We start from the raw sequence: 57671 nt of genomic DNA on the forward strand, positions 1-57671 counted from the left end.
TAGCAACTGAATTTCTCAGTACTTTATTTCCAGCATATACGCAAGACCTGATTAGCTGGGCAGCAATAGGGGCAAGAACAACTGAAAGTCAAGTGCATAGAGAACTTGCCTCTTCTGTAGACTTTACTGTTGGCTTTAAAAATAACACTGATGGTAATGTGCAAGTGGCGATTGATGCTATGGTAAGTGCTAAACATAGCCATGTTTTATTAGTTCCAGATCAAAATGGCCAGCTATCAACGTGTCAAAGTTTAGGAAACCCAAATAGCCATTTAATACTACGTGGCGGAATAGAGCCAAATTACCGGGATAACGATATAAGTCAAAGTGTTAAAAAACTTAACTATGCTAAAGCCCATACAAAATTAATGGTTGATTGTAGCCATAGTAATAGCCAAAAAGATCACCTTAACCAAAGTTTAGTTGCTGATCATATTTCACAACGTATCGCAGATGGCGCAGTTGACGTATTCGGTGTAATGCTAGAAAGTTTTTTAGTCGAAGGGAGACAAAACTTACAAGATGTTGAAAATCTTACTTATGGCCAAAGTATAACGGATGCTTGTATAAATCTTAAACAAAGCCAAGAAATTTTCTCAACTTTGGCAAATGCCGTTATCAAACGCCGATCGAACAATAAAAGTTATCTGGTAAGTTAACCATAAATACTGGGTGAAATTAGTCATAATTATCAATATACTCAACAGATATTCAGCAAATAAAATTGTATATAAGTAGGTGATAAATTAACGTTTGTATCATTCCCGCTCGAGGCGGTAGTAAAAGAATTCCAAGAAAAAATATTAAAGATTTTTGTGGAAAACCAATCATTGCTTATTCGATTGAAGCTGCTTTAACATCACAATGTTTCGACCAAGTAATCGTTTCAACTGATGATGCTGAAATAGCCCAAATCGCTAGAGAATATGGTGCTTTAACTCCATTTATCAGACCTGATGAGCTTTCTGATGACCACTGCGGTACGTTGGAAGTGATCAATCATGCCATTAACTGGTTGAAAACAGCAGGTACACCCGCTAAATATGTTTGTACGCTTTATGGTACATCCCCTTTTGTTAAAGCGTCATCTTTAAAACAAGCTTTTAAGGTATTAACTTCACAAACAGAAAAAATATACTGCTTTGGAGTATGTGAATACCCTGTCCCGATACAGCAAGCATTTAGTATTTCACACTCTCAAACTATCGAAATGTTTGATCCTGACTCCTTTGGCATTCGTACACAAGACTTAACCCCCGCATTCTTTGATGCTGGCCAGTTTTACTGGGGCACAGCGGAAGGTTTTTTATCAGAAAAGTGTATGTTTTCTGAAGCAGCAATCCCGTATGTTCTCCCTAAGTATGAAGTTCATGATATTGATAACAATGACGATTGGGTTCTTGCTGAAGCTATGTTTAATGCGCTAAAAAATTTGGCCGATTAATCATGACTGCAACTTCTTCAACCATATTAATTAGAACCAATGCTGGGAGCTATACCGGAATTGGTCATTTAGTGCGTTGCTTACAACTTGCTGAACAACTATTAGCACGAAATGCAGAGGTTATTTTTGTCCTCGATTTTATTGAACCTAAGATAGAAGCTTTTTTAGCAAACTCAAAGGTTGAATCACTATACAATGAAATTCAATCAGAAATTTCATCAGAACAAGACGCAAGCCTTTTTATTCATTTACTCAATAAGTACCAAGCAACTCATGTCATTGTTGATGATTATCGACTTGCTAAAGACTGGGAGACCCTGGTAAAAGCACAAAGTAAACATGACATAGTGTTGCTTGCCATTGACGACATTTTAAGGGAGCACAAGTGTGATCTCTTAATTGATATGAAATGGCGAGGCAATAATACCGATAATGCTTATGATCAGTTAGTTCCCAAAAAAGCAGTAAAACTGCTAGGTCCAGCCTATGTTCTATTAAATGAACAATATCAAATGAAGTTACCAAACAACACTCGCCCGATTAACAAGCAGGACAAAGCATTTGCTATTAACCAGCATGAAACTTCATGTTTTACCGTGATGTTTGGTTTAGGTGGAGGCGGTGATATATCGCAGTGCCAACAATTAATCGATAATGTTTTAGCTAATTCCAATCTGTTGAATTTCAATATTAAAATTCTTGTAATCCTTGGGCCGTTAGCGATCAATTCTGATTCATTTATTGAAACATATAATGATATCGAAAACGTAAAATTAATTATAGGTGAAACAAATTTATTCCCTTACCTACAACAAACTCACTTATATATAGGTGCTGCTGGTGGCATATTATATCAACTGCTCGCATTAAATATTCCTGCGTTAACATTTGCTATCGCAGAAAATCAAGACTCAGAAAGACAACAACTAGAACAACTAGGTCATTATTTTCATTTAGATAAAATTTCTGACATTTCACCTGATATTTTAATTCAATTTATCAATAGTATTGCAAATTCCTATCCGCGAATTTTGCACTTATTACAAAATGCCGACGTAAAAATAGACGGAATGGGCACGAATAGAGTTGCTCAAGCACTGCTAACTTATGACAAAGCAGCAGCTAACAACCTTGAACTCATGGCGCCAGCCATTAATCATGATTTACTGTCAAAGCAAAATATCGAGATACAACAAGACACTTTTTCACCTGAAATGGTTAGTGATTTCATCAGCTTGCCAGAGAATTATCAACTAAGGCCTGTCAATGATAGTGATATTAATCATTATTTAACCAGTAGAAATCTGCCAAGTAATTGTCAAAACATGATAAAAGCAGAGCCAATTCCTTTACTATCACATTATTCTTGGTGGTTTAATGCTAAACGGGAATCTTATTTACTCTCACATAACGGCAAACCAATATTGTATATTTGGCATGAAATTAAAAATGTCCAAAATAAAAATTACTTAATTGGTGGTTGGTTTGTATGTGAACGAGAATTAGGCTTTCAAGAAGCCCTACTTGCGCTGAATTGGCAATTAGCACTTTGCAATGAATACTATCCTGATACACCATGGCTTGCTGTAATACATAGAGAAAATAAATTTGTACGGCTACTCAATAAATACCTAGGGTTTACTGATGTTGGTACAGAGCATGCATATCATTTAGCAATAAAAACACTTTTTAAAGACGCCGATTCACAAGATTTTTATTATGTGACTTATATCAATGAACAGGATAACAAAAGCAAGTGAACTTGTTATGAATTAAGATGATTAGCATAAGTAGTCACTAAAACAAAAAAGCAAATCCTTTACGTTCAGATAATAAATTGGCCGTTAGATATAAAATAAGAGAACAATATGATCACAGCTTCACAAACTAAAAAACCACTGCGACTTGGTTTTATTGGTGGTTCCACTCAGTCCGCCGTAGGCCACGCTCATTGGGTTGCTAGTCAATTAGATGAAAGGTGGAAAGTCGTATCTGGATGTTTTAGTCGCAACAAAGACATTAGTGTGAAAACCGGTAAAGCTTGGCATTTAAATGATGATAAAGTTTATTCTGACTGGCAACAGTATATTTCTGAAGAAAAAAACAACTTAGACGCTGTTGTCGTATTAACACCAACCCCCCATCATCAAAAGGTCGTTTGTGCGCTATTAGAACAAGATATCGCTGTCATATGCGAAAAAGCAATGGCCGCCAATATCGAGCAATCTAAATTAATAAAACAAGCGCTTGATAAATCAAAAGGATTTCTCGCCGTCACTTTTAATTATAGTGGTTATCCAATGGTTAGAGATTTAAAACGTCATATTGCAGCAGGAAAATTAGGTAAGCTAAAGCAAATACAAATAGAAATGCCTTCAGACGGTTTTATACAAGCAGAAGATAAAATGTCACCTCAGGCATGGCGATTAGAAGATGGGGAAATACCAACTCTATTGTTAGATTTAGCTGTACATGTACATCATTTAACAGGCTTTATTACTGATCTAAAACCAGAAAGCATCAACGCAGACTTCCATCATTTTTCTATTTTTGACGGTATCGTAGATGATGCTTATATGTGGGTAAACTATGAGCAAGACTTTCGGGCTGCTATGTGGGTAAGTAAAACGGCTTTAGGTCATCGTAATGGTTTAAAATTACGTGTATTTGGTGATCAAGGCAGCGCAGAATGGTATCAAGAAGAGCCAGAGCGTTTACATATTTTTAATAAAGACTCAAGCCGTGTTACGTATGACAGAGGCAATTGCCTTCATCAAAACGAAGTCAGAGACAGATTTAAACCGGGTCACCCTTCTGGTTTTATCGAAGCATTTGCCAATTTATACAATGATATTGCCGATGCTTTCGAGCAATACACACAACAGGGTAGTTATGAATCACCATACGTGTATGGTTGGTCACATGCCCATGAGGGCTTAGCCCTTTTCCAAGCAGCGAATGTATCTAATCAAGAAAAGCGATGGATAGAATTAACTCAATTTGAACAGAATAATTAAAAATTAACATTATGAAAAATATAAATATAGGTCCATTATCAATAGGCAAAGATCAACCAACTTATGTCATTGCTGAACTTTCAGGTAACCATGGCGGAGAAATATCAAAAGCCATTGAGATGATACATGCGGCTCACAAAGCTGGAGCTGATGCAATAAAAATACAAGTTTATCGCCCTGATACGATAACGTTAAATAGTGACAAGGCAGATTTTGCCATTGCTAAAGATAATGCTTGGGCTGACTATAAAAACTTATACAACCTTTATGAGTACGCTCATACGCCTTGGCAATGGTTACCCGAATTATTTAAGCACGCTGAAGAATTAGGCATTGAACTATTTGGTTCAGTGTTTGATGAAAGCTCAGTTGATGAACTTGAACTTTATCCAGTGAAAGCCTATAAAATAGCCTCTCCTGAAATTGTCGACCTTGCACTTTTAGAAAAAGTCGCTAAAACAGGCAAGCCCGTTATAGTATCAACAGGTTTAGCAAATATTGGCGATGTTTTTACCGCAGTAAGTCATTTAAAAGCTCACGGCTGTGATGAAGTTATTTTATTAAAATGTACCACCGCTTATCCAACGCCCCCTGAAGAAGTTAACTTAAAAACCATTGCAAATCTTGAAGAAACGTTCAGTTGTCATGCCGGTTTATCTGACCACACTATGGGCATTGGTGTTTCTATTGCGGCTGTTGCCTTAGGTGCAAAAGTGATAGAGAAACATATCAAATTAGCGGATGAAGCCGAAACTGTAGACAGCTTCTTTTCATTAACCATTGAAGAGTTTCAACAAATGATTGTTGAAATACGTCGAGCAGAAAAAGCGATTGGTAAAGTTGATTATGATTTAACGCCTGCTGCAAAATTAAATAAAAATGGCAGACGATCACTTTATGTTAGCGCAACCATTAAGAAAGGCGAAAAATTTACCAATGAAAATATCAAATCTGTTCGCCCTGGTTTTGGTTTATCGACGAAATATAAAGAGATTGTTTTAGGAAGAGAAGCAAGTAAAGATCTTGAGCTTGGTGATCGCCTTTCATGGGAAGTAATAAAGTGACCTCAACATTAACGAATAAAGTTCAGCAATTTATTATTGAATACATTGAAGATAATACCGCACTAGATAATGTAACGGTAAATGAAGCAAGTAATTTCGTGAATGAGCAATTACTGGATTCTTTTGCAACATTAAGCATGATTATGACCTTGGAAAGTGAGTTTTCAATCAAACTGTCTACTGCTGAGTTAACTGATGAGAAAATGAGAGTTGTCGGCTTTTTAGCCGAAAGTGTTGCTCGAAAGATTTCAGCTTAGAGAAACGTTCATTAATAACTCAACGTCTAGTTACAGAGAACTCTCGTAAAATTCTCTGTAACTAAATGAAATCGTATTAGATAAACTTTCACGAGTAACCCAATTCATTATAGGTAATTGACTATGTCCGTGGTCTTTCAAGCATTTAAAGAATCCGCTTTGCGCTTCAGTGATAAAACGGCGATCATCTCAGGCGACAATACAACGAGTTATCAAACATTACTTGAATTGTCTGAATTATGGTCTGATAAATTATCTCACCTCGCAGCCCCCAATTTAGCTAAAGTAGCTTTTTTAGCGGAAGAAGCGTTAAATACAGCTGCGCTTTCACTAGCCGTAGCAAAAATCTCTGCAACTTGTATCCCGACAAACCCGCAGTTAACAGCAACACAACTTATAGACGGTTGGCATGCCACTGACGTTAATATCGTGCTTTTTGAGCCTGAATTTTCAAATAAGATTAAACAGTGTCAAACATTAACGAGTAACCAAAATATTGAATTTATTGGTATTGATGACTTGTCTACACTAGAGATAAAAAATGCTGATAGTAGTAAAAAGCCACTAACACAGTTTTCAAATATCAAAACAGCGAATGATAATTTCATTATTACCTTGTCATCAGGGTCAACAGGTTTGCCAAAACCTATCGCTATTTCTCAGCAATGCAAATTATTACGAGCTCAGCAAAGTTGGCAGCTTTATAACATAACCAGCGAAGACAGTATTTTGTGTGCTTCACCATTTTTTCATTCTTTAGGACAAAGGCTCTTTTTTGTCCCTTTATTATTAGGTGCGACTTTAGTTCAGTTAAAACAATTTACTCCTCAAGCGTGGATAGCAGCAGTCGAACGCTTTAAAGTAAGTAAAGTAATCAGTGTTTCTTCGCATTTATATGCGCTTAAAGATGAGCTGCTTTCAAACGCAACTCAGTTAAGCTCATTAAAAACGATTGTCACGTCTTCCGCCCCCATCGATAATCATTTTAAAGAACAGCTTTTTCAATCGATTGGCTGTGACTTTCATGAAATGTATGGTGCAACGGAAGTGGCAACAGCCACAAATTTGTTTCCTGAATATTCACAGCAAAAACATACAACCGTTGGTTCTCCTTGCCCAAACGTCAGTATAAAAATTCTTTCAGACGATAAAACAGAATTGCCCGCAGATCATATTGGAGAAATAGCAGTAAAATCACCTTTAGTATTTAATGAATATTATCAAAAGGATGAATTAACAAAAGCTGCTTTCTCTCAAGATTACTTCCTTACAGGAGATCTAGGTAAAATTGGATCTGATGGCTTTTTAAGTTATGTCGGGCGGAAAAAAGATATTATTATTTCTGGTGGTATTAATATTTATCCCAAAGATATTGAAACAGCTTTAACTCAACACTCTAGCCTTAAAGAGTTAGCCGTTATAGGTGTTGATGATGAATTTCTAGGCGAAGTTATTCTAGCGATTTGTGTTCTTGAAGATGAAAATAGAAGCCAAAACGAGACAATAGAGGCCAGTGAAAAGTTAAAACAAATTGAACGTGAATTACGTCGCTTAGCCAATAAAAACCTTGCTCCTTTTCAGCGACCCTTAAAATATTATTTCAATAAGTCACTACCATTAACCGCATCAGGCAAAATATCTAAACTTGAATTAAGAGCGCACTATAATAAATTAGGAGAAGACTGGTCCGCTCCATTAAGAGCAATGTTGTATAGGTAATCGAATAAACACTATTAGCTTTTTAAAACCAATAGCAACAATTTAAAATTTATGTGAATCATAAAAGCCAAAAAGCCTTATGATTCACTGTTTCAAAACCTAATTGAATTTTCTAAACACAGGTTTAACAATATCACCTTCAACATATCCGGCTATGTTATTTTCTTTTCGTGCTTTATCGATCACACAAAAAGCTTCAGTAATTCTTTCCATTGATTGATCAATCACTTGGGCATTATGAGCAAAGCTAGGAACGATATAAGGCATTAAAATACCTCTTTTGATCGTTTCTTGTAAAAATAGAGTCCTGGTTACCATGCAAGGTTTTCCAGTCGCATCAACTAGAGCAAATGCTGGCTTGCAATCGTAGCCTCCCACATTAACTAAATCACTGATCCCTGCGTCCTTAGCTGCTTTAGTCAAACCTGCTTTAATTAATCCACCAATGTTCCAAATGTGTTCAATTATATTATGCTCTCTTATGGTATTAATCGTTTTTATTGCAGCAGCAATTGAGTGAGTTTCGCCACCATGCGTCGTTGAAAGTAAAAATACGCGTTCTTGTTCACCTTCAATTCCCCCTAATTGCATAATATCTTTACGACCAGCTAAGGCACTAACTGAAAAACCATTTGCCATAGCTTTACCAAAAGCAGCTAAGTGTGGTGTAACACCGCAATATTCTTGGCCACCACCTAAAGAAAAGCGAAAGCCCGAAACGACTTCGTCAAAAATTAACAAGGCATTATTTTTTTCACATAAATCTTTTACTGCTTGTAAAAATCCTGCTTTAGGTTCAATGAATGAAATAGGCTCAAAAATTACACACGCTATTTCACCTGGATATTGCGAAAACAAAGCTTTTAAGCTGTCGATATTATTATATTCAAATTGCAAAGTCAGATCTTTGACAGCTTTAGGAACACCACGATCTACTACGGTAGAGCCAATAAACCAGTCATGTACCGCATTAAAAGCATCAGCTGAACACCTAACGACTCTTTCTTTGCCCGTATATGCCCGTGCAAGCTTTATTGAAGCTGTCGTCACATCCGAGCCATGTTTTGCCAACTTAACCATTTCTGCACAAGGGATAATATCGCAAAGTAATTCTGCTAACTCCCCTTCAATGACAGAAGGTCTGACAAAGTTAACACCTTTTAATAACTCTGCTCTTACAGAATCAAGCACTGGCTCATAAGCATGACCTAAGACAACCGTGCCCAAAGACAGAGCAAAGTCAGTAAACTTATTATCTTCTGCATCCCATATATAACACCCTTCACCGCGCGTAATAACATCAGGTGCGTTCGATGAAAATTGATCATCACCTTTACTATAGGTGTGCGCTCCACCGGGAATATAGCGTTTAGCGCGTTGACCGTAGTGTTTATTATCATTGACTGTCAAGGGATGCTCCAAATATTTACTGTATAATGAATCACTTACTGAATTTAATCTAGCAAATCCCATACCATTAAAAGACCAATTTTTTCTGGCGCTTCTATTAATATTTTTTCTTTCTCATAAAAGCCTATTTTTTCATATACGTTAACTGCAGCAATATTCGCACTATCTACACCCAACACTACTTGTTTAATATCGAATTTTTCTTTAAAAAATTGCGCGCTTGCTGATATAGCTTCAGCAGCAACCCCTTTTCCTCGCCATTGCTCATCGCCAATTAAAATACCCATATCAACCTTATCTTGCGTATCATAAGCAAACTCATATCGAATATTGCCAATATGCTGATTCGAGTTATGAGGAAAAATACCGAAAAGAAAAGTCTGCTTATTCGCTTGGTTTTCTTCAATATATTGAGTTAATTCAAGAAGGCTATTGGGGACATTCGCAATGTATTTTTTTATCGCTGATTGTTTGAACCAATCTAAATAGCCTTGATTGGCATCTTCGAGCGTTAATTCACGAATATAAAAGCGCTCAGTAGAAATAGATAAAGTCATATAAATACTTTCCCATAGCCATATTAATTAATAATAGATTAACAAATTACAATTGCTGAGTTAAAGTATTTAACTTAAATATTAACATAAACAAATCTTTAGCTATTCAATACAGGTGATTTTTGCAAAACTTTAATCAAATAGGTACAAAAATGTATCAATGGGCAACTGATCTCTTTCCTATTTGTCGAAGTTTAACAGGACAAGGGGTTAGAGATACATTAACTTACCTGCAAAAAGAAATTCCTGAACTAACCATTGAATCAATCAAATCAGGTGAACAAGTATTCGATTGGCAGGTACCACTTGAATGGAATATAAAACAAGCGTTTATAGAAAATGAGTTAGGCGAACGTGTCATTGATTTTGCACATTCAAATCTTCACGTTATGGGTTATTCCGAGCCAATCGATAAAATAATGGACCTCGAAGAGTTAAATTCTCATCTTTATTCTTTGCCTAAACAACCTGATGCTATTCCATATATCACGTCTTATTATCAGCGTCGTTGGGGATTTTGTTTAACTGAAAATCAAAGAAAATCACTTTCACCGGGAAAGTATCGGGTAAAAATAGAGAGTAGTCTTGAGGCTGGAGTATTAAATTACGGGCAGTTACTCATTAAAGGTAAATCTAAAAAAGAAATCCTTTTATCAACTTATATATGCCACCCTTCTCTAGCAAATAATGAACTTTCAGGTCCTGTAGTTACAACTGCGTTAGCGCAATGGTTAGCAAGTTTGGCGGATACTCAATACAGCTATAGAATAATCTTTGTTCCAGAAACAATCGGCGCAATTACCTATTTAAGTCGTCACTTAGAGCATATGAAAACAAATACAATAGCGGGTTTTGTTGTGACTTGTGTTGGTGACAATAATGATTATTCTTTTGTGCCTTCTCGTAGTGAAAACAGTTTGGCGGATAAAGTAGCACTTCATGCTCTAAACAATTCAGTTAAAAGCTTTCAACATTATACCTTTTTACAAAGAGGTAGTGACGAACGACAGTATTGTGCTCCAGGTGTTGATTTGCCGGTATGCTCTGTAATGCGAACTAAATATGGAGAGTACCCTGAGTACCATACGTCTCTTGATAATCTCGATGTTATTTCACCTGAAGGACTTCAAGGTGGCTTTAATATTTTACAGCAATGTTTAATTCTTTTGGAAAATAATCATAGATATCAAGTAACCGTGTTTTGTGAACCTCAATTAGGTAAGCGAGGTCTGTATCCAACATTAAGTAGTATGACTGAAGATTATACCGATGTGATAACCATGATGGATTTTATCGCGTATTGTGATGGCAAGCATGACCTGATTGATATAGCCAATAAAATTAATTGTTATGCGATTAATTTAGTGTCTTTAGCAAAACGATTATCAGATGAAGGTTTACTAAAAAAAATTTGATTAACTAGGAAACCGTGAATATCTATCACAACACAGGTGTAGCAACCTCTTTGCCATTTTCAACATGATAATAGTTTTGAGGTGGATGTTCTAATAAAGCAAATGGATTTGACTCCAATAAGTTTTTAATTTCAATAAATAAATCATTTAACTTAACAGCATAAACATCACCTGAGCCTAATGACTTTTTATTCATTTTATTCGTACTAAGTAAGCGCTTTTCAAGTAATGTATAATTTTCACGATATTCATTATTAAAAGGAAAACAAAAATGATAGTAATCACCCGAAACACATTCTCCGTTTGTTAAAACTAAATCACCATGAAATGATTTTAAGAATCGATATTTAACACCTAACATCGCTTCGCATTGAACCACAATAGTAGCAACCCCAATATGAGTTCCTTGCAACAACAACATAGCATTATTTTCAATAAGTCGAGCCATAGTGCTATTAGAAGAAAAACTATTAAATTCTACAACATCAGGTTGACATATTGCTTTAGCTTTCGGGCCTTTGCCACAATAAGAAAACATAGGATGGGCGGATCTTATCATACCTGCTTGACTTCTAAACCATTCAGGCCAAACACCAATACTTGTTGATTGACTTCGTAAATCAACCTCTCGACAACTAGGGAAGCTATAGTCAAAGGCAGGCATAAATATATTGCCTCGTTCACCCATGACATTTGTAAGTGCTTGATAAAAATTGGCAGGTAAAGCTGAAACAGGTTCATTATTTATAATCCCAGTTTTCAATAATGAAGAATGAACCACAACATATTCTTCATTAGCTAAACCTAGAGATTGGTATAATGCCTCAATATCCTTTTTTTCTATTCGCTTCATAGGAAATCAACATTTCCATTTGCTTGTTTAACTTCTTCATAGATTGCATCAATTCTTTCACTAAATGCTTTATCTGACCAAGGCTTGCCAGATAAAATCATCCATTCATATTTGGCGATGAAACGCTTTTTACCCTCATCATCTAAATCATCAATAAAGTCAGACATTTTATTTTTTAATCGAGATACCAATTCTTTTAGGCACATAAAAATAAAGACCACTTCAGGATCAGATAATAATGATTGTAAGTTAACCGTTAACTCATCCTTTACTTTTTTTGCTTGTTCTCGTACTAATGTGCATTTATGATTATTATCAGGATCCCGATAAAATAAATCCATTAAAGCAGAATACTCAAACCCTTCAATCATGCCATATGCATCAACCAGTGGGAAATAAGGGTAAATACGACAAATAAGTGGTCTTGCGTTGTGTGGGTTACATAACCCGCTACAACTACATGAAAGAATGTAAATTGAAAATGATTTACCATTACTTAAAGTAAATGTTCTTTTTTTAGCGGGTTCGGTAATATTTTCGATACCACCAATTGATTTATAATACTCGTATTCTGTTGCCAATAGGGGAAGCGCTACTCCATTTTTATCGAGAATATTAAAATGTTCTCCGTAAAAATTTTTACAACAATAACCACCACAGGTTTTCCAACATTCGGGAGCATTCACAAATTCAGAATTGTATACTTCTTCCCAATTAACTGGTGGCATTAACTTCTCCTGCAATTAATAAACATAAACCTGATATAGAAGTAAACGTTGTAGGATCAACATCTTCAAAATCCAGATCTAAACCAAACTTTGTTTCTAATTCCATCAGCATAGATATAAAGTCTAGAGAATCTAAAATCCCGTGTTCTATTAAATTAATATTCACATCTAATTCATTGGCTTTTATCTCGCCAATTTTATTGGAGATTTTTTCCAAAATGAATTGATAATAAGCTTCTTCTTTAAAACTCATAACTACTCCAATGTTGCTCTGAGGGCATTGCTATCTATTTTACCATTTAAATTTAATGGCATATTTTCTAGTAAAATTATTTTTCTAGGTTGCATATAATGAGGTAAGCGTTTATTCAAAAACTCGACGAGTTCTTCGCTAAATTTTTCCTTTTTATTAGTTTGAATAAAAAGGTAAATTGCCTTATTAAAACTATTTATATCTCTTGGCCAAACAATTGCTTTGATTAGATTATTTTTAGCATAGTTTTTTGCAAGTATTTCAATTTCTTGAAGTTCAACTCTGTAACCTTGAATTTTAACTTGTTCATCTAACCGGCCTTTATAAATATAATAGCCTCCCTCATGCCAAGCTACTTTATCCCCACTATGATACCAAGTAATGATATTTTCATCTTGACTCGATACTTGTTCAAAATTCTCTTTCATTTCTGGGGTAGACTCTAAATAACCAGCAGTAACTTGAGTACCAGATATTAACAATTCTTCGTTGTCTGAAAGACTAAAAGACATATGAGGAAATGCTTTACCTATTGGGATGATTTCTTCTTCGCTGTAATCATCAGGTATTTTAAAATATGCACAGGCAATGGTTGCTTCTGTAGGCCCATAAAAGTTAACCACCTTACTATTACAGGCAGATTTTTGCCATGCTATGGCCATATTGGTTGGTAACGCTTCACCACAAAATAAACTTAATTTCAAAGAAGGATACATATTTTCTTTAAGCATCCCAAATTTTTGCATAATAGCTCCTGTTGAGGGAACGCTAAACCATGCTGTTAACCGGTGCTTCTTGATAAACGCACCTGGTGAAAATAATGCACTCTCAGGTAAAACAAATAAGCAAGCACCACTTAACCAAGTGACAAATAAATCATGAACACTTAAATCAAACGTTAAATCAAACGTTTGACTAGTTCTATCACCAATAGATAACCCACAAAATGGGATTACAAAATCAAGATATGAGATTAAATTATCTTCAGATATAGGTACGCCTTTAGGTTTACCTGTAGAGCCGGAAGTAAACATAATATAGCAAATACTATTCGTTAAACTTTGCCATTTATTAAAACATTTCAACTCTTCTTGAGATTTTTGATAAAGCGCGGCCTCTGCAATTAAAACAATCTCAATATCAGGTAATAACATTTTGATATCATTAGCAATATTTTGATATTTTTCGCTAACGACTAAGGTATTAATCTTAGCAGTATTTATCATACTCACTAGACGTTCAATAGGCGCTTTAATATTCAAAGGCACATAGGTTTTTGCGGTAAGTATACAAGCAATAATAGTGGTGTATGCTACTAATTCACGGTGCGCTAAAATAGCAACTCGATTAGATTTTACGTCAGAATTATCTAATAATTGAGCGACATAATGACTCATATTGTTCAATTGAGCGTAGCTTAATGTTTGTTTATTAACATACAAAGCATCGCAATTTGCAAATTTACACAAAGCACCATTAAGTTTACTTTTTAATGTTTGCAATCTACCACCTATTAACACAAATTAACTGAAAATTAATAACTACTTAATTTTCTCTACAATGACTCTATATTCTGCATGATGATAATCTGATTCTTGGGCTTTTTCATCATCAGAAATATGTCTTAAAGAATGTATTTTCCAACCTTGCGAAAATAATTCTCTAATTATTTCCTCATTAATAAAAGAAAGCTTTCCTACTTTTTTTAAAGGGCCCTGAGTAATCGTTAAATAAAAGTCTTCATCACATAAATCTTTATCAAAACAACTATGCTCTTGAGAAAAAGGAGTGAACAAAAACTTACCGTTTACATCAAGTAATTTATGAATGTGCTCTATTGCATGCCTTACTTCAGATAATGGAGCACATACTAATGCTCCCCGATCAATGATGAGGTCGAAACATTTTTCTTCTTCTGGGAGTTGATCAAAACTTCCTACGACAAAATTACCTTTAAGGTGTTCTTCATCGAATCTACTTTTTGCATATTCAATTGCAGCAGCACTAAAGTCGATACCAGTAACATTAAACCCTTCTCGAGCAGCAAACCATAAATTATTCCCGGCTCCGCAACCCACTTCTAAAATACGAGTTTCTGCCCTTGGTTTATCTGGTTTGCATGCAAATAAAAACGACACGACACTATCCCAAGGATATCGGTTTAACTGTTGACCTTGAGTATAAATATCTTGCCAAATATCTTGTTGTTTCATTATTTGCTCTCCGTGAAAATGAAATCATGATCACTTAACACATCCCAGCGTTCTCTATATTGTTGAGGAGCTATTTTTAAGAATTCAATCCAATGCGATAAAGCTTCTTCAAAAAATGGCATTATCGTTTTTTCGTCACCAAAATTAAACAACACACTTAAAAGTACCGAGTTTATATACAATGTCTCACCTTCTAAAATTAAATATAGATGAAGGTATTGTTCTTCTTGCTTGAATGAAAACAAATACCGAAGTTGAGTCATAATATTTTTTAGAGCATCTGAGCGATTATTCATTGGAGCTTCTAAAATCTCAATCATAGTGGCACATATTTTATCGAACACATCAAAAGCTAATAATGCTTCTAGTGGTAACGGCTCATCCACCTTTTTAAATGAATTACTTTTGATGTAATTAATAATTTCAGCTTTTGTATAAGATTGTTTTTCTAAAAAAATATCTGTAGATCTTAACGGTATCGCCCCTTCAACTTTAGCGCCATCACTACAGTTATAACACTGTAAGTTTTTACCGGCAAAAGAGCTGATAAGTCTTTCCATTTGCTCTTTTCCTGTGAAAAGAAAAGGCTCTGTTATAACTTTCTTACCAAAATTTCCGTCAACCTCAAATTCAGCCCCCATCTTTATTGAATCTAATTTAGAGTTCCCTTCTTCGTCGTAATAAAAACTTGATTTAGAGTGATGATGTTCCTCATCAACATATCCATTATCAACACCAAACAAGTAGATATCAGAAAACCCTAAATGAGAGAAAAAGCTCAACGCTGTGTTCCCTACTAATGGATTTGAAAAGCCAATTGTTGGCGATAGTTTTTTAGTTTGTAAATAATAACCTAATTGATACAACACAGTACCAGGCTCGCTACCCTTTAATGCAATACCACTCCAGCCAAATAAGTCGAGTACGTCTGGGTACATTACATTTAGTACAAGTAAATTAATATTTTGCCTTTGCTCTTCCGTAATAACTGCCTCAAGTAAATCATAAGTTTCTTTAGTCCGCTCTAAAGCGACATGAAAATCAGGGCAAATACCATGGGATAATAAGGCAGTACTTGCCGAGTTACAGGCAACAATTATCACTTTTTCTTTATATTGTTTTATAAATTCAATGTCATTATCAAGAGATGGTCCATTCGCAACAATGAAAACTGGATATTGCTCAACAAACTTAGGAAGTGTGTCTTCAAAATTTAATAGATTAGGATTTTTCTTCGCGACACCAATCGAGTGAGCGACGCTCATCAATGCGTCGTCAAAAAATCCCCATCCCATGAAGAATTGATGGAAATTATTTTTAATTTTGGTGACAAGATTAAAAATAGATTGAGATTTATAATGCAAATAAAAAAATGAATTACTAATACTAAAAGCGCCGATACTTTTTGCTCGTTGATATAAGGTTTGATACATATCTTCTTCAGAGTCACCTATACCAAGATACAAATAGGATCCATCCTCATCAACTTTTTTTAAATAACCCTTCCAATCAAAGCAAAACAAACTAGCAAAAAAATAATCTTCGTTTGGCTCAAAAATAGTAATATAACTTGCTTTAGTTTCTTCGATAAGTGGCATCAGGTGATACCCCAAACCAATACCAAATATCACTTTACTTGGTATAGCTTTACAGACTAATACATTATCCTCTAACGTATTTTTCGCTTTATTGTATGAAGCACCAACTTGATTCATTAACCTGACATGTAAGAAATCGGCCGTATCTTCAATAAACTCAACGGAAGAAAAATCTACCCGACTAAGTTCTGGCGCGGCAAGTGTTTCTTTAACCTGTTGTTTTACTTGTTCTATAGGGGTATTTGAATACATAGGAACTTTAGTATCATAATCTATGATATTACCCGTACCATCAGGGTTTACTTCAAGCTGAAAATTTTCTTGTGGAGAATAAGAAACAAAACGTTGATAGATATCAGGAAAATATTTTTCAAATGCACGAATATTTTGCTCAAAACGTTTATTTGCTTGCTCACTAAATACTTCTTCTAACGCTAATTTTTCTTGAAGTTGTTCTAGTTTATTTTCTACGTCACGGAAATTTTTTTCTAATGAGTCCACATAGCACCTAATATTTCTATAATGATGATTTACTTATATTAACACCACTTCAGCAGCAATATAATAAAGCATTGAAAGTAATGATTTAAAGCAATAGTCAAGCCAAGCTTATGAACATTCGAATTAAAAATTGAGTAATTAAAATATAAAAAGAGGGAAATTTAACTATAAAGCTAATTTAAGTTTGGGGTTATAATTATGCACCGTATGCTTTTTTCATTTTATTAGCGGCTTTTATCGAAGATAACTCATCCACAACTTTCTTAGAGTTATTTGTAAGGATTTTAATTTCATTTTGAAAAAATTCATCGGCTTCTAATAAAACAGTTCTAAGTGATAAGTTTTCACTACTAGGCAATAAGAACAAGTTTTTATCAAAATTATCATGAGCAAAAATAGCTTTAATCGCTTGTTCTAATCGCTTCACCGTATCTTGTGCTTGTTCATATTCTTCTTGTGCTATTTGAACCTTCGCCTTAGACAATAAATCAGAAATCAACTCAATATTAGCCAACATTAGCAGTTGCAGCTCTTTGTTGTTCAGCCTCTTGGCGAGCTTGCATTGGAATTTCATCCCATGCTGATTTAATTTCACGAAACAAAGACGCTACCTCATCTATCGCTTCAGTATCTTTCGCCAAACTTGCATCCGCTAAACGCTCTGTCATATATTCGTAAAGTGAATTTAAATTATCAGACACTTCACCACCAATATTAAAATCGAGACATGATCTAAGTGCAATAATAATTGAGCTAGCTTTTGAAATAGAACGTCCTTTTTGCTCATAGTCGCCCCGATCTAAGCTTCCTTTAGCAAGTGCTAAACTATCCATGACACCAGCCATCAACATTTGTATAATTTGATAGGGTTCAGCTTCGGTCAATTGAGTCTTAGTTGCTTCTTTTTGATAATGCTTTAGTTTTACATTCATAATTAACCTCTATTTCGTATCTCTTATCAATCTACTTTAACTTTCTCTGGTAAATCCAGGTAAGTTAGCTAACTGGCTAGTCAAAAAGCTTCCGTTACTTTGCATCTGTGCAATAAGGACATCAAGACTTGAATATTTCTTTCTTAGTGTAATTTCAAGTTGTTCCATCCGGTAATCGTGATTACTTCTATCATTTTCTAATTGCTTTAATTCAGCATTAAGTGAGTTTTCACGAAAAATTAACGCACCATCACTTTCAAGATAGTTATCAAGCAAATCAGAAAATACAGTCGCTATTCCGTCAGGTGCCGTAAAAATAGTTCCTACATCATCATAAGATTCAGTAAGGGCATCATTTAAACTTCTCACTAAAGAGTCCTTTTCTAAATCTCCCTTTTTGCTTAACCCTAATCCGATATCATAAAGCGTTTCGAAACCGCCAGCTCCTGTTACCATACTAGATAAAGTATTCACTAATTGAGACTTTAAACTACGCATAGAACTATCACCGCTTAATGCCCCACCAACTTTGGTATGGTATTCAATGGTATCAATCACATTATTAAATTTTTCAATAAACTCATTAATGTTACTCTCAACAGTTTCTTTATCTACATCTATCACTAATCCTGCTTTTTCGTTGTTTTCACTTTCTTTCAAAGCGGTAATAGTTATATCTTGAATAGCATCAGTAAACTTATTGGTAGCACTTGAGATTGAAATTCCATCGACTTCAATGACTGCATCTTGCGCCATGTCATCTAAAGCAATTTTTAAGCCACCTTGTGAAACGCCATCATTAGCTAACGTTGAAACATTATCTAGCTCTGCCGTATCGTTGGTAATAACCAGATCATTACCATTGCCAGTTTCGTCAGAAGTTAATACTAACTTAGATGATGTACCATCGTTAATAATGTTTGCAGTAACCCCAAAGTTGTCATCAGAATCATTTATCGCAACTCTCAACTCTTCTAGAGTCGCACCAGCAGCTAAATTAAGAGAAAAACTTTTAGCTCCTGCTGTAAATGTCAAATTTCCACCAGATGCTGTCACTTCATCTGTTGGAGAAGTAAAAAGATTATCGTCCATTACTGCACGACTGCCTTGGGCTAAATCGATAACTTCAACATTGAATGAAGCTGAAGTTGATTCTGAAGTCGTAGTGACCGAGATTAAATCGCCACTACTCGGTTGAGTTAAAGTAGCCGTACGTTTGTTAAAGTTCTCTATATCAGCTAGTTTTTCCATGATATCATCAAGGCTAGAAAGTGAGGACTTTATTGCACCGACACTAGATAAGTTGACACTTAGCTCTGATTCTTTTTGAGTAAATTTTTGTAATTTAGGTAGGTTTTCAGCGTCAACTGTCGCTGAAATAATTGATTCTAAATCTAACCCAGAGCCTACGCCTGCGGATGTAATTAATGCCATAATTAACCTACCTCAAATACTTACTACACTTTAAGATAATACGCATTATAACTAAAAATTAATTATCGATTATCTTTCTAAACTTCAGACTTAAATAAAGCGCCAGTCTTAGTTATGCTATCGGCCATATCATTCAAAGCTTGAGTTATTTTACGAAGATTCTTAGGGGGAATTTCCCTAATGACCTCTTCCGTATTTCTATCAACTACTTTAACAATTGGAGGATCAGCAATATCATCAAACTCAAAAATTAAATTAGTATTTTTCAATGGAATCAATTGGTTAATCACTTCTAATGATTCTTCAATCTCTTCTTTAGCTTGAACTGACTCCTCTTTCTGAGCCGTTAATTCAGCCTTTTCTTTTAATTGCCTCTCAACTAATTTTTCAGCTTGACTAGCAATAGACTGATCTGGTGTTGTTTCTACATCAATATTTTCTACTGAATTATTTAATGACACCTTCTGATCAGAAACAGCATCAACGCTTTTCATACTTGTAACAGTAATACTAGCATGATCTATAGGTACTTGTTCTACAGACATAATACCACCTACCTTTACATTTTTAACCTAGCAAATTTCAAGCCATTTACTAAATAAACAAAAACTTGGGAAGTTAAAAAACTGTCCCAAGTAATAATTATAGACATTAACTCATGACTAGCCTAATAAAGATAAAGCCATTTGTGGTCTTTGGTTAGCTTGACTTAACACTGAAGTACTTGCTTGCTGTAAAATTTGACTACGTGTTAAAGCAGCTGTTTCAGCAGCAAAATCAGCATCTTTAATACGTGATTTAGCAGCAGATAAATTCTCAGCAATGTTTGATTGGTTTCGAATAGTTGATTGGAACCTGTTTTGAACCGCACCTAATTCTGCACGTTTCTTATCAACAACCGCAATTAATGAATCCATACCAGCCATAACGACTTGAGCATTAGTTTGCGATGAAACCGTAATTGCAGTAGCAATATATGTATTAGCGAAAGTTTCAGTAATAGCCGCATCATCGATGGTAGAAACACCAGCTGCTAAGGTTGATAATTGATCACCAGTTACCATACTTGCAACACTAGCGATACCTGATAAAGTGAAACCATCATTAGTAGACATAGTGCCGTTAACGGTTCCGCCAACATCTTTCATACTGAAACTAATAGTTTGTACTGCATCGGCACCTACTTGGAAGCTAGCATCATAACTACCATCCAATAAGTTTTGACCACCAAACGTAGTATCTGATGCTACACGATTCACTTCTGACATTAACGAGCGTATTTCTTCTTGAAGCGCAAGTCTATCTTCATCCGTATTCGAACCGTTTGATGCTTGTTGCGCCAAAGTTCTGACACGTTGGAACATAGATGTCATTTCATCCATGGCGCCTTCAGCTGTTTGAGCTAAAGAAATACCGTCATTAGCATTTCGGTTACCTTGATTTAAGCCATTTATTTGTGAGCTTAGACGATTTGAAATTTGCATACCCGCAGCATCATCTTTTGCGCTGTTAATGCGCAAACCCGATGATAAACGTTGGAATGATTGATCTAATGCACTGCCAGTATTATTTAGTTGACGTTGTGCATTCATCGAACTGACATTAGTGTTTACATATAAAGCCATAGAGCCTCCGCATATTGTAATTTCTTCTTTTTACTCTGGTACCCCTACCAAAATAGAAAGCTTGGGAACTAATTTTTAAGTTGCCTAGAAACTCTATCGACTCAGCTTTAAAAAGCTTTAATTATATTTTTGTATTTTCTTGCTAAATTATTAGCTCTCAGAAAAATCCCCTTACATTTCAATACCTAAAACGACTAAATATATTTAATAATTATTTGATATATTCGTTAATAGATAGGGATTTATTAACTGGCGTTGTGCATTTAATGAACTAACATTCGTATTCACAAAAAGTCCCATTTAATCCAACCTATTCAACTATTTTATTATTATTTTTTTTGATTCATGTATTATCGGCAGTAACTTCAAAACCTTAATCAAAGTATTTACATTTTTAAATGTTAATTTAACCTAGCAAACTCAATGCAAGCTGTGGTCGTTGATTAGCTTGAGATAAAATTGTACTGCTTGCCTGCTGTAATATTTGAAACTTTGTCAATCTTGCTGTTTCTAAAGCAAAATCTGCATCACTTATTCTAGATTTTGACGCCGATAAGTTTTCACTCATATTTGATTGATTTCTTATCGTTGATTGAAACCTATTTTGTACCGCACCTAATTCTGCTCTTTTTTTGTTTACCACAGCAATAAGTGAGTCAACCCCAGCTAATACAAATTGCGCATTCCCTTGCGTTGAAATACTAATTGTACTTGCTCGAAAAACCGTGGAAAAATCATCATTAGCACCAATTGCAGCCCCGGATATAGTTGAAACTCCAGCCGCTAAACTCGTTAAACCTTGGCTATTAATCTCACTCGCAATACTTGCAATACCTGAAAGGGTAAACCCACCATTTGCCGTAAGGCTATTTACAGCTGCACTCCCCCCTACTGACTTCATGTCAAAAGATATCACTTGTACCGCATCTGCACCTACTTGAATTGAAGTAGAAAAACTACCATCAAGTATTCTATTTTGTGCAAACGTTGAATCGCTAGCAATACGGTTAACCTCTTCCGATAGCGCTCTAACTTCTTCTTGAATGGCTAATCGATCTCCATCGGAATTTGAACCATTGGCTGCTTGTGATGCCAAAGTTCTAACCCGTCGAAGCATGGTTGACACTTCCTCCATAGCTCCTTCAATTGATTGCGCTAAAGAAATACCATCATTGGCATTTCGGTTTCCTTGATTTAAACCAAGGATTTGAGATGACAACCGGTTTACGATCTGCAAACCGGCAGCATCATCAACAGCACTGTTTATCCTAAGCCCCGTTGACAAACGCCTATAACTAACATCCATGTTATTTATAGAGTCTGCCATATTCCTTTGAGAAAATAGGCTACTTACATTTGTGTTTACATAGAGAGCCATAACATCCCCCCATTAACCATCAGTGTTAACCCAATAAACTCAAAGCTGCTTGTGGTCTTTGATTCGCTTGACTTAGAATCGTTTGACTTGCTTGTTGCAATATTTGATTACGAGTCAACGAAGCCGTTTCTGCTGCAAAGTCTGCGTCTTTAATACGTGATTTTGCTGCGGATAGGTTTTCAGCAATATTTGACTGGTTTCGAATGGTTGATTGGAACCTGTTTTGTACCGCACCTAATTCAGCTCGTTTTTTATCAACAACCGCAATTAGCGAGTCCATACCTGCAAGAATAAATTGAGCGTTTCCTTGTGATGACACACTGATCGCTGTTGCAATAAATTTCCCAGCGAAATCATCTGTAGCACCAATAGCAGCGCCAGAAATTACCGACACACCTGCAGCTAAAGTCGTAAGTCCTGTGCCTGTAACAGCACTTGCCACACTTGCAATTCCTGATAATGTGAAACCACCATCTACAGTCATAGTACCGTTAACCGTACCACCAACGTTTTTCATACTAAAACTAATCGTTTGAACAGCATCAGCACCTACCTGGAAACTCGCATCATACGAACCATCAAGTAAATTTTGGCCACCAAATGTCGTGTCTGAGGCAACACGATTTACTTCTGCCATCAATGAACGAATTTCTTCTTGGATGGCTAATCTATCTTCATCAGTATTTGAACCGTTAGACGATTGTTGTGCCAACGTTCTGACACGTTGGAACATGGATGTCATTTCATCCATTGCACCTTCAGCAGTTTGCGCCAATGAAATACCGTCATTTGCATTACGGTTCCCTTGGTTTAAACCATTTATTTGTGATTGCAAACGGTCTGTTATTTGAAGACCTGCTGCATCATCCTTAGCACTATTAATTCTCAAGCCTGAAGACAAGCGTTGAAACGAAGTATCTAATTGACTACCAGTATTTGTTAATTGACGTTGTGCATTCAACGAACTTACATTGGTATTTACATATAAAGCCATGATGGCCTCCTTTTTACTTAAAAAAATGCTTATATAAATAATGTGTCAAAAAAAGTTGGCACGTTATTAGCTTAATTTAAATCAGCTTGCTAAACATTAGCTCGCGATTAATGAGTATTTAATTGTTTTGTAGCCTCCGCGCATACCAGTTAATTTTCATTAATTTGCGCCCTTAAGCATTACCCCATGCCTAAGGGCGCGCCCCCACACAAACAAACACTTAATCAACCACCTAAAAAGATTGTTTTCCCTAAAATTTAAGCAAAACTCTCCTGCTCAACTTATCGTTGATGATGAATATTTTTTAATAAAGTTGGCGGCAAAGCTTTGCCGCCTGTTACGAAATTAGCCCAATAAACTTAATGCCGCTTGTGGTCTTTGGTTAGCTTGACTTAAGATGGTTTGACTCGCTTGTTGTAATATTTGATTACGCGTTAACGCCGCCGTTTCAGCTGCAAAATCTGCATCTTTAATACGGGATTTAGCGGCTGATAAATTTTCAGATATATTAGACTGATTACGAATGGTTGATTGAAAACGGTTTTGCACCGCACCTAATTCGGCGCGTTTCTTATCAACTACAGCAATAAGCGAATCCATACCCGCAAGAATCTCTTGAGCATTCCCTTGAGATGAAACACTAATGGCGGTAGCAATGAAAGCAGCGGCAAAAGTAGCATCATTGGCGGCACCTGAAATAGCAGATACACCATCTGAAAGCGAGGACAAAGTATCACCGGTTACCATACTGGCTATACTAGCCACACCTGACAAAGTGAACCCGCCGTTGACACTTAATGTCCCGTTGGCAGTACCACCAACGTTTTTCATACTAAAACTGATAGTCTGAACCGCATCGGCACCGACCTGGAAACTAGCATCGTATGTACCGTCAAGTAAGTTTTGCCCACCAAAGGTAGTGTCAGTTGCTACTCGGTTAACTTCTGCCATCAATGAACGAATTTCTTCTTGAATTGCTAATCTATCTTCATCGGTGTTTGAACCGTTAGCTGATTGTTGCGCCAATGTTCTGACACGTTGAAACATCGATGTTAATTCATCCATCGCACCTTCGGCAGTTTGTGCTAATGAAATACCATCATTGGCATTACGATTACCTTGATTCAACCCTAAAATTTGAGATTGTAAACGATCGGTGATTTGTAGACCTGCAGCATCATCTTTTGCGCTATTAATACGTAACCCAGATGATAAACGTTGAAATGAAGTGTCGAGCTCAGTTCCAGTATTGGTTAACTGGCGCTGTGCGTTTAAAGAACTGATATTAGTATTAACATATAAAGCCATGATAGTGTCCTCAATAATCTTTGTTGGTTCAACGGCTTCGATGAACCGCTAACTATTTGCTTTTACTGCATTTAATAAATCGCAGTAATTACATTTGCTAAGATTAATGAGTTTTTAACTCGGTAAGTGCTCCGCGCATACCAGTTAACTTTACATGTCAATAATTCCTACCCCTAGAAAGAAGTGACATACCCAAAAAATATAATATTTCTTTGGACAAACACTTTATCGGGTAAAAATAAAAATACTTAAGAAGTTTTTACGATTTTTTTGATTTACGTCAGAAAAAAAAGAGTAAAGCCTTAAAAAACAATAACTTTATTTTTTTATTTAGGTGGTTATTGGAAAGAAGTGAATTAAAACGTGTGCATACAGAACAATAAAAGCTTAGCTAAGTTAAATTAACTCAGCTAAGCTCTTGATGACTAAATTGATATTAAATCAAGTGGGTAATATTACCCTTGTAATAAGCTCAAAGCAGCTTGTGGTCTTTGGTTAGCTTGGCTCAAAATTGTTTGACTTGCCTGTTGCAGTATTTGAGCACGGGTTAATGAAGCAGTCTCAGCGGCAAAGTCGGCATCTTTAATGCGAGATTTCGCAGCCGATAAGTTTTCCGAAATATTTGATTGGTTACGAATCGTTGACTGAAATCTATTTTGTACAGCACCGAGCTCAGCTCGTTTTTTATCAACTACCGCGATTAAAGAATCCATACCCGCAAGAATCTCTTGGGCATTACCTTGGCTTGAAACACTGATTGCTGTTGCGATAAATGCTGCAGCAAAAGTTGCATCGTTAGCAGCACCTGAAATGGCTGAAACACCATCAGATAAGGATGATAATGAATTTCCAGCAACAGCACTAGCGATACTGGCGATACCCGATAATGTAAAACCACCATTAGCACTAAGAGAATTTACTGTTCCACCGACATTTTGCATACTAAAGCCAACAACTTGTACGGCATCAGCACCAATTTGAAAACTAGCATCATATGAACCATCAAGTAAATTTTGACCACCAAATGTTGTATCGGTTGCAACACGGTTAACTTCTGCCATTAATGAACGAATCTCTTCTTGAAGTGCTAATCTATCTTCGTCAGTGTTAGAACCATTGGCAGATTGTTGCGCTAATGTTCTGACACGTTGAAACATTGATGTCATTTCTTCCATCGCACCTTCAGCGGTTTGCGCTAATGAAATGCCATCATTCGCATTTCGGTTACCTTGGTTTAGACCTAAAATTTGTGATTGTAAGCGATCAGAAATTTGTAAACCCGCCGCATCATCTTTTGCACTATTAATGCGTAAGCCTGAAGATAAGCGTTGAAAGGCAGTATCCAAATCACCACCTGATTTACTCAACTGGCGCTGCGCATTTAATGAACTGATATTACTATTTACATATAAAGGCATAATTTACCCCTTGAGTTTTTAATGATTTTTAACAGATACCATCAAGCGATTAACGTCAGTAAATTGCCCGTGCTATCACAACTAAATGAATTACTGCAAAGCTAATGCCAACTTGATGTTTTTTTGAACTTATAAATAATTAAACAGGCTTAAGCCTTGTAAACGAGAGAAGGTTTGCTGAGCTGCCTGTAAAGCAACCTGAGATTGTTCAAATTGGCTTACAGCACTTGCAAAGTCTAAGTCTTCAATAGATGAACGACCCTGTTCTAAAGATAAATTAGTATCTAAATGTCGACTTTCTTGACTTTCAATTAATTGTAGGTTTATTCCAGCAAGACCCTGTTGAGATGATATATAACTGGTAGCACGGTTGATTTGGCTCAAAATATGGCCGTAATCAATTTCATGTTGGCTAGAACTTGCCGCATTGCCGCCTAATTCTAACCAATCTATGGCTGCTTTTAACGTTTCAAAAATACTAACTTCTTCGTCTTCGTTTAACACAAACTGATCACCAACTTCTGGCGTTCCTTCAATTGTGACTTCTAAACCGTTAAAGCTAAAAGCTTGGCCAGGCACAAAAGGATCAATCGTGGTTATCGCGACAGCATTGGAATCAGTTACCACCACTTCCAGTTCGCCATTATTATCAGCATCAGTAAAATCTAATTGGTAACCCGGTGGGTAGGTTGCGGTATCGTAGCTTCCTCTATCATCGACTACAGCACGAGTTACCGTAGCGCCGCCAATATTTGTTGTATAGGAAGGAGAAAAATCACCAATGGCGTTAGGGATTTTTTCAAATGCCCGATCGCCAGTTTGGTTAATATCAACGAAAACATTATTTCCAATAGAGAGTTGATCAACCCCAGTGTCACCTTGATAAATAACACTATTATCTGCTTGTAATGCAAATGGTTGCTTATCAATCTTATGACCTGAGAATATATACCCTCCAGATTCATCTTTACTATTTGCTACATCCAATATTTGCGCTAAAAACTGCTTCATTTGGTCTGCAATGGATAGCCGATCATCGTCGGTAAGCGCACTATTGTTTGCTTGAATAAAGTGCTGTTTAACCTGCAACATTGTTTCTTGCGTTAATGCGAAAGATGTTTCTGTTAAAACATTATGGTTTTTACTTTGAATAATGTTTCTATTAAATTGTTCAATTTGACTTAAGTCATTTTTATAACCAGATAACTTACCAAATGAAACAGCATCATCTTTCGCCGTTAATACTCTCTTACCACTAGACAAATAAGGCGTTTGTTCATTTAAGTCTGAGCTCTTTAATGACATATTTAAACTGTTTTGATAATAAAATTGTGCCGTTGATACTCTCATAAATAACTCCTTATCTTATAGCCGACAAAATAGTGTCAAAAATTGTATTAGCTGTTGAAATTATTTGAGAAGAGGCTTGATAAGCCTGTTGGAACTTCAATAAGTTAGCAGCTTCTTCATCAAGATTTACACCTGATGTAACTTGATTCCGGTTAAATGCTTGCGTAAATAATGCTTGAGCGGTATCTGCAATTAGCTCAGCACTGCTAGCACTAGAACCAACAGTGGAAGTTGATATGGCTAAGCTTTGATTAAAGCTTTCTTTCCCCCCATTTATAACACCTGTTTTTTGCGTTTCTGATAATGCTAACGCATTGCCCCCATTACCTATACCGAAGGCATCATTAATCGTGAACTTTTCTGGCGCTAACACACCTTGACCTGTTGGCTGACCGGATATTTCAATCTGAAAAGCGGGTGTTCCCGTAGGTAACCCTACTAAGGCGCTACTTCCTGAAGCAAAAGTACCCGATGCAATTGCACCTACGACAGAGGGTGGCGTTGGCGGTGGCGTTGAAGGGTCAGCATCATAAACACGATAACTAAAAGTACCAGGGGCACTTTCATAAACATCAACAAGCAATCCAGTATTACTGGGAGGATTAGTAAAAGCCCTAGCAGCAACAGGGTCAATCACATTAACCACTTCAACTTTGCCATCACTAACATTATTCGATGATGGACTAGCACTAACGGAAGTACTTGCTGCAATAGCGCTACCGTCAGATAATGTAGTTCTCATTAACGCGGCACTATTTTTAGTCGGTATCACGGTAAACACATCCCCCGCGACTGGAACACCAGATTCAACAAAGGAGAAGCCATAATCGGGAGATGAAGGAGTATGTGTACCAGCAGGAACCCCAGCACCTGGCGCACCTAAATTTTCACTCGACCCGTTTGTTAAGTTATATAATGTAAAATCAACTCCATCGAAGCGCACTTCAAATTCATCAGTAGGTATTAATGACACATCGTTAATTAAGATTTGTGCTTGAGTAGTCCCGGTATTTGTTAGAGGGGTTAGTACTCGTCCTTGCTGTAATTGAGTGGTATTGATATCAGTAAAAAAGTTAGCACCTTGAATTGCATTTAAATCAAGACCATTTGCTTGATTTTCATTCAACGTTGAAGATATCGCCATTGCTAATCGATCGATTTCAGCTCGTGTTTTAACTAGATGTTCATCTCTAAATTCAAAATTAGCCGCTAATGAGCCGCCAATTTGTGAGCCATTTAGCGCTACAGCGCTAGAACCACTCACAAGGGTTAAGGTAGTTTTTTGTGGATCTGGGCTTCCAGCATTAACAGCTACAGTCATTGGCGTTATGCCAGCAACCAATGTAGTGCCTTGACCTATCATTACCGTCATAACACCATTGGTATCTTCTATGGTAGAAACTCGAGTAAATTCACTTAATTCATTAATTAACTGATCGCGTTTATCAAGTAGATCATTCGGTTGACCATTTTGGGAAAGGTTTTTTGAATATAAAATGGTTTCGTTAATTTTAGCGAGTTCTAGCGATATCTCTGATATTTTACTAGCTACTTGACTGATTTCACCATTCACGGCTGTCGTCATTTTATCAAGATGACTTGTCAGTTCATTAAAGTCATTAGTTAGAATACTTGCTTGATTTAATACGATACTTCTTAACCCTGAATCGCTTGGGTTATCTGCAACCCCATTCAATGCGTGATAAAATTTATCTAATGAACTTGTAACGGCACTTCCTGAGGTGCTCATTATTTGGTCAAGCTCTGATAAACTCGCGTGTAAAGAGTCTGCATTACCTAAGTTACTTTGGCTTAATAATTGTTCTTTATAAGAAAACTGATCATATAATCGAGTAACGTCTTGGATATATGTGCCAGAGCCTACATAATTTCCACCTACATTTATACCAATAGAGGCATTTTGCTCAGCTCTCTGACGGTTATAACCTTCAGTATTTACGTTCGCTATATTATGGCCTGTCGTTGCTAACTGTTGCTGTGCAGCTAATAAAGCACTCACCCCAGTTTGATATAAGCTCACCGACATAATTGATACTCCTAAAGGTATTACATAACTTAGTAAATCAAATATTTCTATTCGTTACTTTTTAATTAAGCTAGTTACCGTTTGTAGAGTTCCCATAATTTTATTGGCATAGTTGGGATCAGTTGCGTAACCAGCACCCTGTAGGTTATGCAGGAATTGTTCCACATTACCAACTTGCTGAAGGGCACCTTGATAACGTTCGTTTTTAGAAAGGAAATTAATATAGTCATTGATGCTTTCACCAATGTTTTGATAAACACGAAACGGTTCACGTTTTTTTACCATCGCGCCTTGTTCGTATTCTAACGTTTCTTTATGAGTTTTTTCACCAGCCCATCTTGAATCAGCTTTGATATTAAACAAGTTATTTGAACTTTCCCCTTGTTCAGTTTTAATCACTTTTTGTCCCCATCCAGTTTCTAGGGCTGCTTGGGCAATAACCACTTCAAAAGGAATATTTAATTTCTTCTCAACTTGTTTAGCGGGTTCAGTAAGGGCAGTAACAAAGTCTCTCGGCTCAGTAAAATTAAAAGGCTCTGTTGATGTTTTTGTGCTTTCACCAACACTTTTTACAGTGACGTAGTCAGGAAATTGACGGCGGTTCGGCAAGTGTAAATCGTTCTTTTTTATTTGCTCTTCATTACCTTGAAACACATTCGCTTTAAAATGACTTTTTGGCGTGAATTTTTCACTGTCGCCGCCTAATTGTCTAACAATTAATTCAGATAAGCCTAACGAACCGTTATTTGAGAGCTCTAATGACATTTGCTGATCGTGCATATCACGATAAAATTTGGTGGATTCTGAATTAAAGGGACTATCGGACTCTAAAACTTCTTCGGCTTTACGCATGCTTTTCAACAACATTTGCATAAAAATCGCTTCAAATTGCTTAGCAGCTGTTTCTAATGCTTGCTCTTTAGAGGCTTTATCATCAGAATTTGATTGTTGTCGAATGCTATTTAAGCCATTAAGGTCTAAATAATTTTGAGCATCAGCAAGTTTCGTTGTCATAGTATTCTCCCAATCATTAAATAATGATCAGTTCTCCACGCAAAGCGCCGGCTTGTTCTAACGCTTCTAAAATGGCCATCACATCACCTGGTCCGGCACCAACATTATTAATGGCTCGAACTAAAGTATCTAAAGTAATGCCAGGATCAAAAACAAACATTCTGTTGTCACTCTGATCAACATCAATGATTGATTGGGTTGTTACCACAGTTTCACCTTCTGCAAACGCGTCAGGTTGGGTAACATCTTGTGATTCATTTATCGTTACCGTAATACCGCCATGAGTTATTGCAGCAGGTAATAACCTCACATCAGAGCCGATAACAATGGTACCGGTTCGAGAATTAACAATCACTTTTGCTGCAGGCGTATCCGGTTCAAATTCTAAATTCTCTAGTACGGCTAAAAAGCTTACCCGTTGACTCGCATCTCTAGGAGCAGAAACTTGCACAGAAGTAGCGTCAATTGCTCTGGCAATAAAAGAAGAAGGATCATTTGGATTAGCAAACTCTCGATTAATCGCTTTTTCTAAATTTTTTGCGGTACTAAAATCAGAATTTCTTAAATTAAAAGTAATATGATCACCCGTTGCAAAAGGAGATAATACCTCACGTTCAACAATAGCCCCGTTCGCAATACGTCCGACAGTGGGTGTATTTACTAGCACTTTTGAGCCATCTAGCCCTTCAGCACCTAAACCACTCACCACTAAACTCCCTTGTGCAACGGCATAAGCATTGCCATCTATGCCCATTAATATGGTTTGTAATAACGTGCCACCACGTAAACTTTGCGCGCTCCCCATAGAAGAGACCGTAATATCAATCGTTTGACCTGGTTTTGTAAAAGCAGGCAATTCAGCATGTACCGCAACTGCCGCAACATTCTTTATTTTTGGTTTTAAATTAGCAGGCATGGTAATGCCGAAATTACTTAGCATAGTTTTAAAACTTTGCTCAGTAAATGGACTTTGCTCCCCTGTACCTGGTAAACCAACCACTAAACCATAGCCAACTAATTGGTTTGCTCTAACACCAGCTACATCAGTTAAGTCTTTCACACGTTGTGCGCTAAGCGAAAAACTAGATAAAGCAACGGCTATGATGACTAACGTTTGAATAACAACTTTCATATTCATATCCACCTATTATGGGCTATTATAAAGGCCACCAAGAACTGCTGAAAAACTTAGATAACCACCCTTGTTCTTGCACCTCAGCAAAGGCACCGGTACCCGCATATTGAATACGTGCATTAGCAACTTTTGAAGACACTATGGTATTGCCAGAACTAATGTCTTGCGCTCTGATAATGCCAGTTAAACGAATATATTCATCGCCATTATTGAGTGACATCCACTTTTCACCCCGGATCATTAAGTTCCCATTCGGCAATACTCGTAAAACATGTACCGAAATATTACCGCTAAGACTATTCCCTTGGTTTGATTTTGAATCACCTTTAAAATCAGAGGTTTGATTCAAACCAAATTGAATTGCATCATCTTTAAAAGTAATCGGCGAAGCACCTAGCCCTGTAATAGGGTCAAGTAACGCACTGTTTTCTTTCTTTAACTCAGTTTTCGCATTTTTCTGAGCTTGCGTGCTTTCACTCAGTATCACCGAAATAATATCGCCAACTCGATGTGCTTTTGAGTCTGAATAAATATTATTTACGTAATTAGCTTTAAATAAAGAACCTGTCGGTACGATTGGCGTTTCTTCCATTTCAGGTAAGATCGGCGCAAAATCAGGATCATCAGGTAAAGTTTGCGCCTGTTCAATACTGGCACAGCCGGTTAACGTCATCCATGCACATACTATTATTGCTGCCTTATTCATATGACGCTCCTTCATGTTTATAACTGTTGATTAATATAACTAAGCATTTGATCAACCGCGGAAATAACTTTTGAGTTCATTTCATAAACACGCTGACTTTCAATCAAATTAACAAGTTCTTCAGTGGTATTTACATTCGAAGTTTCAAGCGCACCTTGTAAAATCATCCCAAAACCTTCTAAGCCTGGTACCCCTTCTTGAGGTGCCCCACTAACAGAAGTTTCTACGTATAAGTTTTGTCCAATCGGCTCTAGGCCGGTTGGATTGACAAAGTTTACTGTGTTTAATTGTCCAACTACTGCGGGCTCGGCTTGACCTTGTAAAGTCACCGATACTTCACCATCTTGAGAGACGATAATGCTAAGAGCGTCAGGTGGAATGGTCACTTGCGGTTGTACTAAGTAGCCCGCACCCGGTGTTACCATATTTCCTTCTTCATCCATGGTAAATTGACCATTTCTTGAATAGGACAATGAGCCATCAGGCATTTGTATCTGAAAAAAACCTTCACCTTGAATCATTAAATCCAACGCATTATCGGTAGAGATCATATCGCCTTGGGTATGAATTTTTTGTGTAGCGACAACTTTAGAACCGGCGCCTAACATTAAACCTGATGGCATTTCAGTATCTTGTGCTGAACGACCGCCCGGCTGATTAATCGTTTGATAAAGTAAATCTTCAAATACCGCACGACTTTTTTTATAACCGACCGTACTGGCATTCGCTAAATTGTTAGAAATAACGGCAATATCTTTCGTTTGCGCGTCTAATCCTGTTTTACTGATCCATAATGCTGGGTTCATAAATCACCTCAATAATTAGTTTAGAAAGCACGCAATAGCGATGCACTGGCTGAATCTATTTCTTCAGCGGTTTTCATGAGTTTTAGTTGCATTTCAAATTGACGTTGAATTGAAATCATCTCTGTCATTTCACTGACCGGATTAACGTTACTAGATTCGAGCATGCCACTTTGTACAACGATACTGACATCAGCATCTTCATTGTTACCGTTACCACCTCGAAACAAGCCATCATTTCCACGGACAAGCGTACGTGTTTCAGGGTTAACCAGCTTAATTTTTCCGACTTCTTCTTGAATATTACTTGGCGCACCAGCTGGCTGAACCATTATGGTCCCGTCTTTCGTAATTTGAATATTATTTACAGGTAATGGCAAAGATACAGGCCCTGCATCGCCAAGCACTAAATCACCATTTGGGGTTTGTAAAAAGCCTTCATCAGTCATGGTCAGGTGACCATCTCGAGTGTAAGCTTCACCACCATCTCTTGCTTGTACCGCGATCATGCCATGACCTTGTATAGCAATATCTAAATCTCGGCCTGTGGTCAAAAGCCCTCCACTGTCAAAGTTTTGGCTAGCTTTTTCCGTCATTGAAAAAACACGTGTCGGTAAACCTTCACCAAATGCCTGCATTGAGCGAGCTTGTGCTAAGTCAGCTTTAAATCCAGTAGTCTTAGCATTCGCTAAGTTATTGGCATTTATCGCTAATGATCTCATATTTTGCTTGGCGCCACTCATGGCAATATAAAGCATCTTATCCATCATGAACCCAGATTTATTAAGTATTACTTAGATAAATGCAAAGAAAGTGCCAACTAAAGAAGTTAATTTTGGTTAGGAATATTTATTAATTACTGAAGAAGAATTTTGATTGTAGTGATAAAAAAGCCCTTAAATAATCAGCATTATTTAAGGGCTATTCATAAAAACGAAGTTTAACGAATTTGTAAAATCGTTTGGTTCAATTGATTATCTACTTCTAATGAACGAGAGTTCGCTTGGAAGTTTCGTTGTGCTGATATCAAATCAATTAATTCACTGGTTAAATTAACGTTTGATGATTCTAGTGCAGACGCATTAATCGTACCGTAAGTACCTGCTCCCGCTTCACCCGCTAAACCTTCACCAGATAATATACTCTCTTTCCAATTGGTGTTACCTACTTGGGTTAACCCTTGGTTATTGGCGAAATTAACTAAAGCTACACGAGATAATGGTTGAGAAGTACCATTACTATAGGTCGCCATAACTAGGCCATCAGGTCCAATATCAAGACCCGTTAATCGCCCAACTGGTAAACCATCTTGCTCGAGTGATGTTACTTCAAAGTTTGAGGCAAATTGTGTAGGTTCATTAGGGTTTGCACCCGCTGTATCTAAGTTAAAATCAATAACAATTTGTTGAGTGTCATCAGAACCATTCGTCAAAATACCTGCGCCTAATGCCGCCGTTTGGAAACCTGCTGCAGGTACTTGTGAGAAAAAGTCACCACCTGGGCTAAAGTTTAAACGTGCACCACCAAAGCCATTAATATTAATACCTGTAGCAGCATTAGCTGGGTCAACTAAATCAACACGTTGGTTATCAACTGCCGCTGTAACAACCCATGGGTTAGAAGCAGGAGGCCCTGCAACAGGTGCTTCTTTAATAAAGTAATAGGTCATGATATGGCTATCACCTAATGAATCAAAAACGGTTACAGAAGTAGAATGGTTAAACGTTAATGGATCCGTTAAATCAAAATTACCAGGCGAACCTGTGATCACAGCATCGCCAGCAGGTAAATTCATGCGAATATCAACTTCACTGGTTTGAGCAGGAGCACCCGAAGCAGTTGGTATTCTAATCGGCTCTGAAGTACTTAAACTAACGGAAGATGAACTACCGTCAGGGTTCACTGGGAATCCTAGCAAATGCTCACCGGCAGAATTTACTATAAAGTTGTCATTATTTAACTTAAATTGACCAGCACGCGTGTAAGAAAACTCTAGGCTGTCGATATCAGGCACTACGGCGAAAAAACCATTACCTGTAATGGCCAAATCAAGCGCATTGTTTGTAAATTGAATACTACCTTGGCTAAACTGTTGAGCAACATCTGATGTTAAAACACCATCACCAACTTTCGTTTTACCTGCAGCAAGTAAAGACGCAGCATAAACATCAACAAATTCAGCACGAGACTCTTTAAAACCAACGGTACTGACGTTTGCAATATTGTTCGATGTAACATCTAGATCTTTTTGAGCAGCGTTTAAACCACTTAGTGCTATATTAAATGACATAACTATACCTCATTATAAATAATTGTTTTTTAACCTAAATAGGCTATAAAATTCGATTTAACTTTCTGAAACTTCAACAACATCTGTTAATGCCATTGAACTACCACCATTTAGATTTAATACTATATTTCCACCAGCACCTGCCAAGGTGACACTGTCAACTTTACGATAAGTCATGGCTTGCAATTCGGAAGCTTGCCCATCAACTAAACCTGCAATTCTGAAGCGATAAGCGCCTTCAGCCGCAGGCTCACCCGCGGAAGTCATGCCATTCCATGTAAAACCAAATTCACCTGACTTAACATTACCAACAGGGACTGTTTGAATAATTTCACCCGCGGCATTTTCAACATAAATATTAACGTTACTGGCTGGTTGATCTGTTACAAGCTTTCCTTTAACTTCTTCTCCAGCTGCCATACCAAAAACATTTTCATCAACTAATACACTTCTTCCCACTAGTGAGGATGCCTGTAATGCTTGGCTTGAAGACATTGATGAGGCAAAATTGGTAAACTGATCATTTAACTGAGATACACCATCAGTGGTAGAGAACGCCGTCATTTGCGAAATCATTTCGTTATTATCAGTTGGGTTGGTTGGATCTTGATGCGCCAATTCTTGAGTGAGCAAGGCAAAAAAATCTTCTTGGGTCAGCATGCCCTGTTTACCGTCAGAAACTTTAACTTCTTCCTGCTGCCAACGCATATTTTCTAATGGACTACCGCCAGTAACCGTTTCCATATATTGCTCCTAACTAATAATTATCTCTGACCTAACATTAAGGTTTTATTCAACATATTTTTAGCTGATTCAGCCAGTTGAATATTAGTTTGATATGAACGAGAAGCTGAAATCATATTCGTCATTTCTTCAATCACATTAACATTAGGCTTATATATATAACCTTCAGAATCAGCCATAGGATGTTCAGGTGAATATTCAACATTCAAAGGTTTATTACTTTCAACAATCCCTAATACCTTTACGCCAACAGACTGATCTTGTCCGGCGGCAGCTTTTTGCATCTCTGCGGCAAAAACAGGGTGACGAGCACGATAAGTTTGATCGATACTACTACTGACACTGTCAGCATTTGCGATGTTACTCGCCGTAGTATTTAAACGTACAGACTGAGCACTCATGCCTGTGCCTGATACATCAAAAACATTAAATAAACTCATTAGCCTTGCCCTCCAGTTATTGCTTTTTTCAAGCCTTTAATTTTACTACTCATAAATTGAACACTTGCTTGATAATGCATTGAGTTTTCTAGATACAAGTTTCGTTCCACTTGTGAATCGACAGTATTACCATCACCTGTATCTGGTTGATTTGGAACACGATAATCCACACCATTATTTAATTCAGTGCGCACATCAAAGTGCTTTTCATGGGTACGAGTCATGCCGGTTTGTTGCCGGCTTGCCGCTTGTGCTAACGCAGATTTAAAATCCATTCCTTTAGCTTTGTATCCAGGAGTATCAGCATTCGCGATATTGCCAGCAATTACTTCCGCATTTTGTGCACGAATTTTTAAAGTTGCGGGATGAATACCAAACGCTTTTTCAAAACTAATGGCCATAAGACTACCTCCAATTTAATGAAGGTAGTCATTCAAAATTTATGCCACAAAGATTTTAGAAGGGGATAAAGTTAAGATTTTTTTTGATAAACAATGCCAGGATTACAACGGATCATATCGAAATCTTGACTTAAGTTAGAGAGGGATTCAGACGCACCTAAAAAGAGATACCCCCCTTTATTTAACACGCCATGGATTTGAGACAATATTTGCATTTTTATCTCAGGAGCAAAGTAAATCAATACGTTACGACAGAAAACAATATCAAAACGCCCCATTAAACTATAACTTCCTAATAAGTTTAATTGTCGAAAACTTACTGATTTTTTAACGGAGTCTTTCACTTTTGACATGCCATTGTCGCCATTCTCAAAAAAGAGTCTTTTACGTTCAGGCGATAAACCACGAGATAATGCTAAAGAATCATAATGAGCATATTTACAATGTTCTAACATGGTATTTGAAATATCAGTGCCAATAATTTGAACATTTCCAGGTAAACTACCTGGGTTAGATTGTTGATATTCTAACGCAGACATTGCAATAGAATAAGGCTCTTGCCCAGAAGAACTAGCTGCTGACCATATTTTCAGAGGTGTTTTTTGTCCATGGAAAATTGGAAATAAACGCTTTTTAAGTAACTCAAAAGGATACTCATCTCTAAACCATAAGGTTTCGTTAGTGGTCATAGCATCTATAACCGCCGCACGTAATTGCCGTTCGGTAGGGCTTAATGTTCGAGATACAAGATCACCTAATGTTTCAACATTAAACTTAGCCATTAAAGGGGCAAGGCGACTTTTTACAAGATATTGTTTATTCTCTCCTAGAACAATGCCACATTGCTGCTCTAGAAATTCTCTAAACTGATGATAACTTTTATCATCGAGTTGTCTAGTTGACACTATATTATTTCCGCCCTAAGAATACTGTTTTAAGATTGAGATACATCACCAGGCTTCAACCATTTTTTCACGGCCGTGGCCAATTCATCAGGGTGAAACTTAGGAATAAAATCTTCTGCACCAACTTTTTCAACCATAGCATTGTTAAATACGCCACTTAACGACGTATGCAAAATGACAGGCATTTTTCGTAATTGTTCATTGCTTTTTATTTCAGCTGTTAAGGTGTAGCCATCCATTTCAGGCATTTCAATATCTGAAATCAATAAAGCCACTTTTTCTGTAATACAAGTTAAACCGTCCGCTAAATCTTTCAATTGATCCAAAGCATCTTGACCATTTTTAGCTAAAACCATATTCAATCCCAGAGGCTCTAATGCGCGTTTGACTTGATTACGAGCAACAGTTGAATCATCAGCGATCATAATGACACGTTCACCAATACTATCTCCGACACTGTTATCGATAACATCTTCACTCAGTTCGGTAGAAATAGGGCTTATTTCATTAAGGATTTTTTCAACATCTAAAATAGAAACCATTTGTTTATCGATTTCTGTCACTGCAGTTAAATAGCTTGATTTACCTGCCCCTTCAGGAGGTGGCATTACGTCTTTCCAACTTAAAGTAACTATTCTCTCAACAGCAGCAACTAAAAACCCTTGAACACTTCTATTGTATTCAGCAATAACGACAAAAGAGTTTTCATCGGGGATTATTTCTGGTCCCCCTGTGGCTTTACTCAAATCGATAACAGAAATAGTCTGTCCACGGATATGAGCCACTCCTTTTATATACTTATCTTGCTTAGGTAATGATGTTAAACGAGGACATGGCATAACTTCCCGCACTTTAAAAACATTAATACCAAAACGCTGCGGGCCTACTAATCTAAAAAGTAAAAGTTCAAGTCGGTTTTGCCCCACCAGTTGTGTGCGTTGGTTAACCGAGTCTAAAATTCCTGCCATACAAACCTCTTATAAAGCGCTTCTATTTAATACCATGTATCTAAAAGGGCACAATTCTTGATAGTAAAAGAGTAAATGAAACAATTCGTCTAAATATTGACACTATTTATACATTTACAATATCTCTACTAAGCATAGACGAGTATTTAAATTTCCCTAACAAAAGATTACAAAATTTATGAGCAAATTAAAGGTATTTATAACTTTTTTATTATTTATAAGTAATTTTCCATCATTGGCTAATTCAAATCACTATGACCGTGCGTATATCATAAACTTCGCAAAAGAGTTTGTTGAAAAACACACACCCGCGCCAACAAATGGCAAGCGCGTTGTTGAACCGGCATCAATTGATTCTAGAATAATATTAAAACCTTGCTCAAATCCATTAACGGCAAATATACCCGATAATTACTCAAGTAGAAATGTAAATGTTAAAATTTCTTGTGAAAGTTCAAAGCCATGGCACATTTTCCTTCCGGTAAAAATAACAACGACCATACCTGTTTTAACGACCAAATTTAAAATTAATAAAGGAACAATATTAGATAAAAGTAATATTGGTGTTGAATGGCGAGAATTAAGCAGGATTCGAAGTGAAATATTAGATGATATCGATTTAATTATTGGCGCTCGTTCAAAAAGAACCCTTTCTCAAGGAGCCATTATCACTAAGAGAGCGATTTGTGTGGTCTGTAAAAACGAGAACGTTACAATTATCGCAAAGTCTGATGATTTTATGATAAAAACTGCCGGCATAGCCCTAAAAAATGCTACTTTTGGAGAGCAGGTTAAAGTCAAAAATATTCGCTCGGGTAGAACAATAAACGCACAAGTTAATGCTATTAACCAAGTAGTAATTAATCTATAATAAATACTAAAGATTTTAATCGTCTAGCCGATAATAAGATAGTAATAAGGTTTAGTTGCCAATAGGAATTAATTATGGCTATAAATATCAATAACTTATCAAACAACAATCAAGTTAAACAAAAAGTTGATCAGCAAGCTCAAGTTAAGCAACAAGCGGCGAGTAGCTCTGCGGTTGCTGAACAAGCTAAAATTGCAAGTAAAGATTCTGTTTCTCTTACACCTCAAGCTAAACAACTAGGTGAATTACAGAAGAAAGCAAATGAGGCGCCTGCGGTGAACCAAAAGAAAGTTGAACAGTTGAAAAAAGCGATTGTCTCTGGCGAATATAAAATTGATCCGGAAAAGTTAGCAGCAAGCATTGCCGGGTTTGAATTTAAACTTGGCTAAATTATTTTACAGTTTGTAAGGACTTTTAAGTGTCAACGGAATCAAATAATTCAACGTTAATTGAAACGCAATTAGTACAGTTGCAACAATTAGAAGAAATAATAGATCACGAAAAAGTTATTTTGCAAAAGCAAAATCCTGATGAATTGAATGAAATAACTGAACAGAAGAATCAATTATTATTAGCGATTAAAAACCTTGATCAGCAATTTGAACAAAGTATCGTGTTTAAACAAGAAAAGTCAGCAGGACTTTATGCTGAGCAATTAAGTAAAATTGAAGAAACCCTCTTGCGCTGTAAAGACAAAAACTTTGTCAATGGTCAGATAATTGCTCAATCTCAGTTAGCCGTTGAACGCATGAAAACATCATTATTACAAAACCATAATAAAGCATCGATGACTTATGATAATAAAGGTAAAACGAGCGGTGGTTTAAGTAGTTTAGAAATCGAAGCTTAAGCTAATAACATAAAAAATTCATAAAAAAACGCCAACATCTGTTGGCGTTTTTTTATGGCTGAAACTTTATACAATTAATTAGGGCGTGTTAATAATATCGAACATGCTTAATTTCTTTATTTTGGCTAGAAGCGATATATAAGTCATAGACATTTTTGAAATCTAAATGTAATTCAGTCGTATATGTATCACCTACTGGGTAACTTTTAATAACTTTCGCCCCACGAATAACCCCTTGAACTGATGCTTTAAATTCTTGATCATTCAAAATTAAGTTAGACATAGACGTGGAACTATTAATTTGTTGCCCATAAACTTGCTCGGCAAGTTCAGCATAGGCGGCAATTTTTGACGCATTAATTGCCATTAACATTCGTTGCGTTTCATTCGTTGAATTTTGTAAGCTAATGGGAGCCTGACCTATTGCAGTAATAACAGGGAAGGTCTCTGGCTTGATAGTTTGCCATTGCACATGCTTATCATATACAGCACTACAACTGGTTAATGTTAAAATTGAAATACCCACTAAGGTCATTTTTTTTAGTGAACTAATCATTTTTTATACCTACTATTGATGAATTTCTACTGCTCGAGCATCTTCAGAAAGCATGTCACTTTGCCTTAAAATCATACCATCTTTGATTCTAACACTTTCATTACGATGTATCTCATCCCCAAGAACCCAATTAGGAATAAATGATTGGGCTGTTGCTACTACTACTCTAGACTGCATGCCGATCATTCGTGCATTAACCAAAATGCCACTTTCTTGTTTCATCATGGTTCCTGTCACCACATAGTCAATTATCTGGCGTTCAGGTAACTCTTTCCAATCTCGACTAAAAACATAATCACCTTCTTTAGTCACACGAATATGCCCGGTAGTTTTGAAGTCTACTAGAATTAAACCGTGTCGTTGCAACTCATGCACAAAGCTTTCTGAAAGTTGATTACCTAGCCAATTAGTCGATTCCAAATCGTTTAAATCAACAAACGAGGCTACCGCGATAGGCGTTTGAGGGTTTACAAATGAGCTGCTTTCAAGCATTTGATAAGCTAAGCCTTTTACGACATCGTTGATCGCATGCTTAGGTAATTCAAAACTATCTATTTCACTTTTTTCTTGTTGTGAAATACGATAAAAATCATCATCAGATGAAAGCATACTGCAGGATACCAAAGTCGGTACCAATATAATTATTAGCCAATTTTTCATTGGACTCCCCTTCAATTACAACACGATATTTTACGTTTTAACTAAGCATAAATTACGCCAACTTTAACTCAGCGGTTTTTAGGCATAAAACGTGCATATATCCAAATAATAGGTAACGTACTCAAAATTGAAGTAGAGATTCATATGCGCAGCTTAATCTTTTTCATATTTACTGCATTAATAAATGTCCCAGTATGTGCACAATGGTATGAAACACAAGGTCATGCCATTATTAATAGTTCAAATAAGCAGGCAAAAACTCAAGCGATCGAAAATGCATTAAAAAAAGCGCTTTTAGTCGCCGGCGCGTCGGTGTCTAGTGTTCAACAAGTAGTCAACGGTTTGTTAACTCAAGATGAAATCAGTATCAGAGCCAGTGGTGAAGTCAATTCATTTGAATTAGTTGATGAGACATACAGTGGCAATGTGGTAACAGTGACTATACGTGCCGATATTTTCCCTAAAGAACGGCAATGTTTCTCCGCTGATTACCGAAAATCGTTATTGATCACTAAAAGTCATATAAAAATCCGAGAGCAAGCAAACATCGGTGGAATTTATTCTTTGGATACGGTACTTGCCAAAAGGCTTGCAAAAAAAATTAATCACGATGGCTTATATCTCGACACTAAACTTGCGCTTAATAATAGTACCGAGTTCTCAAGATATAATGATAGTTTACAAGCAGAGAAAATTAAAAATATTACCTTATCTTTAGCAGACCTTAGCGATAGTCAATATGTATTATTTTCTGAAATTGATGATATTTCATTTGCTAGCGTCGAAAATAATAGTTGGCAATTCTGGCAGAAAGATATTTACGACCGTCAGTTTAATTTAAGTGTCTTTATATACAACGGAAGTAATGGTGAATTGGTTTTTAGGCAATCTTACAAAAACTCTGCACCTTGGAACTTTTCAAAACGCGCGCAAGTAGATGTTAATTCAGCTACCTTTTGGCAAGGTGAATACGGCAATATCATAGATCAAACCTTAAATACCGTGATAACCGATATTGACGATAATATGATGTGTCAACCAACCCGAGGAAAAATAGTAAAAGTTTCTGGCAATGAAGTGATGATAAACCTTGGTAAACGCCAGGGTGTAAAAGAAGGTGATGAATTTTCTTTACTACATATAAAAAACTTCACTACTGACTTTGGTAAAACTTACGCTGGTTTTAATGTTAGCCCTTTCACCGTAAAAGTTGTGCAAGTGTCAGAAGAAAGTGCCACAGCAATCAGCTCTAAAGGTGAGGTTTTAGATAATATTCAATTACAAGATTTAGCAGTAAGATATTAATAATTTTTCATGCGAATGTGTCCTCATAGTTTAACTGGATAAAACTGCGGCCTCCTAAGCTGCTACTCCAGGTTCGAGTCCTGGTGGGGACGCCATAGCAATGTATGTTAATATTGAATAGTTATAGATAAATAATTTGAAATATTCTCTTTAGGGTTATGAAATACAGATTATTATTCTTCTTCAAAAATTTTTTAATATAGCGATATAAATAAAAAACCCCACTTTTGTGGGGTTTCAATTATCATACGCACGAAACATCTAATTCGATTGCTCTGTTACTACATCCATGTCATCTGCTACTGAGGTATTGCTCAATATCGCTGACAAAGCTAATACTAATACCGCAAATATTACTGTTGTCAGTTTGATCCCTTTCGAAGGCGATTTATTCATTATTGACCTGCTAGCAAGGATTTTTTTATTATTAAATTTTTACTGCGGTTAAAACTTATACGATTCATTTTGCTATTTCAATGATTTTAATAGAAAAACCATTAAAATAACGGTAATTAATCAATAAGAGCATCAAAACACCCCAAAGCAAGCAAAATATCATCTTTACCGATTAATAAAATAAAACCGATAAGCGTATCCCCTCCTTCAAATATCGGCAACATTTTCAACCAGAAAATTGAGAATGCTTCCTTTTACTGAAATATTACACAGAAGAAACAACCATTTTTAGAAGAAAATATAACAAATAACGTAATAACATTTGCAGTGAGGGGCTACTCTAGGCGAAAATAGCGGCACTTTTTTATACCCCCATCAAAAATTAGAATAGTTGGAGCAATTATGCCGTCGCGTCAAGAACTCGCCAATGCCATCCGTGTATTAAGTATGGATGCAGTACAAAAAGCAAAATCTGGTCACCCTGGTGCCCCAATGGGCATGGCTGACATCGCCGAGGTACTGTGGCGTGATTTTTTAAAGCATAACCCTAGCGATCCTAATTGGGCTGATCGCGACCGTTTTATTTTATCTAATGGTCACGGCTCAATGCTTATCTATTCTCTTTTACATTTAACAGGTTATGACTTACCAATTGAAGAAATTAAAAACTTTCGTCAATTACATTCTAAAACTCCTGGTCACCCAGAATATGGCTACACACCAGGCGTTGAAACTACCACAGGTCCTTTAGGGGCTGGTATTTCAAATGCGGTTGGTATGGCTATCGCGGAAAAAACATTAGCAGCGCAATTTAATAGAGATGGACACGATATTGTTGATCATTTCACATATTGCTTTTTAGGTGATGGCTGTTTAATGGAAGGTATTTCTCACGAAGCGTGTTCTCTTGCCGGCACTTTAGGGCTAGGTAAGCTTATTGCGTTTTGGGATGATAATGGTATTTCTATTGATGGCGAAGTAGAAGGTTGGTTTACCGATAACACACCACAACGTTTTGCTTCATACGGTTGGCACGTTATTGCTGATGTTGATGGTCATGATCCTCAAGCAATTACTGCGGCTATTGAAGAAGCTAAATCAATCACAGATAAGCCAACCATGATTTGTTGTAAAACAATTATCGGTTTTGGTTCGCCAAATAAAGAAGGTACACACGATTGTCACGGTGCACCATTAGGCGATGACGAAATTGCGTTAACACGTGAAAAATTAAATTGGTCTCATGGTCCTTTTGAAGTTCCTGCAGATATATATGCTGATTGGGATCAAAAAGAAAAAGGTCAATCAAGCCAAGTTGCTTGGAATGAAAAATTCGCGGCTTATCAAGCCGCTCACCCTGCACTAGCCGCTGAATACGAGCGTCGTGTTTTAAAAGGTGAGTTACCACAAGAATTTGAAGAAAAAGCCAATGCTTTTATTCAACAATGCCAAGACAAATCAGAAAATATCGCTTCTCGTAAAGCATCACAAAATATTATCGAAGAATTTGGCGCTATGCTGCCTGAATTATTAGGTGGTTCAGCTGATTTAGCCGGCTCCAACCTTACGTTATGGTCGGGTTCAAAAGGTATTCAAGACGATGCTGCGGGTAACTACATTTTCTACGGTGTTCGTGAATTTGGTATGTCTGGCATTATGAATGGTATTTCACTTCATGGCGGCTTTATCAATTACGGTGCTACTTTCATGATGTTTATGGAATATGCGCGAAATGCAGTGCGTATGTCGGCATTAATGGGCATACAAAATATCTTTGTTTATACCCATGACTCAATTGGTCAAGGTGAAGATGGTCCAACTCATCAACCAATTGAGCAACTAACAAATTTACGTACTACACCCAATATGGTGACATGGCGCCCTGCAGATGCCACTGAGTCTGCTGTTGCATGGAAAAATGCCGTTGAACGTCAAAATGCACCAACGTCATTAATATTTTCTCGTCAAGGTTTACCAGCACAAGCTCGTACAGCTGAACAAGTATCATTAATTGAAAAAGGTGGTTACATTTTACGTGACAGCCAAGGCACACCTGAAATTATTTTAATTGCAACTGGCTCTGAAGTAGCCCTTGCAATTAAAGCAGCTGAAGCACTAGGTGACCACGTTCGCGTTGTCTCTATGCCTTCAACCAACATATTTGATGCGCAAGATGCCCAATATAAAGAGTCAGTATTACCTAGTTCAGTAACAAAACGTGTGGCAATTGAAGCGGCGCATACTGATTTTTGGTATAAATATGTTGGCTTTAATGGCGGTGTTGTTGGTATGACTACGTTTGGTGAATCAGCACCGGGTGGCGTATTATTAGAGCACTTTGGTTTTACTGTTGATAATGTCGTAAATGCAGTAAATAACCTCGCTTAAACTTTTAGGCATCCTAGTAATCAACTATCTAGGATGCCAATTAATTCTCTTAAATGATCTTTCTTTATGCCTGTAAATATTGCTATTAACGGTTTTGGTCGTATCGGCCGAAGTGTTGCTCGCGCCCTGTATGAAAATAATCATAGCGCTGATATAAAGTTAGTTGCTATCAATGAAATTGCTGATCCAGAAGGTATTGCCCACTTATTAAAGTATGACAGTACTCATGGTCGATTTTCGTTTTCGGTACAACTCAATGGTGATCATTTAAATATCGCGGGTGATGATGTGTTACTTTCTCATCATAAAAACTTTCAAGATATAAACTGGTCCGAAAAACAAGTTGATATAGTGTTAGATTGTACGGGTTTTTATGCAAGCAAAGACGATGGTTTACAACATATCGCAAACGGCGCTAAAAAAGTACTCTATTCACATCCAGCCGCTAATGATGTTGATGCCACCATCATTTATGGGGTAAATGAGAAAACGTTAACCGTTTCAGATAATATTGTTAGCAACGGTTCATGCACCACCAATTGTATCGTGCCCGTTATTAAAGTTATTGATGAAGCTTTCGGCGTAGAAAGTGGCTCAATCACCACGATTCATTCCTCAATGCATGATCAACAAGTAATTGATGCTTATCATCCGGACCTGCGCAGATCACGCGCGGCGAGTCAGTCAATTATTCCGGTAGATACTAAACTTTCCATAGGTATTGAGCGAATATTACCTAAATTTTCTGGTCGTTTTGAAGCTATTGCAGTGCGCGTACCGACGATCAATGTAACCGCGATGGATTTAAGCTTAACCGTTTCAAACGATGTTTCAATTGCCGATATAAATCAGGCAATCATCAACGCGCAAAATAATGGTTTACAAGGGATCCTTGGTTATACTGAAGAACCACTTGTTTCAATTGATTTTAATCATGATCCTCATTCAGCCATCGTAGATGGTAATCAAACGAGGGTGAGTCATAAACGCTTAGTAAAGATGTTAGTGTGGTGTGATAACGAATGGGGCTTTGCCAACAGAATGTTAGATACCACAAGGGTTATGTCTACCCTACTTTAAAAAATAAACTTTAGTATTTAGATTTATAAACATTAACGAACAGGAAATTAACCATGTCAGTTATTAAAATGACCGATTTAGATTTAGCAGGAAAAAGAGTCTTAATTCGTGAAGATTTAAATGTGCCAATTAGTGAAGGAAAAGTAACTTCTGATGCTCGTTTAAGAGCCGCATTACCCACCATAAAACTTGCCTTAGATGCAGGAGCAAAAGTGATGGTAATGTCTCACCTTGGCCGCCCTACCGAAGGTGAGTTTAATCAAGAATTTTCATTACAACCTGTGGTTAATTACTTAACAGAAGCACTTTCATCACCGGTTAAATTAGTCAGTGACTACTTAGAAGGCGCAGAAGTTGGCGCGGGTGAATTAGCCGTGTTCGAAAACGTACGTTTCAATATCGGCGAAAAGAAAAATGACGACGAGTTAGCAAAAAAACTTGCTGCATTATGTGATGTATTTGTAATGGATGCTTTTGGTACCGCTCATCGCGCACAAGCCAGTACACATGGCGTTGCTAAATTTGCTCCTATTGCCTGTGCAGGTCCTTTATTAACCGCTGAGTTAGACGCTTTAGGCAAAGCACTTGATAATCCTGCTCGTCCATTAGTGGCTATTGTTGGTGGTTCAAAGGTTTCAACGAAACTAACGGTTTTAGATTCATTATCAAAAATTGCTGATACGTTAGTCGTTGGTGGTGGTATCTCAAATACTTTTGTCGCTTCTGCCGGAAATGAAGTAGGTAACTCTTTATATGAAAAAGATTTAATCCCTGAAGCACAACGTCTTTGTCAAGAAACGCAAGTCATTTTTGCCGATGACGTTACCGTAACAAGAGATGGCTTTAGTGACTGGAAACATGATTCTAAGACACAAATCAAAGCGTTATCTGAAGTTTCAGCAGAAGATGACATTATTGATTACGGTCCAAAAACCGCGGAAAAAGTTGCTGCAATAATAAAGTCTGCCGGAACAATCTTATGGAACGGCCCCGTTGGCGTTTTTGAAATTGATGCCTTTGCTAAGGGCACAGAAATTATCTCTCATGCTATTGCTGACAGTTCTGCTTTTTCCATTGCTGGTGGTGGCGACACGTTAGCAGCAGTAGATAAGTATGATATTGCAGATAAAGTTTCTTACATTTCTACAGGTGGTGGGGCATTCCTTGAGTTTTTAGAAGGAAAAAAATTACCCGCAGTTGAAATATTAGAGCAGCGCGCAAAATAATAATCTTTTATTTATTGTTAAGTTTATATGTAAAAAATCCACAGTCATTAGCTGTGGATTTTTTGTTGCAAACAAAATTTTGTTAATCCACTAGAAAATTACTTCTATCTCCTTTTTAAAGTAAGCTTTTTTCACCTCAAATCGATAAAGTTGTTTCGTATTAAAATAATAAAACAACGATATTATCTTTCGTTCACCTTTCGTTTATCTCGTTATTTTTCAGTAATTTTTAAAATCGCGTCCTGAAATTAGAACAAATACTACTTAAATATATACTTATGATCGTTTTAGTTAGTGCCAAAGTGTTTTTTTTTCTGATACAATTACGACTTGAAAGAATATTGTTTCGTTATGAAACTTATTTATAGTGTGTATTGTTACAATGATAACTTAGGAGTTCATTCATGGCTTTAGTCTCTATGCGCCAGATGTTAGATCACGCAGCGGAAAACGGATACGGAATCCCTGCATTTAATGTTAATAATTTAGAGCAAGTTCGTGCAATTATGATTGCCGCAGATAAAACCAATAGCCCTGTTATATTGCAAGGCTCTGCGGGAGCACGTAAATATGCAGGGGCTCCTTTTTTACGTCATTTAATTTTAGCCGCGATAGAAGAATTCCCTCATATTCCTATTGTTATGCATCAAGATCACGGCACTTCACCTAGTGTTTGTCAACGTTCTATTCAATTAGGCTTTTCATCTGTCATGATGGATGGTTCATTGATGGATGATGGTAAAACTCCTGCAAGTTACGAATACAATGTAGATGTTACTCGTAGAACGGTTGAAATGGCACACGCTTGTGGCGTTTCAGTTGAAGGTGAGTTAGGTTGTTTAGGCTCTTTAGAAACTGGCGAAGCCGGTGAAGAAGACGGTATTGGCGCAGCAGGTAAGTTAACTATGGATCAAATGTTAACGGATCCTGAAGAAGCGGCGGATTTTGTCAAGAAAACACAAGTAGACGCTTTAGCTATTGCTTGTGGTACTTCTCATGGTGCATACAAATTTACTCGTCCACCAACAGGTGATATTTTAGCTATTGACCGCATTAAAGCAATTCATGCTCGTATTCCAAATACCCATTTAGTTATGCACGGCTCTTCATCGGTTCCACAAGATTGGTTAACTATTATCAACGAATTTGGCGGCGAAATCCCTGAAACTTATGGTGTACCGGTTGAACAAATTTGTGAAGGTATTAAATACGGTGTTCGTAAAGTTAACATCGACACTGATTTACGTTTAGCTTCTACGGGTGCCACACGTCGATTTTTAGCACAAAACCCAAGCGAATTTGATCCACGCAAGTTTTTAGCAGAAACAACCAAAGCAATGACTGAGATTTGTGTTGCTCGTTATGAAGCATTTGGTACGGCAGGTAATGCGGATAAAATAAAACCTATTTCACTTGATAATATGTTTGAGAAATATAATCGTGGCGAATTGGATGCCCTTATCAAATAAGTTTGATTATCAATAAACTTAGATCATAAGTGTTAAGTTCAATATACCCAAGTTAAACAATCTAATAGAAATGGCGCTATCAATCTGATATCGCCATTTTTCATTGTATTTATATCACTTAAACCAGTCATTACCTTATTAGCATTAAGGCATTCATTTGTAGAATAATAGTAACAATTCCTTAACAAATATCAGGTAATTTAACGTTAATCCTTTCTTTTATAGCCAATTTCACAAATTATAGTTGGTATGCTCATTGTGATTGATTATAATTCGCACACAAAATAAATAGGAGTTTTTTATGGAATTTATCACCTCTTGGTTTAATGAAAACCAAACTATGCTGCAAGATATGGCTGTTCAATTTGTTGTAGCTTTACTGATCTTATTCATCGGTAAAATTATTGCCAAACTGATTCGCAAAGGCGTGCAAAAGTTACTTGAACATAAACAAGTTGACAATACCGTTATTTCTTTTATTTCGAGTTTGGTTTACGGGCTCGTTATTTTAGTTTCATTTATTGCTGCTATTTCACATTTAGGTTTTAACACTTCTTCACTGGTAGCTATTGTAGGTGCTGCAGGTTTAGCTATTGGTTTGGCTTTACAAGGCTCGTTATCAAACTTTGCGTCAGGAATTCTACTGATTACTCTAAAACCTTTTAAATCGGGTGATTTTGTCGAAGTATCAGGTACTGCAGGTGTTGTTGAAGAAGTGAATATTTTCTCTACCCAACTTCGTACTGGCGACAACAAAACCGTAATTATTCCTAATGGCTCTATTACCAGTGGTACTATTACCAACTACTCAAGAAAGCCAACAAGACGTATCGATTTAGTCATAGGTGTTAGTTATGACGCAGACCTTGCAAAAACACGAGATATTTTAACTCAAATCACTTCAAATCATGAGCTAGTTCTTAAAGATCAAGCCGTGACTATTGGAGTAAGTGAACTTGCTGATAATTCAGTAAACTTTGTCGTTCGTCCATGGGTTAAAACTGAAAATTACTGGCCTGTATACTTCGAATTATTAGAAAGCATTAAATTAGCATTAGACGAAGCAGGTATCGAAATCCCATACCCACAACTATCTGTACATGTAAACCAAGAGAATTCAAATGAATCATAAAATTATTTTTGCAACTTTATGCTGCCTGCCTTTCATCAGTTTTGCACAAGAAGATGAAGAAAAATCACCCATAACCGCTTCTGCCGAGTTAGGGATGTTGTATAAAACAGGTAATACTAAAAGTGCTGATATAAAAACAGGTTTTGATGTTAAATATGAAGAAGCTTTATGGCGTAGTACGTTAGCTTTTGATTTATTAGTAAAGAAAACTGAAACAACAGATGTTGATGGCAATGAAGAATTTGATACTTCAGATCAAAAATGGACTGTCGAATCTAAAACCAATTATACTTTAGATAAGAACAGTAAAAACTATATCTATGGCAATATCTCCTATGAAGATAATCGCTTCAGTAGTTTTGAAAATCAAAGCTCAATTTCAGCAGGTTGGGGTCGTGAATGGTTTAAAAACAAAAAAGCCTCATTATTTGCTGATATAGGTCCTGGTTACAAACGTGACGTAATTAAAGCGACAAATACCATAGAAAGTAAAACGGAAAGTGCATTTATTATCCAAGCTCAAGCGTTATATTTAAGAAAAATTAATGAGCATGTTAATTTTAAGCAACTCTTAAGTGCTAAATATGCACCTGGTAGTGGCGACAATAGTAAATACAAAGCTGAAACGTCAATTACGACAAAATTGATTGAAACATTAGCATTAAAGTTCTCATTTATTCTTGATCACAATACTGAAGTTGATGAAGGTACCGATAGAACTGATACGCAAACAGCGATGACGTTAGTTTATAGTTTTTAATCGATTTTTAAGCTACACAAACGTATTGAAAAGCAACCACTTCATTTGATTGATTGGTTGCTTTTTTTTCAGCAGAAATTTCAACAGAGTATAAAAGTTAGCATGAATTACCTCATAAAACATGAACCACCCACCGTTCAATCGTTTGTCGAGTTAAGAGCGAAAGTAGGCTGGGGTACTATCGATTTAGTGATGGCTAAACAAAGTATTGAACAATCATTATTTCACGTGAGTGTTTACCTTGAAAACAAACTAATTGGTATGGCTAGGGTAATTGGTGACGGTGTCATGTATTTTTATATTCAAGATCTTGTGGTATCACCTCAATTTCAACAAAGAGGTATTGGTCATACACTGATGCAAGAGATAGAGCAGTATTTAGCCCAAACGGCAAAGAAAGGTGCAACCATTGCGTTATTATCAGCCCAAGGTAAAGAAGAATTTTATTCTCAATATGGTTATATCAAGCGTTCGGGTAACCCATTGGGTAAAGCAATGTGTAAATTTATTTAACCAGCGCTTTTTTAACGTTTATTCTAATAGTTATTACTAATAAACAAGGACGCTTTCGTAGAAATCCTTTTTACTATATCTATTTCTTGCTTTGTCCACTCAGTTTTATTACCTGTACGTTCACAGCAAATAATCCCTAATGGTGTGTCATTGTCTTTAGTAAAGGTAACATCAAGTAGCGAATAAATATTATAAACATCAAAATAACCAACATTGAAACACTTAGCAATATCATGGTTTCTTGCATCAGAAGCAATTAGAATTTCTTGATTGAGTATATGATCAAAATAATCGCCAAAATCTTTTGAAAATAACTTTTCCCCCATCGATTTAGTACCTTTCTCATCAATACACATTAATGACGTCATTTCAGAAAAATCATCATTTAAAAGCCAAATACTCACGCGATCGCAAGCTGAAACATCAGACTTAACCGCTCGACATATTTTGTGTAACTTTTCATTGATTGATACTCGAGGGTTACTCAAATAAAGCGAAAGGTTTTCTGATTGAGGCATAAATAGAAACAAATAAATGATCAATAATTCAATTATAGCCTGAATATTCTATTTCGCGGATATTAAAAACTAAATTAATAATCAAAGCTGCCGATATAAAAATTACTGACACTTAAAAAGGGCATTCAAATGGAAGCTAAATTAGAATTAAAAGCACATTCGGTAAAATTGTCTCAAAAACAAATTGACGCTGAAGTGGTACAACATTTCAATGTATCTCATAAAGACATGTTAAGAATGTTAAATGAAAAAGCACTAGACAGAGCTTTTCAACTATATACTGCTCGTGCATAACAACTAAAGACAACATTAAGCGTCTGGATATTTACAATGTTGTCTTTGTGTTTACCAACTTTTTAGTCTTGTCTTTTCAAAATCTCATTTGCTTGCCCTGCACCTTTCCCCTAAAATATTAACCAGTTAATTTCTTCTTCAAAATAAAAGGTTTCCGCATGGCATTGCCAGACAAATTTATATTCTCGATGAACCGAGTTTCAAAAGTTGTACCTCCGAAAAAAACGATTTTAAAAGATATTTCGTTGTCATTTTTTCCTGGCGCAAAAATTGGCGTATTAGGTTTAAATGGTTCAGGTAAATCAACCTTATTACGTATCATGGCAGGCGTAGATAAAGAGTTTGAAGGTGAAGCCAACGCATTATCAGGGACAAATATCGGCTACCTCCCACAAGAGCCTCAACTCGATGAAGAAAAAACCGTTCGTGAAGTCGTAGAAGATGCTGTTTCAACCGTAAAAAATGCGATGGCACGTCTTGATCAAGTATATAACGAATATGCTGAAGAAGGCGCTGACTTTGATGCCTTAGCTAAAGAACAAGGTGAATTAGAAGACATAATAAACAGCCAAGACGGACATAATATTGATAATGTATTAGAACGTGCTGCAGATGCATTACGTTTACCTGAGTGGGATCAAAAAATAGCCGTATTAAGTGGTGGTGAACGTCGTCGTGTTGCTTTATGCCATTTGTTACTTCAAAAACCCGATATGTTGTTATTAGATGAACCAACTAACCATTTAGATGCTGAATCTGTTGCCTGGTTAGAGCGATTCTTACATGATTATTCTGGCACTGTTGTCGCCATTACGCATGATAGATATTTCCTTGATAATGTTGCCGGTTGGATACTCGAACTTGATCGTGGTCATGGTATTCCTTGGGAAGGTAATTATTCTTCATGGCTTGAACAAAAAGATGCGCGTTTGCAACAAGAGCAAAAAAGTGAAAACGCCTTACAAAAAACCATCAAACAAGAACTTGAATGGGTACGTTCTAATCCCAAAGCAAGACAGGCAAAGAGTAAAGCTCGAATGGCTCGCTTTGAAGAGCTCAATAATCAAGAGCATCAAAAGCGTAACGAAACCAATGAGCTATATATTCCACCTGGACCGCGTTTAGGTGACAAAATTTTAGAAGTAAATAACTTAGTTAAATCTTATGGTGACCGCGTATTAATTGACGATCTTAGTTTTAGTATTCCTAAAGGTGCTATCGTTGGAATAATCGGAGCAAATGGTGCAGGTAAATCAACTTTATTCAAAGTTTTATCAGGTGCAGAATCTCCTAATGCAGGTACTGTTGAGTTAGGCGAAACAGTAAAACTTGCTAGTGTTGATCAATTTCGCGATGACATGGGTGAAGAGAATACCGTTTATCAAGAAATTTCAGAAGGTCATGATATTATTGAAATTGGTACTTACCAAATTCCAAGTCGAGCTTACTGCTCTCGCTTTAATTTTAAAGGGAATGACCAACAAAAATTCATTAAAGATTTATCTGGTGGTGAACGAAACCGAGTACATTTAGCAAAACTAGTGAAAACCGGTGGTAACTTATTACTGTTAGATGAACCAACCAATGACTTAGATGTTGAAACATTACGTGCACTAGAAGAAGCCATATTAGAATTCCCTGGTTGTGCTATGGTTATCTCGCATGATCGTTGGTTCTTAGATCGTATAGCCACTCACATTTTAGACTATCGTGACGAAGGGCAAGTCAACTTTTTCGAAGGTAACTTTACTGAATACGATGAGTGGCTGAAAAAAACTTATGGCCCTGCCGCTGTTGAACCACATCGCATTAAATATAAGAAAATCGGATAACTTTCACTAGTTCAAAGTTAATATTCTGATTTAAGGCATCTTTTTTCCTCAAAAATAGAGCAATAAAGATGCCTTTTTCTTAAAATGGGGCTATGCTGAATATAACTATTCATAAACTAAACAGTACAATGGAAAATAGACGTCAATTTACCCGAATCTTATTTTCAATCGATGCTCAATTGGAAGTAGAAGAACAAACATATACTGTTAATATTCATGATATTTCATTAAACGGTGCTTTGGTTACCGCGCCTAAAAATGCAGAACAAATTAAAAACAAACTTGGCTTACTCACTTTTCAACTTGCTGATAGCGAGATGCCAGTTGCTATGCACGTTGCCATTGTTCATGTTAAACAGGATGAAATAGGCCTGCAATGTAACGCTATTGATATTGACAGTGTGACTCACCTTCGTCGTCTTGTTGAATTAAATTTAGGAGATGACAGTCAATTAAATAAAGAGCTTTCGCAACTTACCAGTCAATCTTAAACAATCTAACTTTTCTCATTCTTTTTATTGATAGTAAAAGGACGCATTATGAACCACCTTATTATTTCATTTATCAGCCCTGATCGTCCGGGACTGGTTGACACACTTTCCAATTCAGTAAAACAACATCAAGGAAACTGGCAAACCAGTAGTTTGCATCATTTATCTGGATATTTTTCAGGTGTTATAGAAATAGCAGTACCTGAAGAACAATCACAAAGTTTAATTGATAAAATTCAAAGCATTCAAGATTTTAAATGCCATATTGAAATCGCTAATGCTGATCAAGTGAGTACACATGCTGATATTGTAATTGAATTAACAGCAAATGATCGCTCCGGTATTGTTCAAGAAATATCTTCAGTGATTCATAGCCAAGGGGGAAACTTATTAAAACTCGTGAGTTCTCATGACAGCGCCCCGCATTCAGGACAAGAGTTATTTAAAGCCAAAGTAACCATCTCTGTCGACAAAAATACCATCGACACCTTAATTGATGCGTTGGAAAGTCTTGCAGATGATTTAATCGTAGATATTTCACGTTAAATAATCAAAATGTTACCTAAATAAGACACAAGTAAAATAACTGTAATATTTTTATTTTATACTCATGCTTTTAGATAAAAACATGAGTATAAGTTATCAATGATTGATGATGATATGAAGTTTAACAAAGAGCTCAGTTGGTTATCATTTAATGAAAGAGTACTGCAAGAGGCAGCAGACCAAACAGTACCTTTAATTGAACGTATTCGATTTTTAGGCATTTACTCTTCTAATTTAGATGAATTTTTTCGAGTACGAGTTGCCGACGTTCGCCGCCGAGCTATTTTAGAATCAGCTCAAGAAACGTCCAAAGATAGATGGCGTAGTATCAATAAAAAAATTAATAATAAAGTTAATATTCTCACTAAAAACTTTAATCAAATCACCCAAGAAATTTTTGCATTATTAAACAAAGAAAATATTTATACCATTTTTGATGATCAACACAATCAAACCTTTAATGAAAAACTAAATACCCAGCAACTCGCTTGGCTTAAACAGTATTTTGAACATCGCATTATTCGTCATATCACCCCAATAATTCTTCACTCGAAAACGCAGCTAGCAAACTGTATCGATGACGACGGGATTTATTTTTTAGTTGCTTTACACCATCAAAAAAATATTAACTATGCGTTAGTAGAAATTCCCAGAGAGAACGTGAAACGATTCATTGAACTGCCTAATGAAAATGATCAGGAAAATACCGCTAAATTCATCGTGTTACTTGATGATGTTGTTCACTATTTTATAAAAAAACTATTTGTCGGCGTTTTTCCATTTGATCGTATTGAAGCATTTTCGATGAAGTTAACCCGTGATGCCGAATATAACTTGACGGATGATCTTGATGAAAGCTTATTAGATCAAATGTCTAAAGGTTTAAAGCAGCGCTTAAAGGCAGATTTAGTAAGACTCGTACATGACCAAAATATGCCTGTGCACATGACAGAATATTTAAGAAAATCGTTAAAAATAAAAGATGAAGAAGCGCTTTCGCAAGGCGTTCGCTATCGACACTTTAAAGATTTCATTAAATTTCCTAACCTTGGTGGTAAACACCTTGAGAATAAAGAATTACCAGCATTAGATTCTGCACATTTCACTCAGAATCCTTCTGTATTTGATGCCATCAGTAAACAAGATATTTTACTGTATTATCCCTACTATAAATTCAAACATTTCACCGAGTTCGTCCGACAAGCCTCTTATGACCCACTTGTACGTCATATAAAGATAAACATTTATCGGGTGGCGAAACACTCTCGCATAATTCAATCACTTATTGAAGCGGTAAAAAATGGCAAAAAAGTTACCGTTGTTATCGAATTGAAAGCCCGTTTTGATGAACAAGCAAACATCGAATGGGCAAAATTGATGAAAGATGCGGGTATCGAAGTTGAGTTAGGCATTGAAACATTAAAAGTACATTCAAAATTATGTTTGATCACGCGAATAGAAGACGAAAAAGTAGTACGCTATGCTCATATCGGTACAGGAAACTTCCATGAAAGCAATGCGCGTATTTATACCGACTTTGCTTTGTTTACCAAACACAAAGAAATATGCCAAGAAGTCGATAATATTTTTTCTTTTGTTTCGCACAGTTATTTACGATTTCGCTTTAATCACCTAATCGTTTCGCCGCTCACCTCACGTCGGCGTTTATATCAGCTCATCGATAACGAAATAGAAATTGCTGAGCAACAACAAAAATCCGGTATTACGTTAAAACTCAATAACTTGGTAGATAATGGTTTAATTAATAAGTTATATACCGCCAGCCAAGCGGGAGTAAAAATAAGACTCATCATTCGAGGTATGTGCTCACTTACCCCAAATATAAAAGGACTGAGTGATAAC

The 57671-nt window shown here is 36.5% G+C and carries 58 protein-coding genes and 1 tRNA gene (2 of these 59 cut by a window edge); 25 read left to right on the forward strand and 34 right to left on the reverse strand.

Annotated features, from left to right (window positions below; translation table 11 throughout):
- The 7 genes from Q4493_RS01195 to Q4493_RS01225 all read left to right on the forward strand — a co-directional run.
- A protein-coding gene (locus Q4493_RS01195; protein ID WP_303448759.1) for a 3-deoxy-7-phosphoheptulonate synthase crosses the window boundary here: on the forward strand, positions 1–659 show its 3' portion. It extends 451 nt beyond the left edge of the window; 659 of the gene's 1110 nt are visible here — the last part of the coding sequence; its start codon lies beyond the left edge, outside the window; its stop codon occupies positions 657–659.
- 101 nt (positions 660–760) lie between these two features.
- Positions 761–1444 carry a pseudaminic acid cytidylyltransferase gene (gene pseF, locus Q4493_RS01200; protein ID WP_368506775.1) on the forward strand — a complete coding sequence of 228 codons (684 nt, stop codon included), beginning with the start codon at positions 761–763 and terminating at the stop codon, positions 1442–1444.
- 2 nt (positions 1445–1446) lie between these two features.
- The gene (gene pseG / locus Q4493_RS01205) at positions 1447–3204 is read left to right on the forward strand and encodes a UDP-2,4-diacetamido-2,4,6-trideoxy-beta-L-altropyranose hydrolase (RefSeq protein ID WP_303448761.1); all 1758 of its coding nucleotides are present in this window, start codon (positions 1447–1449) and stop codon (positions 3202–3204) included.
- A 108-nt stretch (positions 3205–3312) separates the two neighbouring features.
- Positions 3313–4461, forward strand: a complete 1149-nt coding sequence (locus tag Q4493_RS01210) for a Gfo/Idh/MocA family protein (protein ID WP_303448762.1) — start codon at positions 3313–3315, stop codon at positions 4459–4461.
- An 11-nt stretch (positions 4462–4472) separates the two neighbouring features.
- On the forward strand, positions 4473–5525 hold the full coding sequence (gene pseI / locus Q4493_RS01215) for a pseudaminic acid synthase (RefSeq protein WP_303448764.1): 1053 nt from the start codon (positions 4473–4475) through the stop codon (positions 5523–5525).
- Positions 5507–5782 carry an acyl carrier protein gene (locus Q4493_RS01220; protein ID WP_303448766.1) on the forward strand — a complete coding sequence of 92 codons (276 nt, stop codon included), beginning with the start codon at positions 5507–5509 and terminating at the stop codon, positions 5780–5782. The genes pseI and Q4493_RS01220 overlap by 19 nt, the downstream gene beginning before the upstream one ends.
- Positions 5783–5905: 123 nt before the next feature.
- Positions 5906–7501, forward strand: a complete 1596-nt coding sequence (locus tag Q4493_RS01225; protein ID WP_303448767.1) for a class I adenylate-forming enzyme family protein — start codon at positions 5906–5908, stop codon at positions 7499–7501.
- Positions 7502–7600: 99 nt separating this feature from the next.
- Here the strand turns inward: Q4493_RS01225 and Q4493_RS01230 are convergent, their stop codons facing one another.
- Together Q4493_RS01230 and Q4493_RS01235 are read right to left on the reverse strand one after the other, a co-directional pair.
- Entirely contained in the window at positions 7601–8911 is a 1311-nt protein-coding gene (locus tag Q4493_RS01230) for a glutamate-1-semialdehyde 2,1-aminomutase (protein ID WP_303448769.1), read from the reverse strand.
- Between the two features lie 44 nt (positions 8912–8955).
- The gene (locus Q4493_RS01235) at positions 8956–9468 is read right to left on the reverse strand and encodes a GNAT family N-acetyltransferase (RefSeq protein ID WP_303448771.1); all 513 of its coding nucleotides are present in this window, start codon (positions 9466–9468) and stop codon (positions 8956–8958) included.
- A 152-nt stretch (positions 9469–9620) separates the two neighbouring features.
- Here Q4493_RS01235 and Q4493_RS01240 point away from each other — a divergent pair, with 152 nt between their 5' ends.
- Entirely contained in the window at positions 9621–10883 is a 1263-nt protein-coding gene (locus Q4493_RS01240; protein WP_303448773.1) for a DUF4910 domain-containing protein, read from the forward strand.
- A gap of 25 nt (positions 10884–10908) precedes the next feature.
- Here Q4493_RS01240 and Q4493_RS01245 read toward each other — a convergent pair whose 3' ends face one another.
- The 28 genes from Q4493_RS01245 to Q4493_RS01380 form a co-directional block, all read right to left on the reverse strand.
- Positions 10909–11736 carry an AAC(3) family N-acetyltransferase gene (locus tag Q4493_RS01245; protein ID WP_303448774.1) on the reverse strand — a complete coding sequence of 276 codons (828 nt, stop codon included), beginning with the start codon at positions 11734–11736 and terminating at the stop codon, positions 10909–10911.
- Positions 11733–12464, reverse strand: a complete 732-nt coding sequence (locus tag Q4493_RS01250; RefSeq protein WP_303448776.1) for a hypothetical protein — start codon at positions 12462–12464, stop codon at positions 11733–11735. The genes Q4493_RS01245 and Q4493_RS01250 overlap by 4 nt, the downstream gene beginning before the upstream one ends.
- Positions 12451–12717: an acyl carrier protein gene (locus tag Q4493_RS01255; protein ID WP_303448778.1), complete on the reverse strand. Its 267-nt coding sequence runs from the start codon at positions 12715–12717 to the stop codon at positions 12451–12453. The genes Q4493_RS01250 and Q4493_RS01255 overlap by 14 nt, the downstream gene beginning before the upstream one ends.
- Positions 12718–12719: 2 nt before the next feature.
- Positions 12720–14219 carry an AMP-binding protein gene (locus tag Q4493_RS01260; RefSeq protein ID WP_303448780.1) on the reverse strand — a complete coding sequence of 500 codons (1500 nt, stop codon included), beginning with the start codon at positions 14217–14219 and terminating at the stop codon, positions 12720–12722.
- Positions 14220–14258: 39 nt separating this feature from the next.
- On the reverse strand, positions 14259–14930 hold the full coding sequence (locus Q4493_RS01265; RefSeq protein ID WP_303448782.1) for a bifunctional 2-polyprenyl-6-hydroxyphenol methylase/3-demethylubiquinol 3-O-methyltransferase UbiG: 672 nt from the start codon (positions 14928–14930) through the stop codon (positions 14259–14261).
- Entirely contained in the window at positions 14930–17029 is a 2100-nt protein-coding gene (locus Q4493_RS01270; RefSeq protein ID WP_303448783.1) for a 6-hydroxymethylpterin diphosphokinase MptE-like protein, read from the reverse strand. Before Q4493_RS01270 ends, Q4493_RS01265 begins: the two co-directional genes overlap by 1 nt.
- Positions 17030–17225: 196 nt before the next feature.
- Positions 17226–17546 carry a hypothetical protein gene (locus Q4493_RS01275; protein WP_303448784.1) on the reverse strand — a complete coding sequence of 107 codons (321 nt, stop codon included), beginning with the start codon at positions 17544–17546 and terminating at the stop codon, positions 17226–17228.
- Positions 17536–17961: a flagellar export chaperone FliS gene (gene fliS, locus Q4493_RS01280; RefSeq protein ID WP_368506772.1), complete on the reverse strand. Its 426-nt coding sequence runs from the start codon at positions 17959–17961 to the stop codon at positions 17536–17538. Before fliS ends, Q4493_RS01275 begins: the two co-directional genes overlap by 11 nt.
- Positions 17962–17997: 36 nt before the next feature.
- Entirely contained in the window at positions 17998–19395 is a 1398-nt protein-coding gene (fliD, locus tag Q4493_RS01285; RefSeq protein ID WP_303448785.1) for a flagellar filament capping protein FliD, read from the reverse strand.
- A 77-nt stretch (positions 19396–19472) separates the two neighbouring features.
- Positions 19473–19940 carry a flagellar protein FlaG gene (locus Q4493_RS01290; protein ID WP_303448786.1) on the reverse strand — a complete coding sequence of 156 codons (468 nt, stop codon included), beginning with the start codon at positions 19938–19940 and terminating at the stop codon, positions 19473–19475.
- 117 nt (positions 19941–20057) lie between these two features.
- Positions 20058–21020, reverse strand: coding sequence for a flagellin (locus tag Q4493_RS01295; protein ID WP_303448788.1), 963 nt, complete (start codon positions 21018–21020; stop codon positions 20058–20060).
- A 406-nt stretch (positions 21021–21426) separates the two neighbouring features.
- Entirely contained in the window at positions 21427–22398 is a 972-nt protein-coding gene (locus Q4493_RS01300) for a flagellin (protein WP_303448790.1), read from the reverse strand.
- Positions 22399–22423: 25 nt separating this feature from the next.
- Positions 22424–23392, reverse strand: a complete 969-nt coding sequence (locus Q4493_RS01305; protein ID WP_303448792.1) for a flagellin — start codon at positions 23390–23392, stop codon at positions 22424–22426.
- A 345-nt stretch (positions 23393–23737) separates the two neighbouring features.
- Positions 23738–24700 (reverse strand): flagellin, encoded by a 963-nt coding sequence (locus Q4493_RS01310; protein ID WP_303448794.1) that lies wholly within the window; start codon positions 24698–24700, stop codon positions 23738–23740.
- A gap of 455 nt (positions 24701–25155) precedes the next feature.
- Positions 25156–26118, reverse strand: coding sequence for a flagellin (locus Q4493_RS01315; RefSeq protein ID WP_303448796.1), 963 nt, complete (start codon positions 26116–26118; stop codon positions 25156–25158).
- A 129-nt stretch (positions 26119–26247) separates the two neighbouring features.
- Positions 26248–27468 (reverse strand): flagellar hook-associated protein FlgL, encoded by a 1221-nt coding sequence (flgL, locus tag Q4493_RS01320; protein WP_303448798.1) that lies wholly within the window; start codon positions 27466–27468, stop codon positions 26248–26250.
- Positions 27469–27478: 10 nt separating this feature from the next.
- On the reverse strand, positions 27479–29515 hold the full coding sequence (gene flgK, locus Q4493_RS01325) for a flagellar hook-associated protein FlgK (RefSeq protein WP_303448800.1): 2037 nt from the start codon (positions 29513–29515) through the stop codon (positions 27479–27481).
- A gap of 54 nt (positions 29516–29569) precedes the next feature.
- Positions 29570–30529 carry a flagellar assembly peptidoglycan hydrolase FlgJ gene (gene flgJ / locus Q4493_RS01330; protein WP_303448802.1) on the reverse strand — a complete coding sequence of 320 codons (960 nt, stop codon included), beginning with the start codon at positions 30527–30529 and terminating at the stop codon, positions 29570–29572.
- Between the two features lie 16 nt (positions 30530–30545).
- On the reverse strand, positions 30546–31667 hold the full coding sequence (locus Q4493_RS01335) for a flagellar basal body P-ring protein FlgI (RefSeq protein ID WP_303448804.1): 1122 nt from the start codon (positions 31665–31667) through the stop codon (positions 30546–30548).
- A 19-nt stretch (positions 31668–31686) separates the two neighbouring features.
- The gene (gene flgH / locus Q4493_RS01340; protein WP_303448806.1) at positions 31687–32370 is read right to left on the reverse strand and encodes a flagellar basal body L-ring protein FlgH; all 684 of its coding nucleotides are present in this window, start codon (positions 32368–32370) and stop codon (positions 31687–31689) included.
- 17 nt (positions 32371–32387) lie between these two features.
- On the reverse strand, positions 32388–33176 hold the full coding sequence (gene flgG, locus Q4493_RS01345) for a flagellar basal-body rod protein FlgG (protein WP_303448808.1): 789 nt from the start codon (positions 33174–33176) through the stop codon (positions 32388–32390).
- Between the two features lie 20 nt (positions 33177–33196).
- Complete coding sequence (gene flgF / locus Q4493_RS01350; RefSeq protein WP_303448810.1) at positions 33197–33940, reverse strand: flagellar basal-body rod protein FlgF; 744 nt, start codon at positions 33938–33940, stop codon at positions 33197–33199.
- 173 nt (positions 33941–34113) lie between these two features.
- On the reverse strand, positions 34114–35463 hold the full coding sequence (gene flgE, locus Q4493_RS01355) for a flagellar hook protein FlgE (RefSeq protein ID WP_303448811.1): 1350 nt from the start codon (positions 35461–35463) through the stop codon (positions 34114–34116).
- 57 nt (positions 35464–35520) lie between these two features.
- Positions 35521–36207 (reverse strand): flagellar hook assembly protein FlgD, encoded by a 687-nt coding sequence (locus Q4493_RS01360; RefSeq protein ID WP_303448813.1) that lies wholly within the window; start codon positions 36205–36207, stop codon positions 35521–35523.
- Between the two features lie 20 nt (positions 36208–36227).
- Positions 36228–36647: a flagellar basal body rod protein FlgC gene (gene flgC, locus Q4493_RS01365; protein ID WP_303448814.1), complete on the reverse strand. Its 420-nt coding sequence runs from the start codon at positions 36645–36647 to the stop codon at positions 36228–36230.
- A complete protein-coding gene (gene flgB, locus Q4493_RS01370) occupies positions 36647–37048 on the reverse strand; it encodes a flagellar basal body rod protein FlgB (protein ID WP_303448816.1) in 402 nt (133 codons plus the stop codon). The genes flgC and flgB overlap by 1 nt, the downstream gene beginning before the upstream one ends.
- A gap of 71 nt (positions 37049–37119) precedes the next feature.
- Positions 37120–37953, reverse strand: a complete 834-nt coding sequence (locus Q4493_RS01375; protein ID WP_303448818.1) for a protein-glutamate O-methyltransferase CheR — start codon at positions 37951–37953, stop codon at positions 37120–37122.
- A gap of 29 nt (positions 37954–37982) precedes the next feature.
- A complete protein-coding gene (locus Q4493_RS01380; RefSeq protein ID WP_303448819.1) occupies positions 37983–38921 on the reverse strand; it encodes a chemotaxis protein in 939 nt (312 codons plus the stop codon).
- 178 nt (positions 38922–39099) lie between these two features.
- Here Q4493_RS01380 and flgA point away from each other — a divergent pair, with 178 nt between their 5' ends.
- The 3 genes from flgA (at position 39100) to Q4493_RS01395 (ending at position 40642) form a co-directional block, all read left to right on the forward strand.
- Positions 39100–39792, forward strand: a complete 693-nt coding sequence (gene flgA, locus Q4493_RS01385; RefSeq protein ID WP_303448821.1) for a flagellar basal body P-ring formation chaperone FlgA — start codon at positions 39100–39102, stop codon at positions 39790–39792.
- A 74-nt stretch (positions 39793–39866) separates the two neighbouring features.
- The gene (flgM, locus tag Q4493_RS01390) at positions 39867–40181 is read left to right on the forward strand and encodes a flagellar biosynthesis anti-sigma factor FlgM (protein WP_303448822.1); all 315 of its coding nucleotides are present in this window, start codon (positions 39867–39869) and stop codon (positions 40179–40181) included.
- Between the two features lie 29 nt (positions 40182–40210).
- Positions 40211–40642: a flagella synthesis protein FlgN gene (locus Q4493_RS01395; protein ID WP_303448825.1), complete on the forward strand. Its 432-nt coding sequence runs from the start codon at positions 40211–40213 to the stop codon at positions 40640–40642.
- Positions 40643–40730: 88 nt separating this feature from the next.
- Here Q4493_RS01395 and Q4493_RS01400 read toward each other — a convergent pair whose 3' ends face one another.
- Both Q4493_RS01400 and Q4493_RS01405 read right to left on the reverse strand, forming a co-directional pair.
- Complete coding sequence (locus Q4493_RS01400) at positions 40731–41198, reverse strand: LPP20 family lipoprotein (RefSeq protein WP_303448826.1); 468 nt, start codon at positions 41196–41198, stop codon at positions 40731–40733.
- Positions 41199–41210: 12 nt separating this feature from the next.
- Complete coding sequence (locus Q4493_RS01405) at positions 41211–41807, reverse strand: FlgO family outer membrane protein (protein WP_303448827.1); 597 nt, start codon at positions 41805–41807, stop codon at positions 41211–41213.
- Between the two features lie 195 nt (positions 41808–42002).
- Here Q4493_RS01405 and Q4493_RS01410 point away from each other — a divergent pair, with 195 nt between their 5' ends.
- Both Q4493_RS01410 and Q4493_RS01415 read left to right on the forward strand, forming a co-directional pair.
- Positions 42003–43163, forward strand: coding sequence for a flagella assembly protein FlgT (locus Q4493_RS01410; protein WP_303448828.1), 1161 nt, complete (start codon positions 42003–42005; stop codon positions 43161–43163).
- A 19-nt stretch (positions 43164–43182) separates the two neighbouring features.
- A tRNA-Arg gene (locus tag Q4493_RS01415) sits at positions 43183–43258 on the forward strand.
- A gap of 166 nt (positions 43259–43424) precedes the next feature.
- Here the strand turns inward: Q4493_RS01415 and Q4493_RS01420 are convergent.
- Complete coding sequence (locus Q4493_RS01420; RefSeq protein WP_303448829.1) at positions 43425–43559, reverse strand: hypothetical protein; 135 nt, start codon at positions 43557–43559, stop codon at positions 43425–43427.
- Between the two features lie 402 nt (positions 43560–43961).
- Between Q4493_RS01420 and tkt the strand changes: the two genes are divergently transcribed.
- The 7 genes from tkt (at position 43962) to Q4493_RS01455 (ending at position 52127) form a co-directional block, all read left to right on the forward strand.
- The gene (gene tkt, locus Q4493_RS01425; protein ID WP_303448830.1) at positions 43962–45947 is read left to right on the forward strand and encodes a transketolase; all 1986 of its coding nucleotides are present in this window, start codon (positions 43962–43964) and stop codon (positions 45945–45947) included.
- A 66-nt stretch (positions 45948–46013) separates the two neighbouring features.
- Positions 46014–47027 (forward strand): erythrose-4-phosphate dehydrogenase, encoded by a 1014-nt coding sequence (epd, locus tag Q4493_RS01430; protein ID WP_303448831.1) that lies wholly within the window; start codon positions 46014–46016, stop codon positions 47025–47027.
- 53 nt (positions 47028–47080) lie between these two features.
- Positions 47081–48253: a phosphoglycerate kinase gene (locus Q4493_RS01435; RefSeq protein ID WP_303448832.1), complete on the forward strand. Its 1173-nt coding sequence runs from the start codon at positions 47081–47083 to the stop codon at positions 48251–48253.
- A 404-nt stretch (positions 48254–48657) separates the two neighbouring features.
- Positions 48658–49722: a class II fructose-bisphosphate aldolase gene (gene fba, locus Q4493_RS01440; protein WP_303448834.1), complete on the forward strand. Its 1065-nt coding sequence runs from the start codon at positions 48658–48660 to the stop codon at positions 49720–49722.
- A gap of 301 nt (positions 49723–50023) precedes the next feature.
- The gene (locus Q4493_RS01445) at positions 50024–50854 is read left to right on the forward strand and encodes a mechanosensitive ion channel family protein (RefSeq protein WP_303448836.1); all 831 of its coding nucleotides are present in this window, start codon (positions 50024–50026) and stop codon (positions 50852–50854) included.
- Entirely contained in the window at positions 50844–51614 is a 771-nt protein-coding gene (locus tag Q4493_RS01450) for a YdiY family protein (RefSeq protein ID WP_303448838.1), read from the forward strand. Before Q4493_RS01445 ends, Q4493_RS01450 begins: the two co-directional genes overlap by 11 nt.
- A gap of 102 nt (positions 51615–51716) precedes the next feature.
- On the forward strand, positions 51717–52127 hold the full coding sequence (locus tag Q4493_RS01455; RefSeq protein WP_303448839.1) for a GNAT family N-acetyltransferase: 411 nt from the start codon (positions 51717–51719) through the stop codon (positions 52125–52127).
- Between the two features lie 23 nt (positions 52128–52150).
- Here Q4493_RS01455 and Q4493_RS01460 read toward each other — a convergent pair whose 3' ends face one another.
- The gene (locus Q4493_RS01460) at positions 52151–52645 is read right to left on the reverse strand and encodes a GAF domain-containing protein (RefSeq protein WP_303448840.1); all 495 of its coding nucleotides are present in this window, start codon (positions 52643–52645) and stop codon (positions 52151–52153) included.
- Between the two features lie 129 nt (positions 52646–52774).
- Here Q4493_RS01460 and Q4493_RS01465 point away from each other — a divergent pair, with 129 nt between their 5' ends.
- The 5 genes from Q4493_RS01465 to ppk1 form a co-directional block, all read left to right on the forward strand.
- Positions 52775–52939 carry a hypothetical protein gene (locus tag Q4493_RS01465; protein ID WP_303448841.1) on the forward strand — a complete coding sequence of 55 codons (165 nt, stop codon included), beginning with the start codon at positions 52775–52777 and terminating at the stop codon, positions 52937–52939.
- Between the two features lie 158 nt (positions 52940–53097).
- Positions 53098–54771 (forward strand): energy-dependent translational throttle protein EttA, encoded by a 1674-nt coding sequence (ettA, locus tag Q4493_RS01470; protein ID WP_303448842.1) that lies wholly within the window; start codon positions 53098–53100, stop codon positions 54769–54771.
- A gap of 128 nt (positions 54772–54899) precedes the next feature.
- Positions 54900–55262 carry a PilZ domain-containing protein gene (locus Q4493_RS01475; RefSeq protein WP_303448843.1) on the forward strand — a complete coding sequence of 121 codons (363 nt, stop codon included), beginning with the start codon at positions 54900–54902 and terminating at the stop codon, positions 55260–55262.
- Between the two features lie 48 nt (positions 55263–55310).
- Positions 55311–55808: a glycine cleavage system protein R gene (locus tag Q4493_RS01480; RefSeq protein ID WP_303448844.1), complete on the forward strand. Its 498-nt coding sequence runs from the start codon at positions 55311–55313 to the stop codon at positions 55806–55808.
- A gap of 99 nt (positions 55809–55907) precedes the next feature.
- Positions 55908–57671: the 5' portion of a polyphosphate kinase 1 gene (gene ppk1 / locus Q4493_RS01485; protein WP_303448845.1), read on the forward strand. The gene runs 366 nt beyond the window's last position; 1764 of the gene's 2130 nt are visible here — the first part of the coding sequence; it begins with the start codon at positions 55908–55910; the stop codon falls past the right edge of the window.

The organism is Colwellia sp. 1_MG-2023, assembly GCF_030546755.1.
In the GTDB taxonomy this organism is placed as follows: domain Bacteria; phylum Pseudomonadota; class Gammaproteobacteria; order Enterobacterales; family Alteromonadaceae; genus Thalassotalea_H.

What these genes read in the sequence shown, in the direction of transcription:
- Q4493_RS01315 (WP_303448796.1), bottom strand. Translation starts at nt 26,118, where the DNA reads ATGCCTTTATATGTAAATAGTAATATCAGTTCATTAAATGCGCAGCGC.
- Q4493_RS01220 (WP_303448766.1), top strand. Translation starts at nt 5,507, where the DNA reads ATGGGAAGTAATAAAGTGACCTCAACATTAACGAATAAAGTTCAGCAA.
- Q4493_RS01335 (WP_303448804.1), bottom strand. Translation starts at nt 31,667, where the DNA reads ATGAATATGAAAGTTGTTATTCAAACGTTAGTCATCATAGCCGTTGCT.
- Q4493_RS01405 (WP_303448827.1), bottom strand. Translation starts at nt 41,807, where the DNA reads ATGCTTTCATCTGATGATGATTTTTATCGTATTTCACAACAAGAAAAA.
- Q4493_RS01210 (WP_303448762.1), top strand. Translation starts at nt 3,313, where the DNA reads ATGATCACAGCTTCACAAACTAAAAAACCACTGCGACTTGGTTTTATT.
- flgG (WP_303448808.1), bottom strand. Translation starts at nt 33,176, where the DNA reads ATGAACCCAGCATTATGGATCAGTAAAACAGGATTAGACGCGCAAACG.
- Q4493_RS01235 (WP_303448771.1), bottom strand. Translation starts at nt 9,468, where the DNA reads ATGACTTTATCTATTTCTACTGAGCGCTTTTATATTCGTGAATTAACG.
- Q4493_RS01435 (WP_303448832.1), top strand. Translation starts at nt 47,081, where the DNA reads ATGTCAGTTATTAAAATGACCGATTTAGATTTAGCAGGAAAAAGAGTC.
- fliD (WP_303448785.1), bottom strand. Translation starts at nt 19,395, where the DNA reads ATGGCATTAATTACATCCGCAGGCGTAGGCTCTGGGTTAGATTTAGAA.
- tkt (WP_303448830.1), top strand. Translation starts at nt 43,962, where the DNA reads ATGCCGTCGCGTCAAGAACTCGCCAATGCCATCCGTGTATTAAGTATG.
- Q4493_RS01290 (WP_303448786.1), bottom strand. Translation starts at nt 19,940, where the DNA reads ATGTCTGTAGAACAAGTACCTATAGATCATGCTAGTATTACTGTTACA.
- flgA (WP_303448821.1), top strand. Translation starts at nt 39,100, where the DNA reads ATGAGCAAATTAAAGGTATTTATAACTTTTTTATTATTTATAAGTAAT.
- Q4493_RS01250 (WP_303448776.1), bottom strand. Translation starts at nt 12,464, where the DNA reads ATGCCACCAGTTAATTGGGAAGAAGTATACAATTCTGAATTTGTGAAT.
- fba (WP_303448834.1), top strand. Translation starts at nt 48,658, where the DNA reads ATGGCTTTAGTCTCTATGCGCCAGATGTTAGATCACGCAGCGGAAAAC.
- flgK (WP_303448800.1), bottom strand. Translation starts at nt 29,515, where the DNA reads ATGTCGGTGAGCTTATATCAAACTGGGGTGAGTGCTTTATTAGCTGCA.
- Q4493_RS01420 (WP_303448829.1), bottom strand. Translation starts at nt 43,559, where the DNA reads ATGAATAAATCGCCTTCGAAAGGGATCAAACTGACAACAGTAATATTT.
- Q4493_RS01225 (WP_303448767.1), top strand. Translation starts at nt 5,906, where the DNA reads ATGTCCGTGGTCTTTCAAGCATTTAAAGAATCCGCTTTGCGCTTCAGT.
- Q4493_RS01465 (WP_303448841.1), top strand. Translation starts at nt 52,775, where the DNA reads ATGGAAGCTAAATTAGAATTAAAAGCACATTCGGTAAAATTGTCTCAA.
- Q4493_RS01310 (WP_303448794.1), bottom strand. Translation starts at nt 24,700, where the DNA reads ATGGCTTTATATGTTAATACTAATATCAGTTCTTTAAACGCACAGCGC.
- flgE (WP_303448811.1), bottom strand. Translation starts at nt 35,463, where the DNA reads ATGTCATTTAATATAGCACTAAGTGGTTTAAACGCTGCTCAAAAAGAT.
- Q4493_RS01410 (WP_303448828.1), top strand. Translation starts at nt 42,003, where the DNA reads ATGCGCAGCTTAATCTTTTTCATATTTACTGCATTAATAAATGTCCCA.
- pseI (WP_303448764.1), top strand. Translation starts at nt 4,473, where the DNA reads ATGAAAAATATAAATATAGGTCCATTATCAATAGGCAAAGATCAACCA.
- flgF (WP_303448810.1), bottom strand. Translation starts at nt 33,940, where the DNA reads ATGGATAAGATGCTTTATATTGCCATGAGTGGCGCCAAGCAAAATATG.
- Q4493_RS01240 (WP_303448773.1), top strand. Translation starts at nt 9,621, where the DNA reads ATGTATCAATGGGCAACTGATCTCTTTCCTATTTGTCGAAGTTTAACA.
- flgC (WP_303448814.1), bottom strand. Translation starts at nt 36,647, where the DNA reads ATGAGTTTATTTAATGTTTTTGATGTATCAGGCACAGGCATGAGTGCT.
- Q4493_RS01300 (WP_303448790.1), bottom strand. Translation starts at nt 22,398, where the DNA reads ATGGCTCTCTATGTAAACACAAATGTAAGTAGCCTATTTTCTCAAAGG.
- Q4493_RS01445 (WP_303448836.1), top strand. Translation starts at nt 50,024, where the DNA reads ATGGAATTTATCACCTCTTGGTTTAATGAAAACCAAACTATGCTGCAA.
- pseG (WP_303448761.1), top strand. Translation starts at nt 1,447, where the DNA reads ATGACTGCAACTTCTTCAACCATATTAATTAGAACCAATGCTGGGAGC.
- Q4493_RS01480 (WP_303448844.1), top strand. Translation starts at nt 55,311, where the DNA reads ATGAACCACCTTATTATTTCATTTATCAGCCCTGATCGTCCGGGACTG.
- Q4493_RS01455 (WP_303448839.1), top strand. Translation starts at nt 51,717, where the DNA reads ATGAATTACCTCATAAAACATGAACCACCCACCGTTCAATCGTTTGTC.
- Q4493_RS01245 (WP_303448774.1), bottom strand. Translation starts at nt 11,736, where the DNA reads ATGAAGCGAATAGAAAAAAAGGATATTGAGGCATTATACCAATCTCTA.
- epd (WP_303448831.1), top strand. Translation starts at nt 46,014, where the DNA reads ATGCCTGTAAATATTGCTATTAACGGTTTTGGTCGTATCGGCCGAAGT.
- Q4493_RS01295 (WP_303448788.1), bottom strand. Translation starts at nt 21,020, where the DNA reads ATGGCTTTATATGTAAACACTAATGTCAGTTCGATGAATGCACAACGT.
- flgM (WP_303448822.1), top strand. Translation starts at nt 39,867, where the DNA reads ATGGCTATAAATATCAATAACTTATCAAACAACAATCAAGTTAAACAA.
- flgJ (WP_303448802.1), bottom strand. Translation starts at nt 30,529, where the DNA reads ATGACAACGAAACTTGCTGATGCTCAAAATTATTTAGACCTTAATGGC.
- Q4493_RS01275 (WP_303448784.1), bottom strand. Translation starts at nt 17,546, where the DNA reads ATGTTGGCTAATATTGAGTTGATTTCTGATTTATTGTCTAAGGCGAAG.
- flgH (WP_303448806.1), bottom strand. Translation starts at nt 32,370, where the DNA reads ATGAATAAGGCAGCAATAATAGTATGTGCATGGATGACGTTAACCGGC.
- Q4493_RS01380 (WP_303448819.1), bottom strand. Translation starts at nt 38,921, where the DNA reads ATGGCAGGAATTTTAGACTCGGTTAACCAACGCACACAACTGGTGGGG.
- flgB (WP_303448816.1), bottom strand. Translation starts at nt 37,048, where the DNA reads ATGGCCATTAGTTTTGAAAAAGCGTTTGGTATTCATCCCGCAACTTTA.
- flgL (WP_303448798.1), bottom strand. Translation starts at nt 27,468, where the DNA reads ATGAGAGTATCAACGGCACAATTTTATTATCAAAACAGTTTAAATATG.
- Q4493_RS01460 (WP_303448840.1), bottom strand. Translation starts at nt 52,645, where the DNA reads ATGCCTCAATCAGAAAACCTTTCGCTTTATTTGAGTAACCCTCGAGTA.
- Q4493_RS01265 (WP_303448782.1), bottom strand. Translation starts at nt 14,930, where the DNA reads ATGAAACAACAAGATATTTGGCAAGATATTTATACTCAAGGTCAACAG.
- ettA (WP_303448842.1), top strand. Translation starts at nt 53,098, where the DNA reads ATGGCATTGCCAGACAAATTTATATTCTCGATGAACCGAGTTTCAAAA.
- Q4493_RS01255 (WP_303448778.1), bottom strand. Translation starts at nt 12,717, where the DNA reads ATGAGTTTTAAAGAAGAAGCTTATTATCAATTCATTTTGGAAAAAATC.
- Q4493_RS01400 (WP_303448826.1), bottom strand. Translation starts at nt 41,198, where the DNA reads ATGATTAGTTCACTAAAAAAAATGACCTTAGTGGGTATTTCAATTTTA.
- Q4493_RS01475 (WP_303448843.1), top strand. Translation starts at nt 54,900, where the DNA reads ATGGAAAATAGACGTCAATTTACCCGAATCTTATTTTCAATCGATGCT.
- Q4493_RS01360 (WP_303448813.1), bottom strand. Translation starts at nt 36,207, where the DNA reads ATGGAAACGGTTACTGGCGGTAGTCCATTAGAAAATATGCGTTGGCAG.
- fliS (WP_368506772.1), bottom strand. Translation starts at nt 17,961, where the DNA reads ATGAATGTAAAACTAAAGCATTATCAAAAAGAAGCAACTAAGACTCAA.
- Q4493_RS01450 (WP_303448838.1), top strand. Translation starts at nt 50,844, where the DNA reads ATGAATCATAAAATTATTTTTGCAACTTTATGCTGCCTGCCTTTCATC.
- Q4493_RS01305 (WP_303448792.1), bottom strand. Translation starts at nt 23,392, where the DNA reads ATGGCTTTATATGTAAATACCAATGTAAGTTCGTTGAATGCACAACGT.